The 56,523-nt window shown below is 69.1% G+C and carries 51 protein-coding genes and 1 pseudogene (1 of these 52 only partly in view); 19 read left to right on the forward strand and 33 right to left on the reverse strand.

Features of this window, described 5'->3' with window-relative positions; translation table 11 throughout:
• From A7B20_RS11275 to A7B20_RS11320, 10 genes are all read right to left on the reverse strand, one after another.
• On the reverse strand, positions 1–596 hold a 596-nt coding region (locus tag A7B20_RS11275), incomplete at its 3' end, for a lysylphosphatidylglycerol synthase transmembrane domain-containing protein (protein WP_157937660.1).
• A gap of 97 nt (positions 597–693) precedes the next feature.
• Entirely contained in the window at positions 694–1,110 is a 417-nt protein-coding gene (locus A7B20_RS11280) for a cyclic nucleotide-binding domain-containing protein (protein WP_172960999.1), read from the reverse strand.
• A gap of 40 nt (positions 1,111–1,150) precedes the next feature.
• Positions 1,151–3,877, reverse strand: coding sequence for an ABC transporter ATP-binding protein (locus tag A7B20_RS11285; RefSeq protein ID WP_102108687.1), 2,727 nt, complete (start codon positions 3,875–3,877; stop codon positions 1,151–1,153).
• Between the two features lie 84 nt (positions 3,878–3,961).
• Positions 3,962–5,101 (reverse strand): glycosyltransferase family protein, encoded by a 1,140-nt coding sequence (locus A7B20_RS11290; protein ID WP_102108688.1) that lies wholly within the window; start codon positions 5,099–5,101, stop codon positions 3,962–3,964.
• The gene (locus A7B20_RS11295) at positions 5,098–6,357 is read right to left on the reverse strand and encodes a glycosyltransferase family 4 protein (RefSeq protein ID WP_102108689.1); all 1,260 of its coding nucleotides are present in this window, start codon (positions 6,355–6,357) and stop codon (positions 5,098–5,100) included. Before A7B20_RS11295 ends, A7B20_RS11290 begins: the two co-directional genes overlap by 4 nt.
• A complete protein-coding gene (locus A7B20_RS11300) occupies positions 6,357–7,565 on the reverse strand; it encodes a glycosyltransferase family protein (protein ID WP_102108690.1) in 1,209 nt (402 codons plus the stop codon). The genes A7B20_RS11295 and A7B20_RS11300 overlap by 1 nt, the downstream gene beginning before the upstream one ends.
• A gap of 54 nt (positions 7,566–7,619) precedes the next feature.
• Positions 7,620–8,795: an ABC transporter permease gene (locus A7B20_RS11305; protein WP_102108691.1), complete on the reverse strand. Its 1,176-nt coding sequence runs from the start codon at positions 8,793–8,795 to the stop codon at positions 7,620–7,622.
• Positions 8,792–9,796: an ABC transporter permease gene (locus A7B20_RS11310; protein ID WP_102108692.1), complete on the reverse strand. Its 1,005-nt coding sequence runs from the start codon at positions 9,794–9,796 to the stop codon at positions 8,792–8,794. The genes A7B20_RS11305 and A7B20_RS11310 overlap by 4 nt, the downstream gene beginning before the upstream one ends.
• A complete protein-coding gene (locus A7B20_RS11315) occupies positions 9,793–11,694 on the reverse strand; it encodes an ABC transporter substrate-binding protein (RefSeq protein ID WP_102108693.1) in 1,902 nt (633 codons plus the stop codon). The genes A7B20_RS11310 and A7B20_RS11315 overlap by 4 nt, the downstream gene beginning before the upstream one ends.
• Complete coding sequence (locus tag A7B20_RS11320) at positions 11,691–13,583, reverse strand: ABC transporter ATP-binding protein (RefSeq protein ID WP_102108694.1); 1,893 nt, start codon at positions 13,581–13,583, stop codon at positions 11,691–11,693. The genes A7B20_RS11315 and A7B20_RS11320 overlap by 4 nt, the downstream gene beginning before the upstream one ends.
• A gap of 209 nt (positions 13,584–13,792) precedes the next feature.
• On the opposite strand from A7B20_RS11320, the gene A7B20_RS11325 reads away from it, so the two are divergent.
• On the forward strand, positions 13,793–14,743 hold the full coding sequence (locus tag A7B20_RS11325) for a glycosyltransferase (protein ID WP_102108695.1): 951 nt from the start codon (positions 13,793–13,795) through the stop codon (positions 14,741–14,743).
• Positions 14,744–14,747: 4 nt separating this feature from the next.
• Here A7B20_RS11325 and A7B20_RS11330 read toward each other — a convergent pair whose 3' ends face one another.
• A complete protein-coding gene (locus tag A7B20_RS11330; protein ID WP_172961000.1) occupies positions 14,748–15,374 on the reverse strand; it encodes a histidine phosphatase family protein in 627 nt (208 codons plus the stop codon).
• 51 nt (positions 15,375–15,425) lie between these two features.
• On the opposite strand from A7B20_RS11330, the gene A7B20_RS21710 reads away from it, so the two are divergent.
• Both A7B20_RS21710 and A7B20_RS11340 read left to right on the forward strand, forming a co-directional pair.
• Positions 15,426–16,523 (forward strand): glycosyltransferase family 4 protein, encoded by a 1,098-nt coding sequence (locus A7B20_RS21710; protein ID WP_102108697.1) that lies wholly within the window; start codon positions 15,426–15,428, stop codon positions 16,521–16,523.
• Positions 16,520–17,269, forward strand: a complete 750-nt coding sequence (locus A7B20_RS11340) for a polysaccharide deacetylase family protein (RefSeq protein ID WP_102108698.1) — start codon at positions 16,520–16,522, stop codon at positions 17,267–17,269. Before A7B20_RS21710 ends, A7B20_RS11340 begins: the two co-directional genes overlap by 4 nt.
• A gap of 6 nt (positions 17,270–17,275) precedes the next feature.
• Here A7B20_RS11340 and A7B20_RS11345 read toward each other — a convergent pair whose 3' ends face one another.
• From A7B20_RS11345 to tldD, 9 genes and pseudogenes are all read right to left on the reverse strand, one after another.
• Complete coding sequence (locus A7B20_RS11345; RefSeq protein ID WP_102108699.1) at positions 17,276–17,566, reverse strand: GNAT family N-acetyltransferase; 291 nt, start codon at positions 17,564–17,566, stop codon at positions 17,276–17,278.
• On the reverse strand, positions 17,559–18,185 hold the full coding sequence (locus A7B20_RS11350) for a CoA transferase subunit B (protein ID WP_102108700.1): 627 nt from the start codon (positions 18,183–18,185) through the stop codon (positions 17,559–17,561). The genes A7B20_RS11345 and A7B20_RS11350 overlap by 8 nt, the downstream gene beginning before the upstream one ends.
• A 65-nt stretch (positions 18,186–18,250) precedes the next feature.
• Positions 18,251–19,294: a PAS domain-containing protein gene (locus A7B20_RS11355; RefSeq protein WP_102108701.1), complete on the reverse strand. Its 1,044-nt coding sequence runs from the start codon at positions 19,292–19,294 to the stop codon at positions 18,251–18,253.
• A gap of 20 nt (positions 19,295–19,314) precedes the next feature.
• Positions 19,315–20,010, reverse strand: coding sequence for a CoA transferase subunit A (locus tag A7B20_RS11360; protein WP_102108702.1), 696 nt, complete (start codon positions 20,008–20,010; stop codon positions 19,315–19,317).
• 99 nt (positions 20,011–20,109) lie between these two features.
• On the reverse strand, positions 20,110–22,794 hold the full coding sequence (gene topA, locus A7B20_RS11365; protein WP_102108703.1) for a type I DNA topoisomerase: 2,685 nt from the start codon (positions 22,792–22,794) through the stop codon (positions 20,110–20,112).
• 669 nt (positions 22,795–23,463) lie between these two features.
• A complete protein-coding gene (locus tag A7B20_RS21800) occupies positions 23,464–23,787 on the reverse strand; it encodes a DprA-like winged helix domain-containing protein (RefSeq protein WP_157937665.1) in 324 nt (107 codons plus the stop codon).
• Positions 23,788–24,030: 243 nt separating this feature from the next.
• Positions 24,031–24,861 (reverse strand): annotated as a pseudogene (gene dprA, locus A7B20_RS21805) (DNA-processing protein DprA); the annotation flags it as partial.
• A 173-nt stretch (positions 24,862–25,034) separates the two neighbouring features.
• On the reverse strand, positions 25,035–25,439 hold the full coding sequence (locus tag A7B20_RS11380; protein ID WP_102108704.1) for a hypothetical protein: 405 nt from the start codon (positions 25,437–25,439) through the stop codon (positions 25,035–25,037).
• A gap of 4 nt (positions 25,440–25,443) precedes the next feature.
• On the reverse strand, positions 25,444–26,865 hold the full coding sequence (tldD, locus tag A7B20_RS11385; RefSeq protein WP_102108705.1) for a metalloprotease TldD: 1,422 nt from the start codon (positions 26,863–26,865) through the stop codon (positions 25,444–25,446).
• 170 nt (positions 26,866–27,035) lie between these two features.
• Between tldD and coxB the strand changes: the two genes are divergently transcribed.
• The 11 genes from coxB (at position 27,036) to A7B20_RS11440 (ending at position 38,032) form a co-directional block, all read left to right on the forward strand.
• Positions 27,036–27,959 carry a cytochrome c oxidase subunit II gene (gene coxB, locus A7B20_RS11390; protein WP_102108706.1) on the forward strand — a complete coding sequence of 308 codons (924 nt, stop codon included), beginning with the start codon at positions 27,036–27,038 and terminating at the stop codon, positions 27,957–27,959.
• A 142-nt stretch (positions 27,960–28,101) separates the two neighbouring features.
• Positions 28,102–29,031, forward strand: coding sequence for a heme o synthase (gene cyoE, locus A7B20_RS11395; RefSeq protein ID WP_102108707.1), 930 nt, complete (start codon positions 28,102–28,104; stop codon positions 29,029–29,031).
• A 1-nt stretch (position 29,032) separates the two neighbouring features.
• A complete protein-coding gene (locus A7B20_RS11400) occupies positions 29,033–29,230 on the forward strand; it encodes a hypothetical protein (RefSeq protein ID WP_102108708.1) in 198 nt (65 codons plus the stop codon).
• Between the two features lie 5 nt (positions 29,231–29,235).
• Entirely contained in the window at positions 29,236–29,796 is a 561-nt protein-coding gene (locus A7B20_RS11405; protein ID WP_102108709.1) for a cytochrome c oxidase assembly protein, read from the forward strand.
• A 40-nt stretch (positions 29,797–29,836) separates the two neighbouring features.
• Positions 29,837–30,637: a cytochrome c oxidase subunit 3 gene (locus A7B20_RS11410; protein WP_102108710.1), complete on the forward strand. Its 801-nt coding sequence runs from the start codon at positions 29,837–29,839 to the stop codon at positions 30,635–30,637.
• A 134-nt stretch (positions 30,638–30,771) separates the two neighbouring features.
• Complete coding sequence (locus A7B20_RS11415; protein WP_102108711.1) at positions 30,772–31,455, forward strand: SURF1 family protein; 684 nt, start codon at positions 30,772–30,774, stop codon at positions 31,453–31,455.
• Positions 31,452–32,837, forward strand: a complete 1,386-nt coding sequence (gene thrC, locus A7B20_RS11420; RefSeq protein WP_102108712.1) for a threonine synthase — start codon at positions 31,452–31,454, stop codon at positions 32,835–32,837. The genes A7B20_RS11415 and thrC overlap by 4 nt, the downstream gene beginning before the upstream one ends.
• The gene (locus A7B20_RS11425; protein ID WP_102108713.1) at positions 32,834–34,096 is read left to right on the forward strand and encodes a M16 family metallopeptidase; all 1,263 of its coding nucleotides are present in this window, start codon (positions 32,834–32,836) and stop codon (positions 34,094–34,096) included. Before thrC ends, A7B20_RS11425 begins: the two co-directional genes overlap by 4 nt.
• On the forward strand, positions 34,096–34,680 hold the full coding sequence (locus tag A7B20_RS11430) for a GNAT family N-acetyltransferase (RefSeq protein WP_102108714.1): 585 nt from the start codon (positions 34,096–34,098) through the stop codon (positions 34,678–34,680). The genes A7B20_RS11425 and A7B20_RS11430 overlap by 1 nt, the downstream gene beginning before the upstream one ends.
• Before the next feature lie 88 nt (positions 34,681–34,768).
• A complete protein-coding gene (locus tag A7B20_RS11435; protein ID WP_245866827.1) occupies positions 34,769–35,308 on the forward strand; it encodes a histidine phosphatase family protein in 540 nt (179 codons plus the stop codon).
• Positions 35,309–35,563: 255 nt separating this feature from the next.
• Positions 35,564–38,032 (forward strand): mechanosensitive ion channel domain-containing protein, encoded by a 2,469-nt coding sequence (locus A7B20_RS11440; RefSeq protein ID WP_102108716.1) that lies wholly within the window; start codon positions 35,564–35,566, stop codon positions 38,030–38,032.
• Positions 38,033–38,062: 30 nt separating this feature from the next.
• Here A7B20_RS11440 and A7B20_RS11445 read toward each other — a convergent pair whose 3' ends face one another.
• Complete coding sequence (locus tag A7B20_RS11445; RefSeq protein ID WP_102108717.1) at positions 38,063–39,034, reverse strand: cation diffusion facilitator family transporter; 972 nt, start codon at positions 39,032–39,034, stop codon at positions 38,063–38,065.
• A 215-nt stretch (positions 39,035–39,249) separates the two neighbouring features.
• Between A7B20_RS11445 and A7B20_RS11450 the strand changes: the two genes are divergently transcribed.
• Together A7B20_RS11450 and A7B20_RS11455 are read left to right on the forward strand one after the other, a co-directional pair.
• Positions 39,250–40,068 carry an MBL fold metallo-hydrolase gene (locus tag A7B20_RS11450; protein WP_102108718.1) on the forward strand — a complete coding sequence of 273 codons (819 nt, stop codon included), beginning with the start codon at positions 39,250–39,252 and terminating at the stop codon, positions 40,066–40,068.
• A 37-nt stretch (positions 40,069–40,105) separates the two neighbouring features.
• Positions 40,106–41,521 (forward strand): FAD-binding oxidoreductase, encoded by a 1,416-nt coding sequence (locus A7B20_RS11455; RefSeq protein WP_102108719.1) that lies wholly within the window; start codon positions 40,106–40,108, stop codon positions 41,519–41,521.
• A 3-nt stretch (positions 41,522–41,524) separates the two neighbouring features.
• Here the strand turns inward: A7B20_RS11455 and A7B20_RS11460 are convergent, their stop codons facing one another.
• From A7B20_RS11460 to A7B20_RS11495, 8 genes are all read right to left on the reverse strand, one after another.
• A complete protein-coding gene (locus A7B20_RS11460; RefSeq protein ID WP_172961001.1) occupies positions 41,525–43,207 on the reverse strand; it encodes an alpha-amylase family glycosyl hydrolase in 1,683 nt (560 codons plus the stop codon).
• Positions 43,208–43,281: 74 nt separating this feature from the next.
• A complete protein-coding gene (locus tag A7B20_RS11465; RefSeq protein ID WP_102108721.1) occupies positions 43,282–43,815 on the reverse strand; it encodes an adenine phosphoribosyltransferase in 534 nt (177 codons plus the stop codon).
• Between the two features lie 149 nt (positions 43,816–43,964).
• Positions 43,965–45,533, reverse strand: a complete 1,569-nt coding sequence (locus A7B20_RS11470) for a GMC family oxidoreductase (RefSeq protein WP_102108722.1) — start codon at positions 45,531–45,533, stop codon at positions 43,965–43,967.
• Positions 45,534–45,547: 14 nt separating this feature from the next.
• Entirely contained in the window at positions 45,548–46,045 is a 498-nt protein-coding gene (locus A7B20_RS11475) for a Twin-arginine translocation pathway signal (protein ID WP_172961002.1), read from the reverse strand.
• 87 nt (positions 46,046–46,132) lie between these two features.
• On the reverse strand, positions 46,133–46,528 hold the full coding sequence (locus A7B20_RS11480; RefSeq protein ID WP_102108724.1) for a VOC family protein: 396 nt from the start codon (positions 46,526–46,528) through the stop codon (positions 46,133–46,135).
• Positions 46,529–46,597: 69 nt separating this feature from the next.
• On the reverse strand, positions 46,598–46,888 hold the full coding sequence (locus tag A7B20_RS11485; RefSeq protein ID WP_102108725.1) for a ribbon-helix-helix domain-containing protein: 291 nt from the start codon (positions 46,886–46,888) through the stop codon (positions 46,598–46,600).
• Between the two features lie 103 nt (positions 46,889–46,991).
• On the reverse strand, positions 46,992–47,867 hold the full coding sequence (locus tag A7B20_RS11490) for an S-methyl-5'-thioadenosine phosphorylase (protein ID WP_102108726.1): 876 nt from the start codon (positions 47,865–47,867) through the stop codon (positions 46,992–46,994).
• Between the two features lie 66 nt (positions 47,868–47,933).
• Positions 47,934–48,425, reverse strand: coding sequence for a hypothetical protein (locus tag A7B20_RS11495; RefSeq protein WP_102108727.1), 492 nt, complete (start codon positions 48,423–48,425; stop codon positions 47,934–47,936).
• A 233-nt stretch (positions 48,426–48,658) separates the two neighbouring features.
• Here A7B20_RS11495 and A7B20_RS11500 point away from each other — a divergent pair, with 233 nt between their 5' ends.
• Complete coding sequence (locus A7B20_RS11500; RefSeq protein ID WP_425437160.1) at positions 48,659–50,239, forward strand: SulP family inorganic anion transporter; 1,581 nt, start codon at positions 48,659–48,661, stop codon at positions 50,237–50,239.
• A gap of 18 nt (positions 50,240–50,257) precedes the next feature.
• Here A7B20_RS11500 and A7B20_RS11505 read toward each other — a convergent pair whose 3' ends face one another.
• Together A7B20_RS11505 and katG are read right to left on the reverse strand one after the other, a co-directional pair.
• Positions 50,258–51,001: an SDR family oxidoreductase gene (locus tag A7B20_RS11505; RefSeq protein WP_102108729.1), complete on the reverse strand. Its 744-nt coding sequence runs from the start codon at positions 50,999–51,001 to the stop codon at positions 50,258–50,260.
• 124 nt (positions 51,002–51,125) lie between these two features.
• Entirely contained in the window at positions 51,126–53,357 is a 2,232-nt protein-coding gene (katG, locus tag A7B20_RS11510) for a catalase/peroxidase HPI (protein WP_102108730.1), read from the reverse strand.
• Between the two features lie 139 nt (positions 53,358–53,496).
• On the opposite strand from katG, the gene A7B20_RS11515 reads away from it, so the two are divergent.
• The gene (locus A7B20_RS11515) at positions 53,497–54,405 is read left to right on the forward strand and encodes a hydrogen peroxide-inducible genes activator (protein ID WP_102108731.1); all 909 of its coding nucleotides are present in this window, start codon (positions 53,497–53,499) and stop codon (positions 54,403–54,405) included.
• 4 nt (positions 54,406–54,409) lie between these two features.
• On the opposite strand, the gene A7B20_RS11520 is transcribed toward A7B20_RS11515, so the two are convergent.
• Complete coding sequence (locus A7B20_RS11520) at positions 54,410–55,378, reverse strand: cation diffusion facilitator family transporter (RefSeq protein ID WP_102108732.1); 969 nt, start codon at positions 55,376–55,378, stop codon at positions 54,410–54,412.
• A gap of 104 nt (positions 55,379–55,482) precedes the next feature.
• On the reverse strand, positions 55,483–56,061 hold the full coding sequence (locus A7B20_RS11525) for a lytic transglycosylase domain-containing protein (protein ID WP_102108733.1): 579 nt from the start codon (positions 56,059–56,061) through the stop codon (positions 55,483–55,485).
• Between the two features lie 403 nt (positions 56,062–56,464).
• Between A7B20_RS11525 and gatB the strand changes: the two genes are divergently transcribed.
• Positions 56,465–56,523 carry the beginning of an Asp-tRNA(Asn)/Glu-tRNA(Gln) amidotransferase subunit GatB gene (gene gatB, locus A7B20_RS11530; RefSeq protein ID WP_102108734.1) on the forward strand. Its footprint extends 1,453 nt past the window's final position, so 59 of the gene's 1,512 nt are visible here — the first part of the coding sequence; it begins with the start codon at positions 56,465–56,467; the stop codon falls past the right edge of the window.

Raw genomic sequence — 56,523 nt, forward strand, 5'->3', positions numbered from 1 at the left:
AAGAGCCGCGGCCAGCGCCCGGTCAGCCGGTGCCCGGCGTCGGCAAGGGCCGCCAGCAGCGCGGGCCGCGTGGCGACGGCCGCGCCGATCAGCGCCAGCACCGTGACCGGCACCCCACCGGCGATTCCCGTGGCCGAGAGCGACAGCGCGAGGGCCAGCAGCAGGCCCATGGCGGCCAGATCCCCGGCGCGGTCCATCAGCACCAGGGGCGCGGTGCGCTCGAAGCTCCAGCCGGTGTCGCGGTAGAGCCAGCGCATCCGCACCAGCTCGCCTACCCGGCCGGGGGTGACGGACATGGCGAAGCCGCCGAGGAAGTGCAGGAGGTTCCGCCGAAGTCCCGTGCCAAGCCCCAGCCGCCGCGCGAAGAGGTGCCAGCGCAGGCCGCGCAGCAGGTAGTTGGCGAGGCTCAGGGCCAGCAGCACGATGATCTGCCAGGGGCGGATGCGCGCGATCTGCCGGGCGACCTCGGACCAGCCCGTGGCGCTGCCGAGCCCGACGAGGCCGACCAGCATCAGCGCCAGCAGGCCGCCCAGCAGCAGGCGGTCGCGCCGGATGTTGCGCCGTCGGGGCGCGGGAGAGGGGGCTGACTCGATCATTGCCCGACCGCTAGAGGAGCATTGGGGCAATACTATGAAACTGTTTCCGGATTCGGAACGCCCCCCGGCACCCCCGGCGCTTCGGGGCCGCCCGGACCTAGCAGAGGGTGGCGTTCATCCGTTCGCCGAGCAGCCGGATCGTCTGCGCGGTGGAATGCGGGCAGTCCGCCACCAGCCGCATGTAGCAGTCGCGGTTGACGCGCAGCGCCACGACCTCGGTCTTGGCGGTGACGCTGGCGATGCGGGGGCGTTCGCACAGCAGCGCGGATTCGCCGATCACGTCCCGCTCTCCGATCAGGCCGCTGACGGTGCTGCCGACCCCGGCTGGCGCGCTGACCTCGGCTTCGCCGCAGAGGATGACATAGGCGACGCTGGACATCTCGCCTTCGCGGGCGATGGGATCGCCGGGCGCGAAATGCACCCGCTCCGACGTGAAGGCGAGCATCCGGAGCTTCTGGACGGGCATCCGCGCGAACAGCGGAACGGCCTTCAGGATCTGGACTTCGTCTTTCATGCACATCATGACGGACCCTCCTTGCGAAGACCCCGAGCGGTCAGGCCGAGGCCTCTACGCCTTCAGTCCTAGCACTTTCGCGTGAGAATGTCTCGGAATAATGATCCGAGACGACCGAGCCGTTCTCGAACCGCACGATCCGGTCGAAGCCGTCGACGTCCGCCTCGTCCGCCGTGACCCAGACGATGCCCGGCCGGTCGGGGCGTCCGGCCAGGAAATCCACCACGTCCACGCGGATTTTCCGGCGCGCCGCGGCGTCGAGCCCGGTCAGCGGCTGATTCAGGATATAGTAGTCCGAGGGCCGGATCATCGCGCGGGCCAGGTTCAGCTTCTGCCGCTGCACGGCCTGCAACCGGCGGCCGGCGGGCCCGATCCCGTAGCACAGGCCGATGGTCTGCACGTCGCGGCACAGCGCGGGGTCGCGGCCCAGAACCTCGCTCGCCACCGTGCGGACCTTGCGCTCGGCATCGCTCTGGAAGGTGTCGACCTTGCCGAACAGCAGGTTCTCCAGCAGCGTGGCCGAGCGGATGTAGCGGCCCGTCTCGTAGACCTCGATCAGCGGTTTCAGCGCATCCGGCATCCCCGCGTGGATCTTTCCGCGCACCTCGACGATCCGCCGCATCAGCGCCTCGTCCAGCACCCCGAAACGGAACCAGCGTTCGTTGTAGTAGAAGGCGAGGCGCATCAGCGCGATCCGGTCGGCATCGGCGGCGGTGGCGAAGGACTTGCCCTCCAGCCGGTGCAGCAGGGCGGTGTAATCCGGGATCTCCTCGGGGCGCATCAGCGTCATGCGCTGGAAGAAGACGTGGTCGGGCGGCATGTCGCGGAACAGGTCCACCGTGATCTCGGCGATGGCGCGGCCCATGGCGAACAGGTCCTCGCCGATGCCGTCGCTGAAGATCAGCTCGCGGAAGAAGCGGCTGCGCACGATCCGGCGCAGCGAATCCTCCTCGCCGGTCAGCTGGCCGAACAGGAGGTTCTCGCCCACCGTGGCGCCGCTGTTGTAGCAGCCCGGCCGGAACTGCGACACCATGGCGCCGAGCCCCGCCTCGCGCAGCGCCGCGGCCAGGGGCGCGCGCAGGGCGACGATCCGCTCGGCCAGGGTCTGCCGCTGCGCCTCGTCCAGCGTGGTGTGCAGCGCCATGTCCAGCACGTCGTCGGACAGGCCGACGCAGTCGAACACCGCCATCACCGAGGACAGCAGATCGGCCTCCCCGGTGTGGCGGGCGATCGCGGCCTCGTCGATCCAGCTGTCGTTCAGGTCGAAGACAGGGTTGCCCGAAAGCCCGGCCTCCATCACCTCCCAGTCGCGCAGCCTGCGCGCCCGCCCGGTATAGACGCGCGGCACCCGGGGTTCGTTCTTCAGTCCATACAGCAGGTTGTCCTCGAGCGTGCCGTCGAACAGGTGCCCCTCGCCCGAAGCATAGGAGATCTTCCGCCCCACCAGCGACTCCGGCAGGTGCAGCAGGTCGTGCTCTCCGGCGAGAATGTTGCCGGAGGTCGGCCAGACAAGCCGGCCGAGCGCCTCGGCCAATGCCCCGCCGCCGCTGCCCGAGGGGCCGAGGAAGGCCACCCGCTCGCCCGTCTCGATCTTCAGCGACACCTGGTCCAGCACCAGGCTGCCGCTGTCGTCCACCAGCGACACGTTGCGCACGCTCAGCGGATGGCCGAACGCGGCGTCGGGATCGGGCGTGGGAGACTGCAGGTCGGCGTCGATCAGCACGTCGGATTCGAACTGCTCGACCACCTGTTCATATTTCACCTGCACGTCCTGGCGGGTCAGGTCCCAGTCGATCAGCTCCTTTAGGGGGCCCGGCAGCTCCTTGTAGGCGTTGATGACCGCGACCAGCTGGCCGACGTCCAGCGTGCCCTTGATCGTCAGGTAGCCGCCGAAGCTGTAGAACAGGAACGGCGTCAACTGGGCCAGGAAGTTGTTCAGGAACTTAACGAGGAACTTCCACTGGTAGATGTCGTAGCGGATGCGGAAGATCCGGCTGAGCCTGTGGGCGATGTCCGCCCGCTCGAAGTTCGTGGTGTCGTGGGCGCGGATCGTGTCGATGCCGGTCACGATGTCGCTGACCCGGCCCGCCAGCTGGCGCGCGGTCAGCTGCCGTTCGCGGCCGAGCACGATCAGCCGCTGGCGCATCTTCGGGATCACCAGCACCTGTACCATGGCCACGCCGAAGGTCAGCATCCCGAGCCAGAAATGCTGGATGAAGATGAACAGAAGCGCCGTCAGCGCCTGCCCGCCCAGAAGCGCGGGCTGCACAAAGGCGTCGGCGGTGAAGCCGCCCAGCGGCTCGACCTCGTCCTTCACCATGCTGGAGATCTCGCCCGGTTTCAGCGCCTTAAGCCGCGCGGGCGGAAAGCGCAGGATCCGGTCCACCAGCGCGAAGCGGATGCGGCGCAGCAGCCGTTCGCCGAGGCGGCCCTTGTAGGTGTTGATGTAGAACTTGAACAGGCCGTTGACGATCACCAGCGCGAGGAAGGCCATGCTGAGTGCCAGCAGCATCGGCAGCCGTTCCAGCGGAATGCCCTGGAACAGCTCGACCTGGCCGAGCCACGGCAGGTCGAGGGTGATGTTGCCGAAGGTCTGGGTGGCGTCCGGCGTCTCGAAGCCCTCGCCCTGGATCGGGCCGTTGACGATCAGCTTGGGCAGGTTGAACGCCATGTAGTAGGGAATCATCGACGCCCCGACCACCAGCAGGATCCAGAGCTGCTGGCGCTTCGTGTTCGTCCAGATGTAGCGGGAAAGGATCGGCTCCATCGACGGCGGCCTTCAACTTGAAACTCTTCAGCACCCGCAACGCAGAGGCCGGAACGTCGTGGGGCGCAACGCGGCTATGTCATGTCATGTGGCGAGAGTTGTAAGGAGATGTGCCGATCGTGCCGCTCCGTCAAGGCGCAAACGGCCCGAAACATCTGCCGGGACGCTGTCCATCGCCTGCTGCATGGCTCGGGCCAGCGTTTCGCCGCCGATCTCGGCCTCGGGCAGCATCCGGACGCGTCCCATCGCCTGAAGCCGGGCGGCGCGCTCGGTCTGTTCCGTCTCGCCGCCGGTGGCGAAGGGCACCAGCACCGCGCGGCATCCGGCCTGGAGGATGTCGCAGACCGTGTTGTAGCCGGCCTGCGAGACCGAGAGGCGGCAGGCGGCGAGCAGGGCGGGGAAATCGGCGCGGAAGCGCACCACCTCGACCCCGTCGCGGGCCTGCGCCGAGAGGCGGGTGAAGTCCCGCTCGGGCAGGTTCGGCCCCGAGATCACGCACCACCGCTTCAGCGCGGGAAGCCGGGGCGCGGCGTCGAGCGCGGCCCCGATCAGCGCCGCCCCCACCGCGCCGCCGCCTGCCGAGACGACGACATCGTAGCGGTCGGGCGAGGGTTCGGGCGGAGGTGCCGCGACGAGACCGGTATAGGCCACCCGGTCGGCGATGGCGGCGGCGTGGGGGAAGGTGTCTTCCAGCCGCACGAAGCCGGGATCGCCGTGGACCAGCACCCGGTCGAAGTGCCGCTGCACGAGCTCCGCCGTCTCGGCGTCGCGCTCGGGCTTCCTCGCCTGGAGGATGTCGCGGACCGAGCTGACGAGGGCGGGGCGCGGTTTCGTCGCCTCGATGGCCTCGATCAGCGGCAGAAGCTCGAACCGGACCTGGCGGCGGCCGAAGGGAAAGGCCTCCAGCACCACCACGTCGGGGCGGAACCCGCGGAAGGCCTCCAGCAGGCGCGCCGCCCGGTCGCCGCGGAAGCTGTCGTCGAGCGGCTGGCCGGCCGCGTCGACCAGGGTCGAGAATCCGTCCTCGGCGATGGCGATGGGCGGCAGCGCGACGTGGCCGATCCCCTCGCCCGGGAAGCCTTTCACGGGCAGGCCGCCGGTGACCACGCAGACCTCGGCCCCCTCCGCCGCCAGCGCCCCGGCGATGCGGCTGGCCCGGGCAAGGTGGCCGATCCCCAGCAGGTGCTGGACGTAGAACAGGATCCGGGGGGCGGGGCGGGTCATGGGCGATCTCCGACGCCTTCGGCAAAGAGGTCCGCCAGTTGGCGGATGCTGTCGTGGAAGTCGAACTCCGCCCGCACCTGCGCCTCGGCCGCCTGACCCAGGGTGCGGCGGCGGGCGGGATCGCTGATCGCCTGCGCCAGCGCGGCGGACAGGGCGGCGACGTCTTCCGGCGGTACGACCCATGCGTTCTGGCCGTCGCGGAACAGGTCGCCGATGCCCGAGACGTCGGTGGTGACGCAGGCCAGCCCCTGGCTTGCCGCCTCGACCAGCACGTTGGGCAGCCCGTCGCGGTCGCCGTCGCCCGCCACCCGGCAGGCCAGCGCGAAGAGATCGGCCGCGCGATAGGCCTCCAGCACCCCCGTCTGGTCCATCGCCCCGCGCCACTCGACCCGCTCCGCGATGCCAAGTTCGTCCGCCAGCGCCTGCATCGCCTTCGCCTCGGTCCCCGCACCGATATGGACGAAGCGCCAGTTCAGCCCCTCCGGCAGCGCGGCCAGCGCCCGGAGCAGGAGGTCATACCCCTTCTTCGGCACCGCCCGCCCGACGCTCAGCACCTCCACCGGCGCGCCGGTGCCGTCCTTCGGCGGGCGCGGCGCGTCCGGGGTCGGGAAGCGGTGCAGGTCGAGACCATGGTGGCTCAGCACCACCTTGCCTGGCGCCTCCGCGAGCCCCGCGAGGTGATCCCGCCCCACGGCGGTGCAGGTGACGCACCAGGCGGCGCCGTCCAGTTTCCGCGCGAGATCCCGGTCGGGCGAGGTCCAGATGTCCTTCGCATGGGCCGAGACGGAATAGGGCACGCCGGTCATCAGGCTGGCGTATTGCGCGACCGACCCCGGCGTGTGGATGAAATGGGCGTAGATCCAGTCGCCATCCTTCGGCCACTCGGCCGCCAGCACCGACGCCTGTCCGAAGCGGCGGACGCGGTTGCGGGAAAGGTCGCGCGAAAGGTCGCCGAGGAAGGCCGACAGCGCGGCGCGGAAGCCGGGCCGCCGGAGGCTGCGCCAGAGCCCGCGCAGCACACGCAGGGGTTCGTGGTGCAGGTACTCGGGCAGGTAGGTGACGGGCGCGCGGATCTCGTCGTGGACCGGGTGGCGGCGGGTGTCGGTCGGGTGGCGCATGGAGATCAGCGACAGCGCGAAGCCCGCCCGCTCGAGCCCGTAGAGCTCCTGCGCGATGAAGGTCTCGGACAGGCGGGGATAGCCCTTGAGGATCACGACGATCCGTTTCGGCCCCCGCGGCCCCGCGTCCCCCGCCATTACTCTCCGGCCACCGCCGCGGGGCGGCTTCCGCGGGCCGAAAGCCATTCGCCGATCATCCGCGAGATGTTGTCGAGCCCGTCCATCTGCACCGCGCCCCCCGCCTGCGACGGCGGCGCGCGGAAGGGCAGGGCGCGCAGCATCCCGGCAAGGCGGGGCGCATCCCGGGCCTCGTCCGGGGTCAGCATGTCGACCAGCCCCATCGCCTCAGCCCGGCGGGTGCGGATCAGCTGCTCTTCCCGCGGGGTGACACGGGGCAGGATCAGGGCCGGCTTGTCGAAGGACAGGATCTCGCAATAGGTGTTGTAGCCGCCCATCGCCACCACCGCCTGCGCGCCCGCCATCAGCTCTTCAAGCCGGGAGTCGAAGTGGATCAGCTCGATCCGCTCCAGCCCTTCGGCCGCCTTCTCCAGCGTCGCCCGCTGTTCTGCGGGCATGTAGGGCCCCAGCACGACCAGCGCCTTGTGCGGCAGCTCCGGATCGGCGCGATAGGCCCCGAGCACCGCCGAAACCAGGTCGAACCCGTCGCCGCCGCCCCCGGTGGTGACGAGGATGTAATTGCCCTTGGGCCGGTTGTGGGAAGGGGCCGCGCTGTCGGCGCTGCGCTTGAGGAAGCCGGTATACTGCATCCGGTCGCGCACCGCCTGCGGCGCGTCGAGGCCGGTCAGCGGATCGTAGAAGTCGGGCGGGCCGTAGACCCAGACGTTGTCGTAGAAGCGGCCGATCTTGGTCAGCACGTCGTTGCGCGCCCACTCGGCCTCCAGCAGGTGCGGGGCGTCCATCACCTCGCGCAGGCCGAGGACCAGCCGCGTGCCCCGCGCCTTCAGGAAGGCGAGCGTGTCCTCGATCTCGCCCCGCAGGCCCATCGGCTCCTTGTCGGTGATGAAGATGTCGGGCTTGAAGGTCTCGGCGGTGTGGCGGATGATCGACCGGCGCATCGCCAGCGTGTCCCGGACGTCGATATGCTCGGACAGCGAGGTGTATTCGCCGTTGCGAAGCTTGATGACGCTCGGAATCTTCACGAAATCCACGCGGGCGCGATAGTCGAAGGTGCCCGCGATGCTGGCGCCCGAGACGATCAGGACGGTGACGCCGCTGAACCGCTCGACAAGGGCATGGGCGATGGTGCGGCAGCGCCTGAGATGGCCCAGCCCGAAGGTGTCGTGCGAGTACATCAGGACGCGGGCGTCGTCGAACCATGTCTTCATCGTCCGGCCTTTCGTCTCTCGTGCCGCCGGACGTGCCGGGGATCGGTTTTCGGGCTACTTATAGGGGTCGGCGGCGTCGCGCAAACCGTCACCCAGAAAGTTGAACGCAAGTATCACCAGAATCACGGGCACTATCGGAAACAGCAGCCACGGAAAGATCGCGATGACGTTCACGTTCCGCGCCTCGGTCAGCAGGATCCCCCAGCTGGTGATCGGCGGGCGCAGGCCGAGGCCGAGGAAGCTGAGCGCGGTCTCGCCGAGGATCATGCCGGGCACCGTCAGCGTGGCTGAGGCGATCAGGTGCGACATGAAGCCGGGCACGAGATGGCGCGAGATGATCCGCCCACTCTTCGCCCCCATGACCTGCGCCGCGGTGACGTAATCCTCTTCGCGGAGCGAGAACAGCTTGGATCTTACGGCCCGCGCGAGGCCGGTCCAGTCCAGGAGCCCGAGGATCATGGTGATCCCGAGATAGACGAAGATTGGGTTCCATGTGACGGGGATGATCGCCGCCATCGCCATCCAGAGCGGGATCGACGGGATCGACTGCAAGACCTCGGTGATCCGCGTCAGCGCCATGTCGATCCAGCCGCCGTGGTATCCGGCCAGCCCGCCGATCACGATCCCGAGGATGAAGCTGACCGCCACGCCGAACAGCCCGATCGTCAGCGAGATCCGCGCGCCATAGAGGATGCGCGACAGCTGGTCCCGCCCCAGCCGGTCGGTGCCGAGCAGGAACATCTCGCCGCCCTCGGCCGGGCAGACGAGGTGCAGGTCGGCGTCAATGAGCCCCCAGAACCGGTAGCGGTCGCCATGGCAGAAGAAGCGCAGCGGCTGCACCTCGCCCGGTGCGTCGGTGTAGACCCGGCGCAGCGTCTCCATGTTCAGCTCCATCGACCGGCCATAGACGAAGGGGCCGACGAACTCGCCCTCGTGGAACAGGTGGATGCGCTGCGGCGGCTCGTAGATCGCGTCGACGTTGCGGGTGTGGAGGTTGTAGGGGGCCAGGAACTCGGTGATCAGGATGCTGGCGTACATCAGCAGCAGGAACACCCCCGACACCACCGCCAGCCGGTGCCGGCGGAACTTGTACCAGATCATGTGCCATTGCGAGGTGGTCAGGACCCCGCTCGCCTCCTCGGCCTGGCGCGCGGCGGCATCGGGGTCGAACGGCGCGTCCGAGACGTAGTGCGGCAGCGGCGCGCCGGGCGGGGGCAGGGGCATGCTCATTTCCGCGCCTCCCCGCCAAGACGGATCCGCGGGTCGAGGAAGGCGAGGGCGATGTCGCTGACCAGCATCCCGATCACCGTGAGGAAGGCGAGGAACATCAGGAACGACCCGGCAAGATACATGTCCTGGCTTTGCAGCGCGTTGATCAGCATTGGCCCCGTGGTTTCAAGCGACAGCACGATCGCCGTCACCTCGGCCCCGGAGATGATCGAGGGCAGGATCGAGCCGATGTCGGAGATGAAGAAGTTCAGCGCCATCCTCAGCGGGTACTTCCGCAGCAGCGGCCCCGGCGCCATCCCCTTGGCCCGCGCCGTGGTGACGTACTGCTTGTGCAGCTCGTCCAGCAGGTTGGCGCGAAGCCGCCGGATCATCGCAGCGGTCCCGGCGGTGCCGATGATGATGACCGGGATCCAGATGTGCGACAGAATCGAGCGGAACTTCTCCCAGCTCATCGGCTCGCCCAGGAACTTCTGGTCCATCAGGTGGCCGATGGAGACGCCGAACCACTGGTTGGCGAAATACATCAGGATCACCGCCAGCATGAAGTTCGGCACCGAGATGCCGATCATCCCCACCAGCGTCAGCCCGTAGTCGCCCCAGGAATACTGGTGCGTGGCCGAGTAGATGCCGATGGGAAAGGCGATCAGCCAGGTGAAGACGATGGTGACGAAGGAGACGAGGATCGTCAGCCACAGCCGGTCGCCGACGACCTCGGACACCGGCAGGCGGTATTCGAAGGAATAGCCGAAGTCGCCGTGCAGCATCCCCCCGAGCCAGTAGAAATACCGCACCACCGCCGGTTCGTCGAAATGGTACTTGGTCCGCAGCTGCTCGATCTCGGCCAGGTCGGCGGATTCACCCATGGCCTGCAACTCGGTGATGTAGCTTTCGAAATAGTCGCCCGGCGGCAGTTCAATGATGGTGAAGACCAGCGCCGAGATCAGCAGCAGCGTCGGCACCATCACCGCCAGCCGCCAGAGGATGTAGCGCGCGAGGCTCATCCGCGCCTCCCGTCCCAGAAGGTGTCAGGCATGTAGGCCCCGAGATAGCTGGTGGGATCGTAGCCCAGCAGGCCCTCGTCCGGCACGTTCTTCAGCCAGTCCGCCCGCACCAGCGGCGCCAGCGCGCCGTTCACGGTGCCGATGGTGAACACCTGGTCGGCGCGGATCGCCAGCATCCGGTGCCAGATCTCCGCCCGCTCGTCCGTCGAGGCGCTGCGCCGCCACTGCCGGAGCAGCTGCATCAGGTCGACCACCGGCGCGAGGTCCGGTGGCACGCCGCTGCTTTCGGCCGACATGAAGAACATCCCCCAGTTCGGCCACTGGAGCTGCGCGTCGTCCGTGGGCGCCAGCTCCAGCGGCGGCATGTCCGCCGTCGGCACGGCATTGTCCAGCCCGATGCCCACCGACATCAGAAGCCCGCCGCCCATGGCGCGGCTTCTCAGCAGTTCGCGCTGCGAGGTGCGGGTGTAGATCGCCACGCCGACGTCGAAGAAGGTGTCGTGGATCAGCTCCAGGATATCGGTCTCGAGCGTGCTTTCCCCGGCCGACTCCACCACGATCTGCACCGGCCGGCCGTCCGGCAGCTTGCGCATCCCGAAGCGGTCGCGCTTGTCGAGCCCGGCGAGATCCAGCAGCGCGTTCGCCTTCTCGGGGTCGAAGGCGGCATAGGCGCTCGCATATTCCTCGCGGTAGAGCGGGCTTTCCGGCAGCACCGTGTCGGCACTCTCCCGCGCCAGCCCGAAGAACAGCGCCTTGTTGATCTCCTCGCGGTCCACGGCCAGCGACAGGCCGCGGCGGAAGTTCGCGTCCTGCAATACCGCCCGCCACACCGGATCGGCGCAGTTGAGGTTCGGCAGCAGCGCCATCTTCGAGCCCTGGGGCTGCTTCCAGAGGTCTACCTTCACCGGCTGCACCCGCTCGGCCCGCTTCAGGAGCGTGTAGTCGTTGAAGCTGAGGCCCATGTACTGCAAGTCCGCCTCGCCCGTCGCCGCCTTGGCGGGGATGATCTCGGAGGACGAGATGTTCAGCAGCACCCGGTCGATGTAGGGCAGCTGCGTGCCCGCCTCGTCGACCCGGTGGAAATAGGGGTTCCGCTCGAACACGAACTGTTCGGCCGGGGGGGAGGTGCGGGGCCGCCAGGGCTCGGTCGTGGGCAGGTCGGGGTTTTCCGGGCGGTTCTGGCGCGACTGCTTCTGGAACAGCGAGGTCCAGTCGTCGACGCGGAACTGCTCGATGTATTCCTCCAGCTTCTCCGCCGTCTGGTAGGCCGGGTGGAACTGCTTCATGTAGACGGAAGGCAGGAACAGCTTCAGCGGCGAGGGCTTGGCGAGGTTCGGCAGGAAATCCGGCACCGGCGTCGCCCAGGCATAGCGCACCGTCACCTCGTCCAGAACCTCGAACGTCGGCCCGTCGCCCGCCACCAGCATCTCGGCCGGGATGCCGCCCGGCGACAGCTCCTCGTCGTGGTAGACGTCTTCCCAGACGAAGCGGAAATCCTCGCTGGTCAACGGATTGCCGTCGGACCAGCGGTGGCCTTCGCGCAGGCGGAAGGTGAAGATGCGGCCCTCCTCCACCTCGCAGCTTTCCAGGATGTCGGGCTGCAGCACCAGGTCGGGGCCGTAGCCGACCAGCCGGGCATAGCCATTGATCGGCATGATCCGGATGTCGCGCTGCCCGCCGATCAGGGTGCGCACGGTCCCGCCCTGCACCCCCGGGGTCCGGCCGAGCGACCCCATGTCGATCACCCGCGGCACCTTCGGCAGCCGTTCGTTCACCGGCGGCAGGCGGCCCGCGGCCACGTCGGCGGCGAAGACCTCGGGCTCCTGCGGGGCGGCGCGCAAGGTGCCGGGCAGGAAGGCCGCGCCCATCAGCGCGAGGGTCCGGCGGCGGGAGATCATGCGCGCAGCTCCGCCGCGTCGGCGCCGGTCCTCGCCAGCACGAAATGCCCGTTCCCGAGATCCGCGGGCGCCAGCGTGCCGCCGTCGCCCTCGCGGAAGGCGGGCGCCCACATCTTGCGCGCCTCGCGGCTCGACAGCGCGGCGGTGGCGAAGTCGAGCGGGCGGCCGAGGTCGGGATAGGGCACTGCGGCCAGCAGGGCGCGGGTATAGGGATGGACGGGGGCCGACATCAGCACCTCGACCGGGGCCAACTCCACGATCCGTCCCGCCCACATCACCGCCACCCGGTCGGCCATGTAGTTCACCACGGCGAGGTTGTGGGAGATGAAGAGATAGGTCAGCCCGATGTCGCGCTGAAGGTCTTTCAGGAGGTTCAGCACCTGCGCCTGCACCGACACGTCCAGCGCCGACACCGGCTCGTCGCAGATGATGAGCTCGGGCGACAGCGCCAGCGCCCGCGCGATCCCGATCCGCTGCCGCTGCCCGCCCGAGAAGGAATGCGGATAGCGGCGCAGGGCGTTCTCCTCCAGCCCCACGGCCTTCAGCAGCACCCGCGCCGCCTCGACCCGCTCGGCCCTGGTGCCGAGGTCGTGGATCTCCATCGGCTCCAGCAGGATGTTGCCCACGCTCATCCGGGGCGACAGCGAGGACACCGGATCCTGGAAGATCATCTGGATCCGCCGTTGCAGGGTGCGCAGCTCCGCCCCCTCGGCGCGCAGCACGTCGATCCGCTGCGCCCCGTTGTCGAACGTCACCTCGCCCGCGTCGGCCGACACGGCCCGCATCAGCATCTTCGACACCGTCGTCTTGCCGCAGCCGGACTCGCCCACCAGCCCGAGGCACTCGCCCCGGCGGATGTCGAAGCCCACGTCGTCCACCGCGGGGGCAGGGGGCGGGGCGGAGGACAGCCAGCCGTCGCCCTTGCGGCTGCCGAAGGTCTTGGAGAGCCCGCGCACCTTCAGCAGCACCTCCGGCGCCTTGCCTGTCGGCGCAGCCACCTTCCCCGGCATCTTCGCCAGCAGTCCGCCACCCAGCGTCTCGATCTCGCGCAGGGGTTTCAGGCGTTCGGACCGGCCCATGTCGAAATGCGGGATCGCCCCGAGCAGCCCCTTCAGATAGGCGTGGGTCGGGTTGCAGAAGATCGCCTCGACCGGCCCCGCCTCCATGATCCTGCCGTGATAGATCACCACCACCTCGTCGGCGCTGTTCGCCACCACGCCAAGGTCGTGGGTGATCAGCAGCACCGCCATGCCGAGCTGTCGCTGGAGGTCGCCGAGCAGTTTCATGATCTGCGCCTGGATCGTCACGTCCAGCGCCGTCGTCGGCTCGTCCGCGATCAGCAGCGACGGGCGGCAGATCAGCGCCATGGCGATCATCGCCCGCTGCCGCATCCCGCCCGACAGTTCGAACGGATACTTGTCGAACACCTTTCCGGGCTGGTCGAAGCCGACGAGGCGCAGCATCTCCTCGGTCTCGCGGCGTCGGGCGGCGGCGGGGCCGGGTTCGTGGATCTTCAGCACCTCCGACACCTGGTCGCCGATGGTGTGCAGCGGCGAGAACGAGGTCATCGGCTCCTGGAAGATCTGGCCGATCCGGGCGCCGCGGATCGCCCGCGCCTCGATCCCGTCGCGGGGCAGCTTCAGGATGTCGACCGGCCCGGCGCCGTCGTCGAACAGGATCCGGCCGCTGACCTTCGCCGCGGCAGGGGCGAGGCCCATGATCGCCTGGCCGATCACCGACTTGCCCGACCCCGACTCGCCCACCAGCGCCGTGACCTTGCCGGGCAGGATCCGGAGGCTCGCGTCGTCCACCGCGGTCAGCATGCCGCGCATGAGGGGGAAGGTGACGCTCAGCCCCTCGATCCGCAGCAGATCCTTGCCAGCAGCCATCCGTTCTCCCGCGCGGCGCGCGCTCACCCCGTCTGTCGCGACCTTACCCATTCGGGCGGGCCTGTCCATCGCCAAGCCGCCGCAGCCGACGCGCCGCCCGCGAACTGCCGCAAGGTCGCGCAATGCGGCGTGTCGGGGGCTGCGCCCCGGGCCGCGCGGGGATATGAGGGACGGCAGGACACCGGCGCATCCGGCAGCGAGGCAGCGCGATGACACCGAAGGACGAGGCACGCGCGCGGCTCGACGCCGCGGGAGAGCTGCGCGCCGCGGGCGACCTTGCGGGGGCGCGCGCGGTGCTCGACGGGCTGCGCGGCGACGGCGCGCCGGACGCGATGGGTCCCCTGACCGCGCTCGGCCTGCCGCGCCGCCTGCACGCGGCCTACCTCAAGCTCGCCAAGGCCGAAGGCGATGCGGCCGCGCGCATCGCGCTCCAGTATTTCCTCGTCCCGCCGCCCGAGGCGCTGTCGGCGCTGGCCCGGATGCCCGACGAGGCGCGCCGCGCCTGTTCCGCGGCGGCGCGCGCGGCGGTGCCCGACGTGCTGCACCAGGTCTGGATCGGCCCCGCCCCGGTGCCCCCCGCCTGTGCCGCCTGGGCCGGGGTGGCACGGCGGAACGGCTTCGAGTACCGGCTCTGGCGGGAGGACGATCTGGAGATCGCCGGGTTCACGGACGCCCCGGCCTTCCGCGAACGGCTGGAGCGGGGCGATTATCCCGGTGCCGTGGATGCCGCCCGCTACCTGATCCTCGCGCGGGAAGGCGGCGTCTATCTCGACTGCGACTGGTACCCGGCGCGCGACGATCTGGGACTGGCGGAGGCGCTGCCGATGCTGGGCCTGGCCGCGCTGGCCGAGGACACGCCGCGCCTCACCGGGGCGGGCAGCCCGTTCCTCACCAACTCGCTGATCGCCTGTCCCCCGGCGCACCCGGTGATGGCGCACCTGAACGCCATCCTGCCCGATGTCGTCGCGACCCTGCCCGGCGGGCCTGCCTGGTGGGTGACGGGGCCGCTGATCTTCACCCTTGTCGCCGCGCAGGCGCCGGTGACGCTGGCGCCGCGCGGGCTGGTGCAGGGCAATCTGGCGAAAGGCGCGGGCGCGGCGGAGCTGGACGCGATGCGCGAGACGGCCGGAGGATTCCTGATCGGCTGGAAGCCGTGGTGAAGGGTCAGCCGGGGCAGGCGATCCGCTCGATGACGCCCTCGCCGGACAGGGCGAAGAAGGCCTCCTGCGGAATCTCCAGCCGCGCCGCCTTCAGGGGATCGAGCCCGAGGTAGATCCCGCGCAGCAGACGGCCCACCACGGCATGGCTGACGAGGATCCTCACCGGCTCGGGCCGCGCCCCTGCCGCGGCGAGCGCCCGGCCGACGCGCCGCGTGGCCGAGGCGAGGTCTTCGCCGTCCGGCGCATGGAAGAACCACATGTTGCGGGGCACGGCATCGCGCGCGCCGGGCCATCCGGCATCGATCTCGGCGGCGGTCCGCCCTTCCCAGGCGCCGAGGGACAGCTCCGTCAGATCCGGCTCGACCACGACAGGCGCGCCGCCGAGCGCTTCGCCGACGATGGCGGCGGTCTGCCGGGCGCGGGACAGGGGGCTGGACAGGATCACGCACTCGGACGCGCGGACCCGCGGCTTCAGCGCCGCCGCATAGGCAAGGGCCTGCGCGCGCCCCCGCTCCGTGAGCGAGGACTCCGCCCGGCCCTGGTAACGGCCTTCGGCGTTGTATTCGGTCTGGCCATGGCGCAGGAGATAGATCATCGGCCGGGTGGTGGCCGAGGGGCCGGGCGCTGTCAAGCCGGGCCACATCGCCGTGGCGGGGGCTTCCGGCGCGGTCTATGGAGAGGCATGCGCCGCATCGCCTTCCACGCTCCGCTGAAGAGTCCCGACCATCCCGTGCCCTCGGGCGACCGGCTGATGGCGCGCCAGCTGATGGATTGCCTCGCGCGCGGCGGCCACGATGTGACGCCGGTCTCGGACCTGCGCAGCTTCCTGCGCGATCCCGGGGACGCGGCGACGCGCGACGCCATCCTCGCGCGGGCCGAAGCCGCGCGGCGGGATCTGGCAGCGGCCTGGCGAAAGGACGGGGCGCCGGACCTGTGGATGTGCTATCATCCCTACTACAAGTCGCCGGACCTGCTTGGCCCGCCGCTCTGTGCCGCGTTCGGGGTGCCCTATGTGACCGTCGAAGCCTCGTACTCGCCGCGCCGCTCGGTCGGGCTCTGGCGGGACTGGCAGGCGCGTGCGGTCGCGGGCATCCGGCAGGCGGCGCTGAACATCTGCCTGACCCGGCGCGACCGCGACGGGCTGGCCGGGATCGTCGCGCCGGAGCGTCTGGGCTGGCTCGGGCCGTTCATCGACGCCGCGCCCTTCCTGGCGTCCGAAACCCGCCCCGCGCCGGGGCGGCTCGGGGTGGTGGCGATGATGCGGCCGGGCGACAAGCTGGAGAGCTATGCCCGGCTGGCCGCGGCGCTGGCGCTGCTGGAGGACGCGGACTGGCGGCTGGAGGGGATCGGCGACGGCCCGGCGCGGGGACAGGGGGCGGACCTGTTCGCGCGCTTCGGCGAACGGATCGACTGGGCCGGGGCGGTGGCGCGCGAGGATCTGCCCGCACGGCTTGCCCGGTTCTGGGCCCATGCCTGGCCCGGGGTGGGAGAGGCCTATGGCCTTGCCTATCTCGAGGCGCAGGCCTGCGGTGTGCCGGTCGTCGCCGAGGCGCGGGCGGGGGTGCCGGAGGTGGTGACGGACGGCGTGACGGGGCTCCTGACCGCCGAGGGCGACACGGGCGCCTATGCCGCGGCGCTGCGGCGGGTGCTGGAGGATGGCGCGCTGCGCGACCTGCTGGGCCGCGCCGCGCGCGGGACGGTGGCGCGGGAGCATGACATGGCGGGGGCCGCGGCACGGCTGAACGGGCTTTTGGCCCCGCTTCTGGAGGGACGGCGATGACGCAGGATCACGGGCTTTCCGACCTGGCCGCGGCACTGGACGCGGCGGCGGCCGAGGGGCGTCCGCTGACGTTCTGGCTGCGCGACGACGACGCGGTGGACCCGACACCGGCGCTCGACCGGCTGATCGGGCTGACGGAAGCGCATGGCATCCCCTGCCTTTTGGCGGTGATCCCGGAACGGACGGGCCCGGCGCTGGCCGCGCGGCTGGACGCGGCGCCGACGATGAGCGTCGCCCTGCACGGCTGGGCCCACGAAAGCCACGCCCCGGCGGGCGAGAAGAAGCGGGAGCTGGGGGACGATCGCCCCCTGGCCGACACCCTGGGCGAGTTGGAAGAGGGGCGGGACAGGCTGTCGGAACTGCACGGCACGCGGGCGCTGCCGATCGTCGTGCCGCCCTGGAACCGCATCGGGCCGCAGGTCGAGGCGCGGCTGGCGGCGCTGGGCTTTTCCGCGCTGTCGGTGTTCGGGCCGGAGCGGCCGGGGCCGATCCGCCGGATCAACACCCACGCCGACCTGATCGACTGGCGCGGCACCCGCGGTGGGCGGAGCGATGCCGCGATGACGGCGGACATCCTTGCCGCCGCGGAGGCGGGCGTCGGCTGCGTGGGGCTGCTGACGCATCACCTGGTGCATGACGATGCCGCCTGGGACTTTCTGGAACGCTTCCTCGCCCTGACCGCGGCGCATCCGGGGTGCGCCTGGCGCAGCGCGGGCGCGCTTCTGTCGGGGGGACAGGCGGGCTGACGGCGCTCAGACCTGGAACACGTCAGCCCATTCGGGATGGCGGCGGCGCTGGGCGTTGACGAAGGGGCAGAGGGGCACGATCTTCACCCCCTCCGCCCGTGCGTCGGCGACCAGGCGTTCCACCAGCGCCTGGCCCACGCCCCGGCCACGGAAGGCATCCGGAACGCCGGTGTGGTCGGCGATGATCAGCGTCGGCGTGGTGATGGAATAGGTCAGCTCGGCCTCGTCCCCGCCCTCGCGGAAGACGTAGCGGCCCTTGGAGCCCTGCACCTCGCGCAGGATCTTGCGCTCAGACAAGGGTGGCGTCCGTCGCGGCGCGCAGCTCGTCCTCGGACACGCCCTCGGCCGTCTCCACGATCCTCAGCCCGCCCTCGACCACGTCGAGCACGCCAAGGTTGGTGATGATCCGGTCGACGACGCCGGTTCCGGTCAGCGGCAGGGTGCATTCCTTCAGGAGCTTCGATTCGCCCGCCTTGTTGGCGTGGTCCATGACCACGATCACCCGGCCGACGCCGGCGACAAGGTCCATGGCGCCGCCCATGCCCTTCACGAGCTTGCCCGGGATCATCCAGTTCGCAAGGTCGCCCTTTTCGGACACTTCCATCGCGCCGAGGATCGCCATGGCGATCTTGCCGCCGCGGATCATGCCGAAGGAGGTGGCGCTGTCGAAATAGGCGGTCTTCGGAATCTCGGTGATGGTCTGCTTGCCCGCGTTGATGAGGTCGGGATCCTCCTCGCCCTCGATCGGGAAGGGGCCCATGCCGAGCATGCCGTTCTCGGACTGCAGCGTGACCTCGACACCTTCGGGGATGTAGTTGGACACCAGCGTCGGGATGCCGATGCCGAGGTTGACGTACATCCCGTCTTCCAGTTCCTGCGCCGCGCGGGCGGCCATCTGATTGCGGTCCCAGGCCATGGTCGATCCTCGTTTGCGTTCGGTCTCAGGTATCTATGTCAACGCTTCCGGTTGCAAGCCGGGTCTCAGTCCGTGGGCGCCGGGACGAAGCTTTCGGCGGGCACGTCCAATGTCACGACGGTGCCCGAAGCGGCGCGGGTCACGTCGAAGGTGCCGCCCAGCCCGTCGATCAGTCCCATGACGATCCGCCCGCCCAGCGAATTGGTCTCGGGCCAGTTGATGCCCTCGGGGATGCCCACCCCGTCGTCCGAGATGGTCACGCGCGCGCCGCCGCCGGTCAGCGCGGCCAGCCTGACGTCGACCACTCCCTCCTCGCGGCCGTCGAAGGCGTGCTGCATGGCATTGGTCAGCACCTCGGACAGGATCAGCCCCATCCGCGTGGCGTGGTCCACCGGCATGTCCATGGCGTCGGCGACGATGTTCACGCGGATGCCGGCGCGCCCGTCGATATGGGCGATCGCGTTGGCGACCCGCGACAGGTAGGAGCCGAGCGGGATCGTCTGCGGCCCGTTCTGGTCCGTGGGCTCGGTCAGTTCCTCGTAGAGCAGCTGCAGGCTCTCGATCCGGCGCGACAGGCTCTTGTATTCCTCGGCGGCGGTGCTTTGGCGGGCCTGCATGCGGATCATGCCGACGATCATCGACAGGTGGTTCTTCACCCGGTGCTGGATCTCGCGCAGGGCCTTGTCGGCGGTGGCCTGCATCCCCTGGGCCGAGGTCTTGTCGAGCCGGACCTGGATGCCGAGGAAATAGGAAAGCTCGTCCTCGCTGTCGAACACGGGGGTGATCAGCAGGCGGTTCATGAAGGTCGTGCCGTCGGCGCGGTAGTTCAGGATGTCGACCGAGACGTCCTGCTGTTTCTCGAGGGCGCGACGGATCTTGCGGGTGTCGTCGGGATCGGTCCGCTGGCCCTGGAGGAAGCGGCAGTTCCGCCCCACAGAGGCATCGCGCGAATAGCCGGTCAGGCGGACGAAGGCATCGTTCACGTAGACGATGGGATTGTCCTCGAACCGCGGGTTGGTGAGGACCATCGCGACGCTCGATTTCGAGAACGTGGCAAATGCCTCGTCGCTGCTGATGTCCCCGGCGCCCTTCGTCTTCTGTGTGTCCATGGCCCTGTCCAAATCGCCTGTCAGGCGGCCCGAGTGGTGCGCTGTTCGATGCGCTTCTCGTGCTCGCCCTGAATGATACGATGGACATAGATCCCCGGCAGGTGAATTCCATCGGGGTCGAGTTCGCCGCGCGGCACGATCTCTTCCACCTCGGCGACGCAGACCTTGCCGCACATCGCCGCGGGCGGGTTGAAGTTGCGGGCGGTCTTGCGGAAGACGAGGTTGCCGGTGTCGTCGGCCTTCCACGCCTTCACGATCGAAAGGTCGGCCACGATCCCGCGTTCGAGGATGTAGGTCTGGCCGTCGAACTCCTTGTGCTCCTTGCCCTCGGCGATCACCGTGCCGACGCCGGTCTTCGTGTAGAAGCCGGGGATGCCCGCCCCGCCCGCACGCATCCGTTCGGCCAGCGTGCCCTGCGGGTTGAACTCCAGCTCCAGCTCGCCGCCGAGATACTGGCGCATGAACTCCTTGTTCTCGCCGACGTAGGACGAGATCATCTTCTTCACCTGCCGCGTCTGCAGCAGGATGCCGATGCCGAAATCGTCGACGCCCGCGTTGTTCGAGGCGAAGGTCAGGTCCCTGGTCCCGGCCTCCTTGATCGCCTGCAGCAGCAGCTCGGGGATGCCGCAGAGGCCGAAACCTCCGGCGGCGATGAACATTCCGTCGAACAGCAGCCCGTCCAGCGCCTCGGCCGCCGATCCATACACCTTCTTCATCGCATCCGTTCCCGTTGTTCCGTGTCTCGGGGCCCAGCTTTCGCCGCGCCGTCCGTCCAAGTCAATCGCACCCCGGTCCGCAGGGCACGCGCGGCGGCGTCAGTCTTCGCCGTCGTCCTTCGCGGCCTTCTTCGCCTTCGCCGTCTTCGCGGTCGAGGCCTTGGCGGCGGCGGTCTTCGTCTTCGTCGCGGTTTTCGTGGTCTTTGCCGCCTTCGGCTTTGCAGCGGGCTTCTTCGCCGCCGTCTTCCTGGTCGCCGTCTTGCGCGTGCCCTTCTTCGCCGCCTTCTCGGCGATCAGCTCGACCGCCTGTTCCATCGTCACCTGTTCGGGCTCGGTGTCCTTCGGCAGCGTCGCGTTGACCTTGCCCCACTTCACGTAGGGGCCGTAACGCCCCTCCATGATGCTGACCGCGCCGCCCTCGGACGGATGTTCGCCCATCTCGCGCAGGGGTTTCGCCGCCGCGCCGCGCCCGCCGCGGCTGGCCGCCTTCTGGGCCAGCAGTTCGACCGCGCGGTTCATGCCGATGGTGAAGACGTCGTCGAGTTCGGGCAGCGGCGCGGTCGAGCCGCCCCGCCCGGTATCCTCGTTGTGCTTCAGGTAGGGCCCGTAACGGCCTATGGTCGACCAGACGTTCACCCCGTCCTCGGGATGCTGGCCGACGAGGCGGGGCAGGGCCAGCAGCTTCAGCGCCTGGGCCAGGTCCACGTCCTCGGGCGGCCATTCGCGGGGGATCGACTGGCGCGGGGGCTTCTTGTTCTCCTCCGTCGCGTCGCCGCGCTGGACATAGGGGCCGAACCGGCCCTTGAAGGCCCAGATCTTGTCGCCCTGGTCCTCGCCCAGCAGCTTGCCCTCGGGCGGGATGCCCCCCGCGTTCGGGTCGTCCGCCTCGGACGGGGGGCCGAAGGGGCGGGTATAGCGGCACTCGGGATAGTTCGAGCAGCCGATGAAGGCGCCGCCCGAGCGGGCCGTGCGCATCGACAGCGTGCCCTTCTCGCAGTTCGGGCACAGCCGCGGATCCTTGCCGTCCTCGCGCGGCGGGAACAGGTGCGGTGCCAGCACCTCGTTGATCTTCTCCAGCACCTCGCCGATGCGGAGGTCCGAGGTTTCCGCGATGGCCGCCGAGAAGTCGCGCCAGAACTGGCCCAGCACTTCCTTGTAATCGCGGCTGCCGGCCGAGACGTCGTCGAGCTCTTCCTCGAGCGCGGCGGTGAAGTCGTATTCCACGTAGCGGCGGAAGTAGTTGGTGAGGAAGGCCGTTACCAGCCGCCCCTTGTCCTCGGGGAACAGGCGGTTGCCCTCCTTGCGGACGTATTCGCGGTCCTGGATCGTGGTCACGATGCTGGCATAGGTCGAGGGCCGCCCAATCCCCAGCTCTTCCATCCGCTTCACCAGCGTCGCCTCGGTATAGCGGGGCGGGGGCTGGGTGAAGTGCTGCTCGGGCGTGACGCCGAGCTTCTTCATCGCTTCGTCCTTCGCGATCTGCGGCAGGCGCTTGTCGTCCTCGTCCTCGGTATCGTCGCGCCCTTCCTCGTAGACGCGGATGAAGCCGTCGAACAGCACCACTTGGCCGGTGGCGCGCAGCTCGACCTGGCCGTCGCGGCTGCCGATGTCGACCGTGGTGCGTTCCAGCCGGGCGGATTCCATCTGGCTCGCCAGCGTCCGCTTCCAGATCAGGTCGTAGAGCTTCCTCTGGTCGGCATCCGGGATCCTCAGCGCGGCGGCGTCCTTCGTCATGTCGGTCGGCCGGATGCACTCGTGCGCTTCCTGCGCGTTCTTCGCCTTGTTCTTGTAGATGCGCGGGCTCGCGGGAACGTACCTGTCGCCGTAGCGCTCCTTGATCGCGTCACGGGCGGCGCTGACCGCCTCGGGCGCCATGTCGATGCCGTCGGTCCGCATGTAGGTGATGTAGCCCGCCTCGTAGAGCCTCTGCGCCGCGCTCATGGTCTGGCGGGCGCCCATCCCGAACTTGCGGCTGGCCTCCTGCTGCAGCGTCGAGGTCATGAACGGGGCCGAGGGGTTGCGGCTGGCCGGTTTCGCCTCGACCGAGGTCACGGCCAGGTCGCGGCTTTCGATCGCCTGCACCGCCATTTCGGCCGCGGTGGTGTTCTCGAGGCTGAAGCGGTCCAGCTTCTTGCCGCCGAGCACCGTCAGGCGGGCCTCGAAGCTCTGGCCGCGGGGCGTTTCGAGCAGCGCCTTGACCGACCAGTATTCCCGGGCGCGGAACGCTTCGATCTCCATCTCGCGCTCGACGATCAGGCGCAGGCAGACCGATTGCACGCGGCCGGCGGATTTCGCGCCGGGCAACTTGCGCCAGAGCACGGGCGAAAGGTTGAAGCCGACGAGATAATCCAGCGCGCGGCGGGCGAGATAGGCCTGCACCAGCGGGCCGTCGACCTGGCGGGGGGCCTTCATCGCCTCGGTCACGGCCGACTTCGTGATGGCATTGAAGACGACGCGGCTGACCGGCGTGTCCTTCCTGATGGACTTCCTTTTGCGCAGTGTCTCTTCGAGGTGCCACGAGATCGCCTCGCCCTCGCGGTCGGGGTCGGTGGCGAGGATCAGCGCGTTGTCGTCGGCGAGCGCGTCGGCGATGGCCTTGACGTGCTTCCTGCTGTCCGGCGAGACCTCCCAGGTCATGTCGAAATCGTGCTCGGGATCGACCGAGCCGTCCTTCGGCGGAAGGTCGCGGACATGGCCGAAGGACGCCAGAACCGTGAAGCCGGGGCCGAGATACTTGTTTATTGTCTTGGCCTTGGCCGGGGATTCGACGACGACGACAGGCATGGGCTTCCTTCCGACTCGGGGTCTGCAAGCGACGGCGCTAGATGTGGGGTCTGCCCTTGGGTTGTCAATCGGCCTTGCCCCGGGCCCGGTCCCGCGGGCGGCACGGTTGGCGGGAGGCATGGTCCGAAACGGGTGCCGGTGTCGCGTCCGGTCGTCCGTTCGCGCGCCTGGTCCGGGCGCACTGAACGAGTCCTGCCAGGCCATGACAGCCACGAATTGTGGGTCGGACTGCATCCGGTGGCGTCGGGTGGTGCGCAATGGCGACGCGCGGAGGCCCGCGCCGGGGACCGTGCCCCGTTGGTGGGTCCGCCTGGCGGGCCGACATCGCCTCCGTCGCTGACCCGTGCCTTGCACGGATGGTTTCGCCGGACTGCGGACACGGCGCGTCCGTTCCGGGGCCGGACCGCCATGGCCGTGCCGGGCACCCGGGCTTGCGGCACCGGGCGTCTATCACGCATCGACCCCACACCGGGGAGGTTCAGCGGACAGATCGGCCCACCTGCGGGACAGCCGACCGAACGGAGGAACGGTCGTCTCGCATTGCGCATCGGCGTCGGCAGGGGCCGCTTGCGGTATGTGCGCCGGTTCCGCCTCGGCGAGGCAGACGTCGTGCAGGGGGCACGAGGGTCTGCCGGTGTGCACAGGGGGCTTCTGCCGCCCGGTCCGGCGTCAGGCGCGGCTGAGGAAGCCACCCGGCTGGCGGATGATGCGGCCCTCCAGTTCGAGGTTGACCAGCTGCGGGGCGATCTCGCCGGCGGGGACGGCAAGATCGCGGATCAGCTGATCTTCGGCGACCGGGCTGACGCCAAGTCGGTCGAGAATCTGCTGATGCAGGGCGTTGGTCTCGCGAAGGCTGCGTTTCGCCTCCTTGATTGGCCCGGCAAGCGGCAGGGCCGCGACTTTCCCGTTCCGTGCGCCGGCAACGATAGTGTCTGTAGGCCCCACCGGAACAACAGGCGCGGTACCGCGCCTTTCGCTGAGGACGTGGATCACGGCGTCGTCATCTTCGTCCGTCCGTGCCGGGCGGGCGCTGACGCCTGCCGGTCCCCTCCCTTCTGACGCAGGCGCCGGGTCGTCGGCGGCGCGGAGCGCCGTCGAAGGCGGCTTCCGGCGGGAGTGGGAGGGTTTCGCCGCGTCCGTTTCGCCGGATCCTGGCCCGGCGGTTTCGATCCGGTGCGCCCCGGGGGCCGCCGGATCATGTCTTTGCAGGGCAGCGTCCGCGACGAAGACTTCCCGCGCTTCGGCCAGGGCCGCGAGGATGTCGTCGGCGCCGCGCACGAGGAGGGCGCCGTCGCGGATCAGCATGTTGCAGCCCGAGGCGCGGGCGTCGAACGGATGACCCGGCACCGCCATCACCTCCCTACCTTGGTCCAGAGCGTCGCGGGCGGTGATGAGGCTGCCGGATTTCGCCGCGGCCTCGACCACGACGACGGCGCGCGACAGGCCCGAGACGATGCGGTTGCGGCGGGGGAAATGGCGGGCCAGCGGTTGCAGGCCCATGGGCTGTTCGGACAGGCGCAGGCCGGTTTCGGCGATCTCCTGGGCGAGGACGGCGTTCTCCGCCGGATAGACCACGTCGACCCCGCCGGCCATCACGGCGATGGTGCCGGTCTTCAGCGCGCCGAGGTGCGCGGCGGCATCGACCCCGCGGGCGAGACCCGAAACGACGACGTGGCCCGCCGCGCCAAGGTCGGCGGCCAGGCGTCGGGCCATGCGGGTGCCGAGGGAGGAGGCGTTGCGGGCGCCGACCAGCGCCACGGCCGGACGGCCGAGCAGGGCGAGGTCGCCGAGCGCCCAGAGCAGCGGCGGCGGGTCGGACAGGCCGAGGAGGGCGGCGGGATAGTCCGGCGCTCCGTAGGCGACGAGCCTGGCCCCCGCCAGGCGACCTGCGCGCAGTTCGGCGGCGGCGACGGCGGCGGGGCAGGGCTGGTAATCGTCGACGCCCGCGGCGCGGGCGATGGAAGGGAGGGCGTCCAGTGCGTCGGCGGCGCTGCCGCATTCGCGCAGGAGGCGGAAGAAGGTGCTGACGCCGACGCGGCGAGAGCGCAAGAGACGAAGCCAGACCAACCGATCTTCCTCGGAGTGGGGTGGGGTGAGGGGGGTGAGGGAAGGGATGAAATCCACCGGCCAACCTGTCTTCGTCTGCTTGCAAGGACAAGATGAGGCCGCAATGGTTAAGGGTGTATGAAGACCGAACCTTATTTTGTTCTTCGGGTCCAACCTGCTGATATAAGGGCGTATTAGTCTTCCGGCCGCGTGCGGGCCGGGTTCTTGCGCAGCAGGAGTTCGAGAATCACTCCGAATGTCAGCCCGTAGGCGCCACTGACGAGCGCCACGAAGACGGCGGCCTCCGCGCCGGTTCCGGCAATGAAGGCGGAAACCGCGCCGACGCTGCCGGCGCCGAGCGGCGGCGACCACCAGGGCAGCGCCACGCGGCGTCGGATCAGCCAGTGCAGCGCCGCGGCGGGCAGCATGAAGGTCCAGGCGAACAGCCCCGACAGCATCACCAGCCGTCCCATCAGGGCCGGGACGCTGCCCGCGTCGCCGGTGATGCCGCCCGCCAGGATCTCGGCCACGATGCCGAGGCCGGGGACGACGATCAGCGCGGCGAGCGCCGCCAGCGCGTGGGCGAGGGCCGCGTTCACGGCCTCAGGCCGCGCTGCCGCCCACGGTGAGGCCGCCGATCAGCAGGGTCGGCTGGCCGACGCCGACGGGCACCCATTGCCCCGCCTTGCCGCAGTTGCCGATGCCGGGGTCGAGGCTGAAGTCGTTGCCGACGGCGCGGATCTTCTGGAGCGCCGTGGCGCCGTCGCCGATCAGGGTCGCGCCCTTCACCGGGGCGCCGACCTTGCCGTTCTTCACGCGGTAGGCCTCGGTGCAGGAGAAGACGAACTTGCCGTTGGTGATGTCGACCTGGCCGCCGCCGAAGCCCACCGCATATATGCCGTCCTTGACGTCGGCCACGATGTCGCCCGGCGTCGCGTCGCCGTTCAGCATGTAGGTGTTGGTCATCCGCGGCATCGGCGCGTGGGCGAAGCTCTGCCGCCGCCCGTTGCCGGTGGCGGGCACGCCCATCAGGCGGGCGTTCTGGCGGTCGTGCATGTAACCGACCAGCACGCCGTCCTCGATCAGCACGTTCTTGCCCGAGGGGGTGCCCTCGTCATCGACCGAGATCGAGCCGCGGCGGTCGGGAATCGTCCCATCGTCCAGAACGGTGACGCCCTTCGCGGCGATCCGCTGGCCCATGAGGCCGGCGAAGGCCGAGGTCTTCTTGCGGTTGAAATCGCCCTCCAGCCCGTGGCCGATGGCCTCGTGCAGCAGGATGCCCGGCCAGCCCGCGCCGAGGGCCACGTCCATCACCCCGGCGGGGGCGGGTTCGGCCGAGAGGTTGACCAGCGCGATCCTCAGCGCCTCGCGGGTCACGTCCTCCCAGTGCGCGCGGTCGATCAGGCCGGTCAGGCCGAATCGCCCGCCGCCGCCCATGCCGCCCGATTCGCGGCGGCCGTTCTCCTCGACGATGACGCTGACGTTCAGGCGGGTCATCGGCCGGACGTCGCGCACCAGGTGGCCTTCGGGGCGCAGGATCTCGACCTCCTGGATCGAGGCGGCGAGGGTCGCCGTGACCTGCACCACCCGGCGGTCGAGGCCGCGGGCGAAGGCGTCGATCTCGCGCAACGTGTCGAGTTTTAAGGAGAAAACCGCGTCGGTCATCGGGTCGTTGTCGGTGTAGAGCTTCACGTTGGTATGGCGCGGCGCCTCGGCCAGGGTGCCGCCGCCGTCGCCCACGGCGAGGCGCGCCGTTTCGCAGGCACGCTTCAGAGCGGCTTCGGAAATCTCGGTGGAATGGGCATAGCCCGAGGTCTCGCCCCGGACCGCGCGCAGGCCGAAACCTTCGGCGGCATCGTAGCTTGCCTGCCGCACGCGGCCGTCGTCGAAGGACAGCACCTCGGACCGGCGGCGTTCGAGGAACAGCTCGCCGTCGTCCGCGCCGTCCACGGCGCCCCGGAGCAGCGCCAGCGCCTGGCCCTCGTCCAGCAGGGTTTCGAACGGGCGGAAGGGGGTATCGGGCATGGAGGCTCCTTCGGGCAGGGGGCAGGCGAGCGGCGCATTGCCGCAACGGTTTGGCTTGTCCAATCGGGTCTAATATGGTTTCAGGACGCAAGAACACAACGGGAGGCGCCCCGAGGGCGGCATCCCGGGACTGGGCGGCCAATCCGCCCGCAGCCGAACGGGAACGAGAGATGCGCATTCAGACCAGATTTGCGGGCCTTCTGGCCGGATTCACCGCCGCCATGGCAGGCGGTGCCGCCATGGCGCAGGAGAACATCGACGCCATCGAGGGGCTCGAGATCATCGGCAAGCCGCACCAGGGCGGAATCGGCTTCCAGCCCGCGGCGACCGAGCTGGCGGCGGACATCCACTGGCTGGACGGCATGGTGCTGGTCATCATCACCGCGATCACGCTCTTCGTCGTCGCTCTGCTGGCGCTGGTGGCGATCCTGCACAACCGCCGCCGCAATCCCGTTCCGGCGAAGTTCACCCACAACACCCCGATCGAGATCACCTGGACGGTGGTGCCGATCGTCATCCTGATCTTCATCGGCGCCTTCTCGCTGCCGGTGCTGTTCAAGCAGCAGGAGATCCCGGACGCCGACCTGACGATCAAGGTCACCGGCTACCAGTGGTACTGGAGCTACGAATATGTCGACGACGGCTTCGGCTTCGACAGCTACATGATCGGTTCGCCCGCCACCGGCGGCGACAACCGGCTGACCCCCGAGGTGGTGCAGCAGCTCGAAGCGGCCGGATATTCGGCGGACGAGTTCCGCCTGGCCACCGACACCGCCGTGGTCGTGCCCGTGAACAAGGTCGTGGTGATGCAGGTCACCGGTGCCGACGTGATCCACTCCTGGACCATCCCCGCCTTCGGCGTGAAGCAGGACGCGGTGCCCGGCCGCCTGGCCGAGCTGTGGTTCAAGGCCGAGAAGGAAGGCATCTACTTCGGCCAGTGCTCCGAGCTCTGCGGGATCAACCACGCCTACATGCCGATCACCGTCAAGGTCGTGAGCCAGGAAGAGTACGACGCATGGCTCGGCCGGGCGAAAGGGCTCTATGCCGCCGACACCTCGGTGAAGCCGACCGTGCAGGTCGCCTCGGCCGAGTGATGCGGCCGCGCGGCGCGGAGGCTCCGCGCCGCACCGACCCTTGCCGCGGCGCCCGGCGCGCCGCGCTATGCCTTTGCAGCGCGGCCCAAAGGGCGGCGCGATCCCCTGCAATGCGGGGCCCCTCAGTTCAGGGATCGACAGGATGACCGACGCCACCACGATGATCGAGACGGAGTACGAGGCCGGCTTCGGCGACTACTTCGCGCTGCTGAAGCCGCGGGTGATGTCGCTGGTGGTGTTCACGGCCTTCGCGGGCCTGATGGTCGCCCCGGTCGAGATGCATCCGCTGGTCGCCTTCTGCGCGATCCTGTTCATCGCCGTGGGCGGCGGCGCCTCGGGCGCGCTGAACATGTGGTGGGACGCCGACATTGACGCCAAGATGCGCCGCACCGCAAAGCGTCCGATCCCGGCGGGCAAGGTCACGGGGGACGAGGCGCTGGCGATCGGGCTGGCGCTGTCGGGCTTCTCGGTCGTGATGCTGGGACTGGCGACGAACTGGCTGGCCGCCGCGATCCTGGCCTTCACCATCTTCTTCTACGCCGTCGTCTATTCGATGTGGCTGAAGCGGTCGACACCGCAGAACATCGTCATCGGCGGCGCCGCGGGCGCCTTCCCGCCGCTGATCGGCTGGGTCGCGGCCACGGGTCAGGTCAGCGTCGAGGCGCTCCTGATGTTCGGACTGATCTTCATGTGGACCCCGCCGCATTTCTGGGCGCTCGCGCTGTTCCTCAAGAAGGATTACGACACCGCGGGCGTGCCGATGCTCACCGTGACCCACGGGCGCAAGGTGACGCGGGCGCACATCCTCGTCTACACCCTGCTGCTGGCGCCGGTCGCGCTGTGGCTCGGCTTCACCCAAGTGGGCGGGCCGGTCTACCTGGCGGTCGCGGTGCTGGCGAACGGCTGGTTCGTCAAGGGCGCGATCGACATCTTCCGCCGCACCGAGGAGGTGGCCGAGGCCGACGGCTATGCCACCGAGAAGGCCTTCTTCAAGTTCTCGCTGCTTTACCTGTTCCTTCATTTCGGCGCGCTCATGGTCGACCAGGGCCTGCGCACCGCGGGAGTACTGTGACATGGCCATCCACGCCGAACACGAACTGCACAAGCGCCGCTTCTCGCGCAACCTCGGGGTCGGGCTTCTGCTCGCCGGGTTCGTCGCGCTGGTCTTCGGGCTGACCGTGGTCAAGGTCGAGCAGCTGGGCGCGGTCCAGGGCTTCGACCACGTCCTGCGGTCCGAGATGCTGCCGAAGGAGGAGGCGCCGAAGCCGTGAGGAACATGAATCCCAACACCCGCGTCGCCGTCAGCGCCCTTGCCGTGGTCGCGTTCATGGGCTCGATGGCTTGGGCGGCGATCCCGTTCTACAGCTGGTTCTGCCGCGTCACCGGCTATGGCGGCGCGACCGTCGAGGGGCAGGGGGCGTCCGAGGTGCTGGACCGCACCATGGCAATCCGCTTCGACGCCTCGACCGAGCCGGGGATGCCCTGGGAGTTCAAGCCGGTGGAGCGGCAGACCGAGATCCGCATTGGCGAGACCGGGCTTGCCTTCTACGAAGCCTACAACCCGACCGACCGCGTCGTCGCGGGCCAGGCGAGCTACAACGTCGCCCCCTACGAGGCCGGTGGTTACTTCACCAAGATCGACTGCTTCTGCTTCACCGAGCAGGTGCTGCAACCGGGCGAGCGGGTGATGATGCCCGTCACCTACTACGTCGACCCGGAAATCGTGAAGGACCGCGACGCGAAGTTTGTCAAACACATCACGTTGTCCTACACGTTCTACGAGATCCCGCTGCCGGAAAAGCAGGCCGCCCTGGATGGCGACCTGACCGACCAATAACAAGCCCGCCCCAAGGGCCCGAGACGAGAGACCAGCGACCATGGCGCACGAGAAGAACCACGACTACCACATCCTCCACCCCTCGATCTGGCCGCTGATGGGCGCCGTCGGCGGCTTCGTCATGCTGTTCGGCGCGGTGCTGTGGATGAAGGCGATCACGCCCTACATGTTCTTCATCGGCCTCGCGCTGGTGCTGTACGTCATGTACGCCTGGTGGTCCGAGGTAATCGCCGAGAGCAACCAGGGCGACCACACGCCGGTCGTGCGGATCGGCCTGCGCTACGGCTTCATCCTGTTCATCATGTCCGAGGTGATGTTCTTCGCCGCCTGGTTCTGGATGTTCTTCAAGCACGCCATGTACCCGGGCGGCCCCGAGCTTCCGGCCGAGTTCCAGACCTGGCCGCCGACCAACATCGAGGCCTTCGATCCCTGGCACCTGCCGCTGATCAACACGCTGATCCTGCTGTGCTCGGGCTGCGCGGCGACCTGGGCGCACCATGCGCTGGTGCACGAGAACAACCGCAAGGACATGGCCTGGGGCCTGATCATCGCGGTGGTCCTCGGCCTGCTGTTCACCGTCTTCCAGGCCTACGAATACAGCCACGCCGCCTTCGGCTTCTCCGGCAACATCTATGCCGCGACCTTCTTCATGGCGACGGGCTTCCACGGCGCGCACGTGATCATCGGCACGATCTTCCTGTTCGTCTGCTTCCTCCGCGTCCGTCAGGGCCATTTCACGCCCGAGAAGCATGTCGGCTTCGAGGCGGCGGCCTGGTACTGGCATTTCGTCGACGTGGTCTGGCTGTTCCTCTTCGCCGCCGTCTACATCTGGGGCAGCTGAGGCTTCGGGGGACGCGACGGACTGCGGCCGATACGCCGCTGGCGCGGCGTTGCCTTCGGCGAGGATATTTGTGAAGCAAAGATGGGGGGCGTTCGGGCGAAAGTCCGGCGCCCCTCGCGGTTTCGGGGAGTTCCATGCGATTCGTTGTTCCGGTCCTGTTCGGCATCGTCGGCTGCGCGATCCTGCTGTCCCTCGGCACCTGGCAGGTGCGCAGGCTGGCCTGGAAGGAGGGGATCCTCGCGTCGATCGAGGCGCGGATCGCGGCCGACCCCGTCGCGGTGCCGGAGACTCCCGACCCGGTGGCGGACAAGTACCTGCCGGTGACGGCGGAGGGCCGGGTGGGCAACGCGATGCTGCGGGTGCTGGTCAGCGCCCAGGGGATGGGGGCCGGGTATCGCATCATCTCGCCCTTCACGACCGACGGGGGGCGGGTGCTGCTGCTGGACCGCGGGATCGTGCCGGTGGACCAGGCGGCGCCGGTGGGTCACGCGGGCGAGGTGCGGGTGGTCGGGAACCTGCACTGGCCGGAAGAGACCGACGGCTTCACGCCCGCGCCGGACCTCGACGCCAACATCTGGTTCGCGCGGGACGTTGCCGCGATGGCAAAGGCGCTTGGCACCGAGCCGGTGCTGATCGTGCTGAGGGAGCGCAGCTTCGACGATGGCGCGGTGGTGCCGCGGCCGGTGGGCACCGAGGGAATCCCCAACGATCATTTCGGTTACGCCATCACCTGGTTTTCGCTGGCCGCCGTCTGGCTGGGGATGACAGGGGTTCTGCTCTGGCGTATGAGGCGGACCGGACGGAAGGAAACCCCATGAACTACATTTCCACCCGCGGCCGCGCGCCCGAGCTTGGCTTCGAGGACACGATGCTGGCGGGGCTGGCGCGGGACGGCGGGCTGTACGTCCCGGACGAGATCCCGCAGATGAGCGCGGACGAGATCGTGGCGCTGGCGGGGCTGCCCTACGAGGAGGCGGCCCTTCGGGTCATGCGGCCCTTCGTGGACCTGTCGGACGAGGTGCTGTCGGACCTCATCGCCAGGGCCTACGGCGGTTTCGGGCACGCGGCGCGTGCGCCCCTGAAACAGCTCGAGCCGGGGCTGTTCCTGCTGGAGCTGTTCCACGGCCCGACGCTGGCCTTCAAGGACTTCGCGATGCAGCTGATCGGTCAGCTCTTCGCCGAGTCCATGGCGCGGCGGGGGAGCCGGATCACCATCGTCGGCGCGACCTCGGGCGACACCGGGTCGGCGGCGATCGAGGCGTTCCGCGGGCTCGACAATGTCGACGTGTTCATCCTCTACCCCCATGGCCGGGTCTCCGAGGTGCAGCGGCGGCAGATGACGACGCCGGCCGAGGCGAACGTCCATGCGCTGGCGCTGGACGGCGATTTCGACGACTGCCAGGCGGCGGTCAAGGCGATGTTCAACGATTTCGAGTTCCGCGACGGCGTGGGGCTGACGGCGGTGAACTCGATCAACTGGGCGCGGGTGCTGGCGCAGGTGGTCTATTTCTTCACCTCCGCCGTGGCGCTTGGCGCGCCGCACCGCAAGGTCAGCTTCACGGTGCCCACCGGCAATTTCGGCGACATCTTCGCGGGCTACGTCGCCAAGCGGATGGGCCTGCCGATCGACCGGCTGGTGGTGGCGACGAACCGGAACGACATCCTGCACCGCACCCTGGCCGAGGGCGAGCACCGCAAGATGGGGGTCGCGCCGACGATCAGCCCGTCGATGGACATCCAAGTGTCTTCCAACTTCGAGCGGGCGCTGTTCGATGCCTACGGGCGGGATGGCGCGGCCGTGTCCCGGCTGATGGACGAGCTGTCGAAGGACGGCGGTTTCCCCGTCTCGCAGGGCGCGCTCCAGGCGCTGCGCGAGAGCTTCGATTCGGGCCGCGCCTCGGAGGAGGAGACGGTGGCGACGATCCGCGCCGTCCATGCCGCGACGGGCGAGGTGCTGTGCCCGCACTCCGCCGTGGGCGTGAAGGTGGCGCAGGAGCATCTGGACCCCGCCGTGCCGATGATCGCGTTGGCGACGGCCCATCCGGCGAAGTTCCCTGACGCCGTGGAAGGCGCCGTGGGGATGCGGCCCCCCCTTCCCAATCGCATGGCCGATCTCTATGACAGGCCGGAACGCCTGACCGAGGTGCCGAACGACCTCGACAGGCTCAAATCCCTGATCCGAGAGCGTATCGCCCCTTGACCGTACAGACCCACACGCTTGCCAACGGCCTGCGCATCGTCACCGAGAACATGCCGGGCCTCAAATCGGCCTCGGTCGGCATCTGGGTGAATGCGGGCGGGCGGCACGAGCGGCCCGAGCAGAACGGGATCGCGCATTTCCTGGAACACATGGCGTTCAAGGGGACCGAGCGGCGGACCGCCCTGCAGATCGCCGAGGCGATCGAGGACGTGGGCGGCTACATCAACGCCTATACCAGCCGCGAGATGACGGCCTATTACGCGCGGGTGCTGGAGGCGGACGTGCCGCTGGCGCTGGACGTGATCTCGGACATCGTGCTGAACCCGATCTTCGATCCGACCGAGATCGAGGTCGAGCGGGGGGTGATCCTGCAGGAGATCGGGCAGGTGCTGGACACGCCCGACGACATCGTCTTCGACTGGCTGCAGGAAGTCGCCTATCCGAACCAGCCCATGGGCCGGTCGATCCTGGGCCCGGCCGAGCGGGTTAGCGCCTTTTCCAAGGAGGACCTCTCCGGTTTCGTGAAGGAGCGCTACAGTCCGGGCGAGATGATCCTTGCCGCCGCGGGCGCGGTGGATCACGACGCGATCTGCAAGGCGGCCGAGGCGATCTTCGCGGGCATCGAGCGGCGGCCGTCCGAGCCGGTCAGCCCGGCCCTGTTCATGGGCGGCGAGCGGCGCGAGGCGCGGCCGCTGGAGCAGGTGCATTTCACGCTGGCCATGGAGGCGCCCGGATACCGCGATCCGGCGATGTACACCGCGCAGATCTATGCCTCGGCCCTCGGCGGCGGCATGTCCTCGCGGCTGTTCCAGGAGGCGCGGGAGAAGCGGGGCCTCTGCTATTCGATCTTCGCGCAGGCCGGGGCCTATGCGGACACCGGGATGCTGACGATCTATGCCGGCACCTCGGCCGCGCAGATCGCCGGGCTGGCCGAGCTGACGGTGGACGAGATGGCGCGCGCCGCGTCCGACATGACGCCGGAAGAGGTGGCGCGGGCGCGGGCGCAGATGAAGGCGGGACTTTTGATGGGGCTCGAAAGCCCGTCGAGCCGGGCCGAGCGCCTGGCGCGGCTGCTCGCCATCTGGGACCGCGTGCCGGATCTGGACGAGACCATCGCCAAGATCGACGACGTGACCACCGGCGACGTGAAGGAGTTCGCGGGCAAGGTCGCGGGCGGGCACCAGACGGCGATGGCGCTCTACGGTCCGGCCGAGAGCGCGCCGTCGCTGGAGGCCCTGACCGCGCGGCTTGCCGCCTGATGTTCCTGTCGCGGCGCCGGGTCCGGATCGAGACCGAGCGTCTGACCCTGCGCGCGCCCCAGCATGCCGATTTCCGGTCCTGGGCGGCGCTGCGCAGCTCCAGCGCCGAATTCCTGACGCCGTGGGAACCGACCTGGTCCCCCGACCACCTGAGCCGCAAGAGCTTCACCAACCGCGTCTACTGGGCCCAGCGGTCGATTTCGGGCGGCACCGCGCTGCCGCTGTTCCTGATCCGGCGGGAGGACCAGGTGCTGCTGGGGGCCGTGACGCTCGACAACATCCGCCGCGGCCCGGCGCAGGCGGGGACGGTGGGCTACTGGATCGGCGAGCCCCATGCGCGGGCGGGCTACATGCGCGAGGCGGTGACAGCGCTGATCCACCACGCCTTCACCGCGCTGGACCTGTCGCGGATCGAAAGCGCCTGCCTGCCCGAGAACGCCGCGTCGCGCGGGCTGCTGGAGAAATGCGGCTACAAGTACGAAGGCGTCGCGCAGAGCTATCTCCAGATCGACGGGCGGTGGCGCAACCATGTGCTCTACGCCAACCTTCGTGGCGACCGGCGGGGCAAGACCACCGTCGGCTGAGGCGGCGGACGGGCGGAGCGTGACACCGTCTGCCCGCGGCCTAACTGCTTCCCGAGACTTGCGCGCAAGACCCGGGAAGGACATGCCGATGCTGAAGCTCTGCCTGCTGCTGCTGGTTCTGCCCGCCGCCGCGCTCGCCGACGACTGGCAGGCGCTGGAACGGCCGGGCGTCATGGCGATCATGCGTCATGCGCTGGCTCCGGGCACGGGCGATCCGGCCGGCTTCACGCCTGGCGATTGCAGCACGCAGCGCAACCTCGACGACCGCGGCCGCTCGCAGGCGCGGGCCCTCGGCGCCGCCTTCCGCGACCGTGGAATCGCTTTCGACCGGGTGCTGGCGTCCGAGTGGTGCCGCGCGACGGAGACCGCGGCGCTGCTGGACCTCGGGCCGGTGGAGCCTGCGCCGGCGCTGAACTCCTTCTTCGCCGAGCGGCGGGACAATGCGCCCGCGCAGACGGCGGCGCTGCGCGACATCGTCACCGGGGCCGAGGGGCGGCTGATGATGGTCACGCACCAGGTGAACATCCGGGCGCTGACCGGGCGGTCCACCCGCTCGGGCGAAGTGCTGCTGATCCGCGAGGGCGAGGGCGGGATCGAGGTTGTCGGCTCGCTCCTTATCGGGCCCTGAGGCGGCATGGACGGCAGGGTTTCGCGTGGCACCGGCCCAAGGTCGGCGGGGCCGGTCCTGCGCCGGGGGGCTTGGTTGACACGCCCCATGACGCTTCGTATCCCGCTGCCCGACGCCGGGACCGCGCCGGATCGGGGCCGGATCGGGGCCGGATCGGGGCCGGGGCGATGCGGCGCAGGTGTGCATGACAGGTTCGGCGGGAACGCGCGTGCGGCGCCTCCCCCGGGATATGGTGAAGAGGACGAGGGGTTTGCGATGACGACAGGGTTTGCCAGCAGGACGCTACATCTCGCGGGGGCGCTTGCCGCCACGCTGTTCCTGGTCCTCGCCGTGGCGTTCGCCTCGTCGGCCCATGCGCAGTCGCCCCTGACGGGGGGATCCTCGGCCGCGACGGGCGAGGCGGAGGCGGAGAAATCGGCGAACGATGCGCCGCTGGCGACGCTGCTCGCGATCCTGAAGGACGACGCGGCCCGTGCCGACCTGATCGCCGAGCTGGAAAAGACCGTGGGCGAGAATCCCAAGGCCGGCGAGGAAGCAACCGCAGAGGCAGGCGATACCGCCGCCGACAACGCGCCGCTCGCGCAGCGTCTGGGCGATGCGGTCGGAGGCGACGGCGTGTCCTTCGGCCGGGCCGTCGCGCAGGTCACGCAGGAGGTTGCGCAGAACGCCGTCGCCTCGCTGACCGCGGTCTGGGAAACGCTGCGCTCGGGCGGGGCCGGGGGCGCCTTCGCGGGGCTGCGCGGTGACGAGCTGAGCGTGCTGGTCGACGCCATCCCGGGGCTTCTGGCGGTAATCGCCGTCACCGTGGCGATCTTCCTGCTGCTGCGCAGCCTGGCGAAGGGGTTCTATGCAAGGATGGGCCGCAAGGCCGAGAACAGCGGCATCGTCCGCTCGATCGGGCTGTTCCTGGGGTCCAACCTGACCGACGCGGCGATCGTCATCGTCGCATGGGCGGCCGGTTACGCGATCACCCTGCTGGTCCTCGGCAGCTATGGCCAGATCGGGATCCGCCAGACGCTGTACCTGAACGCCTTCCTGCTGGTCGAGATGTGCAAGGTGGTGATCCGCTCCTTCCTGTCGCCCATCGCCTCGGGCCTCCGGATCATCCCGGTGGGGGATGCGGCGGCGCGGGCGATGACGCGCTATCTCAGCATCGTGGTCAGCATCCTCGGCTACGGCCAGCTGCTGATCGTGCCGATCGTGAACCAGAGCATCAACTTCGCCGCCGCCAACGCCGTCTCGGCGCTGCTGTCGGCGCTGGTGGTGCTCTACCTCGCCTACATCGTGCTGCGTCGACGCCGCCAGGTGACGGCCTGGCTCCAGCGGGACGAGGGGCGGGACGTGGCGGCGGCCGAGGCATCGACCGCCGACCCCGAGGCGGTGCAGGAGGCCCGGCGCTCGTGGTCCTATCGGCTGATCCACGGGCTCGCCCGGCTCTGGCACTGGGTGGCGCTGATCTATCTGCTGGTGATGTTCGTCATCGTGCTGACGCAGGACGCCCAGACGACGCTGAACGCGCTGGTGGGATCGGCCAAGATCGTGGCCGCCCTGATCGTCGCCTCGATCGTCTCGCGCTGGCTGACCATGGCGATCCGTCGCGGCATCTCGCTGCCCGCGGACCTGAACGCGAAGCTGCCGCTGCTCGAACGTCGGATCAACGCCTTCGTGCCGCGCGCCTTCGGGGTGCTGCGGCTGGTGCTGCTGGTCTGCCTTCTGTTCTTCACGCTGGACGTGCTGGGGGTCGTGGACCTGCGCGGATGGATGAACAGCGAATTCGGGCTGGCCTTCACCGGCCGCGCGGTGTCGGTGGCGCTGATCCTCGTCGTCGCCTTCGCGATCTGGCTGGCGCTCAGCTCCTTCGTCGACTACCGGCTGAACCCGGAGTACGGCAGCGTTCCGACCTCGCGCGAGACGACGCTGCTGACGCTGCTCAGGAACGCCGCGACCATCGCGCTGGTGATCCTGACGCTGATGTTCGTGCTGTCCGAGATCGGGCTGAACATCGGGCCGCTTCTGGCCTCGGCCGGGGTGCTGGGCCTTGCCATCGGGTTCGGCGCGCAGAAGATGGTGCAGGACATCATCACCGGCGTGTTCATCCAGTTCGAGAACGTCATCAACGTGGGCGACGTCATTACCGTGGGCGGCACCACCGGCACGGTCGAGAAGCTGTCGGTGCGCTCGGTCTCGCTGCGCGACCTGCAGGGCGTCTTCCACATGATCCCGTTCTCGGGCGTGGATTCGGTCAGCAACTACAACCGCGGCTTCGCCTATGCGGTGATCGACATGGGCATCGCCTATCGCGAGAACGTGGACGACGCCAAGCAGGCGATGTTCGACGCCTTCGACATGATGATCGAGAACGAGCCTGACACGGCGGCGACGATCATCGGCGGGCTGGAGTGGTTCGGCCTGAACAGCTTCGGTGACAGCGCCGTGGTGCTGCGGGCGCGGATCAAGACCCAGCCGGGCAAGCAGTGGGGCGCCGGGCGCGTCTACAACGGCTACCTGAAGAAGGTCTTCGACGAGCGCGACATCGAGATCCCGTTCCCGCAGCAGACCCTGTGGTTCGGCGAGGCGAAGGACGGCAGCACCCAGCCGATCCGCATCGCCAACCCGAAACCGGAAAGGAAAGCGGTCGAGGGGTCGCGCCGGCACGGCGATGTCGAGGCGGGGCAGGATTTCCCCGACAGCGACGACGAGGACGGAGACGAGGGGCAGGTCTGAGCCTGCCCCAGTCCGGCGGCGGCGGGGCGGTCAGTCGCCGCCCTGGGCCGCCATCCGCTCGTGCCCCTCGCGGGACTGGACTTCGAGGAAGACACGGCGCACGACGGGGAAGCGCTCCTTGATGCGGGCCTCGGCCTCGGTCACCATCCGCTCGATCTTGCCTGCGTTCACGTTGTCGCGGAAGTCCACGCTGACCGTCACCAGAACGTCGCGCGGCCCGAAGTGGAGCGTGCGGATCTCGTTCAGGGCGATGATCTCGTCCGGGCTGCCGATGATCTCGCGCACGCCCTCGACCACATCCGGGTCGGTGCCTTCGCCGACCAGCAGCCCCTTCACCTCGATGGCGAGGAAGAAGGCGGTGCAGCCCAGCAGAATGCCGATCAGGATCGAAGCGCCCGCGTCCCAGACCGGGTTGCCGGTGAGCCAGGAGAGCGCGAGGCCGACCGCGGCGATGACGAGGCCGATGCAGGCGGCGGTGTCCTCGGCGAGGACGACGAACACCGACGGATCCTTCATGTCCTGAAGGTCGCGCAGCAGGCCGCGGTGCTTGCGGCTTTCGCGGAACTCGCGGATCGCGACGGACAGCGAATAGCCCTCGAAACACAGCGCGATGCCGAGGACGGCGAAGGGGATCCACGGGATCTCGTTGTGCTCCGACTCGCCGTGGAGCAGCGCGCGCACGCCCTCGTAGATCGACAGGCCCGAACCAAGCGCGAAGAGCATCACCGCGACGACGAAGGCCCAGAAGTAGATCTCGGCGCCATAGCCGAAGGGATGCCGGTCGTCCGCGGGCTGCTTCGCCCGCGCCATGCCGAGCAGGAGGAACCCCTGGTTGCCGGTGTCGATGACCGAGTGGATGCCCTCGGCCAGCATCGCGGAAGAGCCCGAGAAGGCCGCCGCGACGAACTTCGTCACCGCGATCCCGCAGTTGGCCGCCAGTGCGGCGATGACCGTGGCCTTGCCGTCGCCGCCGCCGTCCTTCGAGGTGTCGGATCCGCTCATGGGCTGCTGCCTCCTGTCCTGCTGTACGGTGCAGAACGCGGCGGGAGGGCGCAGGGTTCGGAATCCGTTCACGGTTTCTTCAGAATCCGTGATCGCAAGACGCGCTTCGCCCAACCCCTGACCCGCGCAAACGTGATCCGGCCGATCCCCTCGCGACGGATGACCTGCCGTCACGTCATGCTAGGCTTGGCGCGTCACAGGAAAGGATCCGCCCCATGCGCCGCCTTCTCGCCCTGCTGCTGATGCTGCCCGCCGCCGCCACGGCGCAGGACCGCCGACCCTCGCACTGCATCGCCATCGCGGACTCGACGCCGGGGCTGGAGTATGTCCAGAAGGCATCCTGGTCCGAGCCGGTGCCGGACTACGAGGTGCGGATCTCCTACCTCAACCACGCGATGTTCCTGATCCAGACGCCCGGCGGGCTTTCGGCCGTGACCGACTATACCGGGTACCTCGGGCCCGCCGATTTCGTGCCGGACGTGGCCACCATGAACCACGCCCATTCCTCGCACTGGACGGCGATGCCGGACGAGCGGATCCCGAACCTGCTGAAGGGCTGGGGCGACGGGCGGGTGCCGAACGAGCATCACGTCGATCTGGGCGAGATGCTGGTCAGGAACGTGCCGACCGACATCCGCTCTCCCTGGGACGCGGGGGTCGAGAAATACGGCAACTCGATCTTCGTGTTCGAGGTCGAGGGGCTGTGCATCGGCCATCTCGGCCACCTTCATCACGAACCCGACGACATGCAGTATGCCGCGCTCGGCCGGCTCGACGTGGTGATGGCGGCGGTGGACGGGGGGATGACGGTGGACCTGCCGACGATGATCCGGATCCTGAAGCGGCTGAAGTCGTCGGTGGTGATCCCGATGCACTGGTTCGGGCCGTCGAACCTCGAACGCTTCATCGCCGGGATGGCCGACGAGTTCGACATCGTGCGCACCGGCGAGACCAGCCTGACCGTGGGCCTGCGCAGCCTGCCCGAGCGGCCCACCGTCATGGTGCTGGACCCGAGGCCGCTCTTCGACGAGTGATCTTGCGCCTGTCCCGGTCCTCGGTATTCATGCCTTCATGCTGAATGCGATGACCGAGGCGCTGATCGCGCCGCTGACCGAACGGCTGGGGGCGAAGGCCCTGCGTCCGCTCTCCGATGCCTACCTGACCGAGCCGCGCGGCAAGTGGCGGGGCCATGCCGCCTGCGTCGTCGCCCCCGACAGCACCGAGGCGGTCGCCGAGGTGGTGCGCTTCGCCGCCGAGCACCGGGTGGGCATCGTGCCCTGGAGCGGCGGCACGGGGCTTGTGGGCGGGCAGACGGCACCCGATGGCCCGGCGCCGATCCTGCTGTCGCTCGAACGGATGACGCGGATACGCGGCGTCCACCCCGAGGAGAACGTGCTGGTGGCCGAGGCGGGCGCGATCCTTGCCGACGTGCAGGCGGCGGCGGCCGAGGCGGGGCGGCTGTTCCCGCTGTCCCTCGCCTCCGAAGGCTCCTGCCGGATCGGCGGCAACCTTGCGACCAACGCGGGCGGGGTGAACGTGCTGCGCTACGGCAATGCGCGCGAGCTGTGCCTCGGGGTAGAGGCGGTGCTGCCCGACGGCTCGATCCACCACGGCGCGCGGCGGCTGAGGAAGGACAACACCGGCTACGACCTGCGCCACCTGCTGATCGGGGCGGAGGGCACGCTTGGCATCATCACCGCGGCCAGCCTGCGGCTGTTCCCCGTCCCGGCCGAGCAGGGCGCGGCGCTGATGGTGGTCGAAAGCCCGGCGGCGGCGCTGTCGCTGCTGGCCATCGCGCAGGGGCTGACGGGCGGCGGCGTTTCAGCTTTCGAGCTGATCTCGGGCGTGGGCCTTCGTTTCCGCGCGGCGACCGGCCTTGCCCCGGCGCAGCCCTTCGAGACGGTGCCGGAGTGGCTGGTGCTTGTCGACCTCGGCCTCTCGGGCGGCGGCGATCCGGCCGAGGCGCTGGCGGCGATCTTCGAGGCGGGACTGGAGCAGGGGCTGGTCAGCGACGGGGTGATCGCCAGTTCGCTCGCGCAGCGCGACGAGTTCTGGGCGATCCGCGAGACGATCCCCGAGGCGAACAAGCGGATTGGCGCGGTGGTGTCGAACGACATCTCGCTGCCGCTGTCGGCGGTGCCGACCTTCATTGACCGCGCGAAGCAGGAAATCGCGCGGGTCGCGGATGTGCGGATCAACTGCTTCGGCCACCTTGGCGACGGCAACCTGCATTTCAACCTGTTCCCGCCCGAAGGCCGCGACAAGGTCGAGTACCGCGACCGGGAGACGGAGCTGCGGCGGGTGGTGGACGACCTCGTGGCATCGCTCGACGGCTCGTTCAGCGCCGAGCACGGGGTGGGGCGGCTGAAGGTGGGAGAACTGGAGCGCTACGGCGATCCCGCGAAGCTGGCGGCGATGCGGGCGATCAAGGCCGCGCTCGACCCACTCGGGATCATGAACCCGGGCGCTGTGCTGCGGGAGGGCTGAGGCTCAGGCCCGCCGCCAGAAGCCGAAGCCGAAGGGCGGAAGCCGTCCGTCCCCGTCGCCGAGACCCTGCGGCGCATCGGGGTCGGGGGTCCAGCCTTGGCCCGGATCGAAGCCGCACGGCCCGTTCGAGATGTTGCAGGCGACAAGGATCTCGTCCTCGCCCGCGATGCGGCGGAAGGCGAGAACCGGCGATTCGGCCTCTTCCCACTCGAGCCGCCCGAGGCGCAGCGCCTCGGAACCGCGGCGCCACTGGAACAGCCGCCGCGCCATTTGGAGGGTCGAGTCCGGCTCGGCCTCCTGCCGGTCCACGGCAAGACGCGCATGCCCCTTGCCGACCGGCATCCATGGCTGGCCCACCGAGAAGCCGAGCGCGTTCTCGTCCGCCGCCCAGGGCATCGGGGTGCGCGCCCCGTCGCGGCCGCGGTATTCCGGCCAGAAGGCCTGGCTGAACGGATCCACGATCTCGTCCTCGTGCAGGTCGCCGTCGGGCAGGCCCAGCTCCTCGCCCTGGTAGAGGCAGACCGTGCCGCGCAGGCCGGTCAGCAGCGCCAGCACCAGCCGCGCGAGGTACTGCGGCTCTCCGGCGAGGTGGTCGAGGCTGCCCCATCGGCTGATGCAGCGCTCGACGTCGTGGTTGGAGAACATCAGCGTCGGCCAGCCGTCCTGCATCCGCCGGTAGTAGCGTTCCAGCAGGTCGCGCAGCCGCTCGCCGTCGGGTACCTCGTTCAGCAGCGCGAAGGTATAGCACGAGTGCAGCCGGTCGTGGCCCTTGCTGTATTTCGCGCTGACCGCGACGCTGTCCACATCGCTGACCTCGCCCAGCAGGAAGCGTCCTTCGTAGCTGTCGGTCAGCTTGCGCAGGCGGTTCAGCAGCGGCAGGATCTGCGGCCGGTCGCGGTCGTAGATGTGGCTCTGGTAGCGGAACGGGCTGCCCGGTGCGCCGCCCTCGTTATAGCGCGGGCCCTCGGCGCCCGGCGGGTTGTCCCGCTGCTCGGGGTCGTTGACGAGCGCGGCGATCGCGTCCAGTCGCAGCCCGTCGATCCCGCGGTCAAGCCAGTGGCGGCAGATGTCGAGCATCGCGTCGACGACTTCGGGGTTGTTCCAGTTCAGCGTCGGCTGAGAGGCGAGGAAGTCGTGCAGGTAATACTGCTTGCGCACGTTGTCCCAGTTCCAGGCGGGGCCGCCGAAGGCGGAGATCCAGTTGTTCGGTGGCCCGCCCGCCTCGGCCGGGTCGGCCCAGACGTACCAGTCGCCGGTGCCGCCCTCGGGGTGGCGGCGGCTTTCCTGGAACCAGGGATGCTGGTCGGAGGTGTGGCAGAGCACCATGTCGAACATGATCCGCATGCCGCGGTCGTGGACCTCGGTGATCAGGCGGTCGAGATCCTCCTCGGTGCCGAACAGCGGGTCGATCCGGCGGTAATCGGTGATGTCGTAGCCGAAATCCTTCATCGGCGAGACGAAGACAGGGGTCAGCCAGATCGCATCTGCGCCGAGGGACTGGATATGGTCGAGCCGCGCGAGGATGCCGGGGATGTCGCCGATGCCGTCGTCGCCGCTGTCCTGGAAGCTGCGGACGTAGATCTCGTAGATCAGGGCGCCGCGCCACCAGGCGGTGCTGTCGTCGGCGGTGTCCGCTACGTGGTCGGCGGTGGCGGTGATCTTCGGCTTCTGCTTCTCGAATGTCATGTCCATCGGCTCCGGTCTTCCTCCTTCGGAGGGAAAACACGGGGGCCGGGACTGTGTTCCCGGGGCCTGGTCGCTCAGGCGCCCTCGAACGCGCAGAGGGCGTGGACATCCATGCCCATCTCCTCCAGCACCTTCCGCCCGCCAAGCTCGGGCAGGTCGACGATGAAGGCGCAGCCGACGATCTCGGCGCCCAGCCGCTCGATCAGTGCGATCCCGGCCGCGGCGGTGCCGCCGGTGGCCAGCAGGTCGTCGACAAGCAGCACCTTCTCGCCCGGTTGCAGGGCGTCGTCGTGGATCTCGACGATGGCCTCGCCGTATTCCAGCTTGTACTCTTGGCTGATCGTGGTGCCGGGCAGCTTGCCCTTCTTCCGGACCGGCACGAAGCCGGTGCCAAGCTGGTGCGCGATGGCGCCGCCCAGGATGAAGCCCCGCGCCTCCAGTCCCACGACCTTGTCGATGTCCTGCCCGGCATAGGGGTGCAGCATCTGGTCGACGCACATGCGGAAGCCGCGCGGATCGGCGAACAGGGTCGTCACGTCGCGGAACAGGATGCCTTCGTGGGGGAAGTCGACGATGGTGCGGATATAGTCGCGGACGGTCTTGGCCATGGGGCGGGCTCCGGCAAGTGCAGGGCGTCATGGCCCGGTGCCCTGCGTACAAAACCGCATCCCCGGGGACAATACGCAATGCGGGCGGCCCGTGGGGACCGCCCGCTTGCGTGACAGGTCCGGGGCCCGGTCGGGCCCCGGCGCAGGGATCAGATGTTGCCCGCCGACATCTCGCTGGCGATGTGGTCGGCCTGGCGGATCGCCAGGGCGACGATCGTCAGCGTCGGGTTCTCGGCCGCGCCGGTGGTGAACTGCGAGCCGTCCGAGACGAACAGGTTCGCGATGTCGTGGGTCTGGCCCCACTTGTTCACCACGCCGTCCTCGGGCTTCTCCGACATCCGGTTGGTGCCGAGGTTGTGGGTCGAGGGGTAGGGCGGCGTCGGCATCGTCCGCGTCGCGCCGAGGCTGTCGTAGATCTGCGAGCCGACCTTGTAGGCATAGTCGCGCATCGCCCGGTCATTGGCGTGATCCGAATAGTTCACGTTGGCGACCTTCAGCCCGTGCTGGTCCTCGACGTCCGAGAGGGTGACGCGGTTGTCCGCCTGCGGCATGTCCTCGCCGACGATCCACATGCCCGCCATGTTCTCGTACTGGTCGAGCGCCGAGGTGAACTCGCGGCCCCAGGCGCCGGGGTCGAGGAAGGCGGCCATGAACGGCAGCCCGAGGCTCAGCGTCTCGAGCTCGAACCCGCCGGAGAAGCCGCGGGAGGGGTCGTGGCGCGCTTCGTCGCGGACGATGCCGGCCATGGTCGTGCCGCGCCACATCTTCACCGGCTTGTCGAAGATGCCGTAGACCGATCCGGTGAGGTGCCGCATGTAGTTGCGCCCGACCTGGCCCGACGAGTTGGCCAGCCCGTCGGGGAACATCGACGAGGCCGAGTTCAGCAGCAGACGCGGGCTTTCCATCGAGTTGCCGGCCACGGCGACGATCCGCGCCTTCTGCATCTGCAGGTTGCCCGCCTCGTCGAAGTACTCGACGCCCGTGACCTTGCCCGCCTCGTTGTGCAGGATCCGCGCGACATGGCACTTCGAGCGCACCTCGAGGTTGCCCGTCGCCTCGCCCTCGGGGATGTCGGTGTAGGCGGCCGACCACTTGGCGCCCCACTTGCAGCCCTGGAAGCAGAAGCCGGTCTGCTGGCAGGACATCCGGTCGGTGTTGTCACGGCTGTTGATCGCCATGTTGCCGGTGTGGACTTCCTTGTAGCCTAGCTTCTTCGCGCCGGCCTCGAACACCTTGAAGTTGTTGTTTCCGGGCAGGCCGGGGTTGCCGTTGGTTCGGGTGACGTTCAGCTTCTTCTCGGCCTTGTCGTACCACGGCGCCATCTCGGCGTCGTCGATCGGCCAGTCGATCAGGCTTGCGCCGTCGATCGCGCCGTAGGTCGTCAGCGCCTTCCACTCGTGAGGCTGGAAGCGGAGCGAGGCGCCGGCCCAGTGGATCGTGGTGCCGCCCACGGCCTTGACGATCCAGGCGGGCAGGCCGGAGAAGTCCTTGGCCACCCGCCAGTCGCCCGACGTGGTGCGCGGGTCGGTCCAGGCCAGCTGGCCGAAACTGTCCCACTCGTCGTTGATGTAGTCCTCGGGCAGGTACCGCCCGCCCGCTTCCAGCGCGACCACCGAGACGCCCTTCTGGGCCAGTTCGTTGGCCAGGACACCGCCGCCCGCGCCGGTGCCGATGATGACGACGACGCTGTCGTCGTTCCTGTCGAAAGGTGCAGCCATCTTGTCGTCCTCCCTCAGCCTACCCAGGTGATGTCGTCGAAGCCGCGGTTGATGTAACCGCCCTGCGAGTAGGACTCGCCCTCGTAGCCGAAGATCGGCCAGATCGCCTTCTGGTTATAAAGTCCAGTCACCAGCCCGCCGCGGACGGTCTGGAAGAAGGCGTCGTCCTCCATCGAGCGTAGCACGTCCACGCGGTCGCGCTCCCAGCCGATGTTCAGGTAATCGTCGCCCTTCATCTCCATCGCCCTGGCGTTCAGCGCGGCGATGCCCTGCTCGGCCATCTCGGCCTTGTCCTGGGTGTCGTACCCCTTGACCGCGGCGGCATAGTATTCGTCGGCCACCCGGTCGTGGGGATAGATGTCGCGGGCCATCTGCACGAGCGTGGCGAAGCCCTCGGGGCTCATCGCCTGCATCTCGGTCGCCCAGGCGGCGTTCGATCCGGCGACATAGCCCGATCCGATGACGAAGGCGCCCATGGCGGTGGCCCCCGTCAGAAGCTGCCGCCGGGTCATGCCCCGCAGCGGTTTGGTGTGGGTGTTCACAACAGTCTCCTCCCTGTTTGTTGCTGGACCCGGCCCCGGCGCCCGGGGCCGGGCGCCCTACTTGAAGCGGCCCGACCGCTCCAGCACCTCGATCTGGTAGCCGTCGGGATCGGCGATGAAGAAGAACCGCCCGACGAGCTTTCCGTCCGGGGCGAACTCGACGATCTTGCGCGGGGAAAGCCCGGCCTCGGTCAGCCGGGCATGCTCGGCATCGAGGTCGGCGACCGAGACGGCGAGATGGCCATAGCCGTCGCCGAGGTCATAGGGCTCGGTCCGGCCCTTGTTCACGGTGAACTCGACCTCGAAATCGCTCTCGCCGTTCGACATGTAGACGAGGGTGAAGTCGCTGAAATCCAGCCTGTCCGCGATCTCCAGCCCGAAGGCGGTGCGGTAGAACGAGACCGCACGATCCTCGTCCAGCACCCGGATCATGCTGTGAATGGTTTTTGCCATGGGTCCTTCCTGTCTTCCGATGACAGGCAGGATAGGCCGGATTCGCGCGGCGGTGGTGGTAGCGGGTTACTACGCGGCGACGGATCCGCTGCGACCTTGGTCGTGGTTCTCGAGGAAGATCAGGCAGGAGGCGCGCAGGATCGAGGAGAAGTTCATCGGCCCCTCGCGCCGCGACTCGACCTCGCGGTGCAGTTCGGCGATCAGGTCGCTCAGCGCGCGCCCCTCGCTCGCCGCCATGCGTTCCAGCACCTCCCAGAAGGCGTTCTCCAGCCGGATGCTGGTCGAATAGCCCTCAAGCCGCAGGCTGCGCGTGGTCAGCGCATAGCGGTCCGGATCCTGACGGGAATAGATGCTGCACATGGGGCCCTCCGCGCACGGTTCTCTGGGTGCCTGACGAACAGGCTAACCGCACAGATCCTGCGAGTCCACATAACACCTGCGTGTCCCGTGGCCCCTTCGGGCCTCAGGCCAGCATCCGTCCCGCCACCGCGCCGAGCTTCGCCACCAGGTCCGGGTCGCGCTTGTCCGGCGCGGTCATCAGCGCGTAGTCGAGCGCGCGGTCGCAGCCATGGGGGCAGGGCGCGCGATCCTTGCCCAGAAGCCCCGGCAGGCGGGCGACGAGCGCCCGCGCCTTGGCGGCGTTCCCCTGGAGCGTCTCGATGATCTGGGTGATCGCGACCTCGCCGTGGTCGGGGTGCCAGCTGTCGTAGTCGGTGATCATGGCGACGGAGGCATAGCAGAGCTCGGCCTCGCGGGCGAGCTTGGCCTCGGGCATGTTGGTCATGCCGATCACGTCGCAGCCCCAGACCTCGCGATAGAGCCTGCTCTCCGCCAGGGTCGAGAACTGCGGCCCCTCCATCGCGAGGTAGGTGCCGCCGTCGTGCACGGTGATGCCCTCGGCCCGCGCCGCCTCGAGCGCGGCCCTGCCGAGGCGCGGGCAGGTCGGGTGCGCGACCGAGACATGGGCGACGCAGCCCTCTCCGAAGAACGACTTCTCCCGCGCGAAGGTGCGGTCGACGAACTGGTCGACGACCACGAAATCGCCCGGCGCCATCTCCTCGCGGAACGAGCCGCAGGCGGAGACCGAGAAGACGTCGGTCACGCCCAGCCGCTTCAGCGCGTCGATGTTGGCGCGGTAGGGAACGGTCGAGGGCGAATGGACGTGGCCGCGGCCGTGGCGCGGCAGGAAGGCCATCGCCACCCCGTCGAGCGTGCCGGTCAGGATCCTGTCCGAGGGCGTGCCGAAGGGGCTGTCGACGGCCACCCACTCCGCCCCCTCCAGCCCCTCGATGTCATAGATCCCCGATCCGCCGATGATCCCGATCCTCGTCGCCGACATGCTGTAACCCCGCGTTGTTGCGCCGGGATACTTGCCGCTCGCCGGGGAAGTTTCAACCGCGCGCCGTCAGATCACGAAGGTCTTCGCCGCCGCGCCAAGCTTGTAGCACTCCTGAAGCGTCGTGCCGACGGCGATGAGCGTGTTCGCATGGGCCGCCGTTTCGCCGAGCGTGCCGGCGATGAAGGCCGGCCCGCCGAACTGCGAGCAGGTGATGTCGCAGATCACGGTCTGGTTGTCCCGCTTCGCCACGACGAAATAGTGATCGCCCGGGTTGGCGATGCGCACCACCCGCGACTCGTAGAAATGGGCGCGGTGACGCATGAACTTGGCCGCGACGACCGAGGCGTAGATGCACCAGCCCTTCAGCCCCTGGGCCGGCTTCTTGATGCCCATCGGGCTGCCCTTCCGGTCGGTCAGGTCGATCAGGGCCGCGGCCACGGTGTTGCTCATCCCGTAGGGGCCGCCCGCGGCGTCGGGCAATTCCGCGGCCCCGACGGCATTGTAGAGGTCGCAACAGAACTGGATGAAAAGGTTGTCTGGATTAAGGACTTCGGCCATGGCTCAATTCTCCGGGTCGCGGCACCAATTGCCGCACATCCGAGGCTGACGCAGGGTCAGTGCCGTGGCAAGCGGGCCGGAGGCAGGGTTTTCCGCCATTGCCGGGCCTGCGGCGATTGGCGGTGGCGTCCTGGGGGCGAGCCTGCTAGGGGATGCCGCACAGCAGAAAATCCTGATTTCCGGACGAGGTCATTCCCGTGGCAAAGACGCTTTTGGCAACCTTCGGCGATGCGCTGAACCTGAAACCCCAGTCGGTCGAACTCTCGCCCGCGCGGCTGAAGACCGAGATCCTGTCGGGCCTCACGGTGGCGCTCGCGTTGGTCCCCGAGGCGGTGGCCTTCGCCTTCGTCGCCGGGGTGAACCCGCTGGTCGGTCTTTACGCCGCTTTCATCGTTGGGCTGATCACCGCGCTGATCGGCGGCCGGCCCGGCATGATCTCGGGTGCGACGGGGGCGCTGGCGGTGGTGATGGTCAGCCTCGTCGCGCAGCACGGGGTCGAGTACCTGTTCGCCACGGTTGTGCTGATGGGGCTGATCCAGATCTTCGCGGGCGTCATGCGGTGGGGCAAGTTCATCCGGCTGGTGCCGCATCCGGTGATGCTGGGCTTCGTCAACGGGCTGGCCATCGTGATCTTCCTCGCCCAGCTCGGCCAGTTCCAGGTGCCGGGCACCGCCACGGGCGGCGGCCACGGCGTGGCGAGCGGGCAGTGGCTGAGCGGCGTGCCTCTGTACCTGATGCTGGCGCTGACGGCGCTGACCATGGCGATCATCTGGGCCACGCCGAAGCTGACCACGGCCATTCCCGCGCCGCTCGCGGGCATCGCGATCACGGCGGTTCTCGTGATCGCCCTCGGAATCGAAGTGCCGCGGGTGGGCGATCTCGCCTCCATCCAGGGCGGGTTGCCGACGTTCCACATCCCGATGGTGCCTCTCACGCTCGAAACGCTCGAGATCGTCCTGCCCTACGCGCTGATCCTCGCCGCGATCGGGCTGATCGAGTCGCTGTTGACGCTGAACCTCGTGGGCGAGATCACGGGCGAGCGCGGCGGCGCTTCGCAGGAGTGCATCGCGCAGGGGGCGGCGAACACCGTCACCGGCTTCTTCGGCGGCATGGGCGGCTGCGCAATGATCGGCCAGTCGATGATCAACGTGAAATCCGGCGGGCGCACCCGCATAGCCGGGGCCGCCGCCGCGCTGTTCCTGCTGGTGTTCATCGTCGTCGCCGCGCCGCTGATCGAGCAGATCCCGCTCGCCGCGCTCGTCGGCGTGATGTTCATGGTGGTGATCGGCACCTTCGCCTGGAATTCGATCAGGATCCTGAGGAAGGTGCCGCTGACCGATGCCTTCGTGATCGTGCTGGTCACGGTGGTGACGGTGATGACCGACCTTGCGACCGCCGTGGTCGTCGGCGTCATCGTCTCCGCCCTGGCCTATGCCTGGCAGAACGCGACACGGATCGCCGCCAGCACCTATCGCACGCCGGAGGGGGCGAAGGTCTACAAGGTCACGGGGCCGCTGTTCTTCGGCTCGGCCGACGGCTTTGCCGAGCTGTTCGATCCGGCGAACGATCCGCAGACGGTGATCGTCGATTTCGAGGGCAGCCGCGTCGCCGACCAGTCGGCGCTGTCCGCGATCGAAAGCGTCGCCGCGAAGTACGAGGCGGCGGGCAAGCGGCTGCAACTGCGCCACCTGAGCCGCGACTGCCACTACCTGCTGAAGAAGGCGGGCCAGCTTGTCGTCGACAGCGACGACGACCCCGACTACCAGATCGCGACCGACTACGGCGTGCGGACGGGCCAGCTCGGCGGGCACTGAGGCCCGCCGCTTCGGCGCTCAGCCGCGGCCGATGAAGGGCATGTTGGTGGCCATGATGGTCATGAACTGGACGTTGGCCTCCAGCGGAAGCTGCGCCATGTGGACCACGGCGTTGGCGACATGGGTCACGTCCATCACCGGCTCGGGCTTAATCGACAGGTCCGCCTGGGGGACGCCCCCGCCCATGCGGCTGGTCATCTCCGACGCCGCGTTGCCGATGTCGATCTGACCGCAGGCGATGTTGTAGGGCCGCCCGTCCAGCGACAGCGTGCGGGTCAGCCCGCTGATCGCGTGCTTCGAGGCGGTGTAGGGGGCCGAGCCGGGGCGCGGGACATGGGCCGAGATCGAGCCGTTGTTGATGATCCGCCCGCCCTGGGGATCCTGCTTGCGCATCAGGATGAAGGCCGCGCGGGCGACGATGAAGGCGCCGTTGAGGTTGACGTTGATCGTGTGCAGCCAGTCCTTCACCGGCACGTCGCCCACCGGCGCGGCGGGCACGTTCACGCCCGCGTTGTTGAACAGCACGTCGAGGCGGCCGTGGTCCTTCTCGATCCGCGCGAACAGCGCATCGGTGGCCTCGGGATCGGTGACATCGCAGGAGATCGCGCTGGCGCGGCCCTCGCCGATCATCGCCACCGTCTCTTCCAGCGCGTCCATGCGCCGCCCGGTGACGACGGTGTGGAACCCGGCCTCGGCCAGGGCCTTCGCGCAGGCCCGGCCCACGCCGGAGCCGCCGCCGGTCACGAGTGCGATCTGTGTCATTGGAGTGTCCCTTCCGTTTCGCCGCGCCTGTCGTCGGCGTTCGGCGGCACTGTTGCCGCGGGGTGCCGGGGCGTCAAGGGAAGGGGAGGGGCCGGAGGCGGGCGTGCCGCCCCCGGCCGGGGTCTCAGGCGTGCAGGTCGAAACGGTCGAGGTCCATGACCTTGACCCAGGCCTTCACGAAGTCGCGCACGAACTTCTCGCCCGCGTCGTCCTGGGCATAGACCTCGGACAGGGCGCGCAGCTGCGAGTTGGAGCCGAACACCAGGTCGACGCGGGTGCCGGTCCACTTCGCCTCGCCGCTGGCGCGGTCGCGACCCTCGTAGGTGCCGTCGCCCTTGGCCTTCCACTCGGTCCGCATGTCCATGAGGTTGCGGAAGAAGTCGTTGGTCAGGACGCCCGGCCGGTCGGTCAGCACGCCGTGCCGCACGCCGCCCGCGTTCGCGTCAAGCGCGCGCAGCCCGCCCACCAGCACCGTCATCTCGGGCGCGGTCAGGGTCAGCTGCTGGGCCTTGTCGATCAGCAGCTCCTCGGGCGAGGCGGTGTAGTCCGTCGCCTGGTAGTTGCGGAAGCCGTCGGCCGTGGGCTCGAGCGGTTCGAAGCTCTCGGCGTCGGTCTGCTCCTCGGTCGCGTCGGTGCGGCCCGGGTGGAACGGCACCTCGATGGCGTGGCCCGCGGCCTTCGCCGCCGCTTCCACAGCCGCGGTGCCGCCCAGCACGATCAGGTCGGCCAGGCTGACCTTCTTCGCGCCGTTCGCGCCGTCGAACTCGGCCTTGATGCCTTCCAGCACGCCCAGCACCTTGCCGAGCTGCGCGGGACGGTTGGCTTCCCAGTCCTTCTGCGGCGCAAGGCGGATGCGCGCGCCGTTGGCGCCGCCCCGCTTGTCCGAGCCGCGGAAGGTCGAGGCCGAGGCCCAGGCGGTCTGGATCAGCTCGGACGGCGTCAGGCCGCTGTTCAGGAGCTTGTCCTTCAGCGCGGCGATGTCGGCAGCGTCGATCTGCTCGTAATCCGCCGCCGGGATCGGATCCTGCCAGATCAGGTCCTCGGCCGGGACTTCCTCGCCCAGATAGCGGATCTTCGGGCCCATGTCGCGGTGGGTCAGCTTGAACCAGGCGCGGGCATAGGCATCGGCGAACTTCTCGGGGTTGGCGAGGTAGTCGGCCGAGATCCGGGCATAGTCCGGGTCCATCTTCAGCGCCATGTCGGCGGTCGACATCATCGGCGCGTGGCGTTTCGACGGATCGTGCGCGTCCGGCACGGCATCGGCCATGGCGTCGCCCTTCGGTTTCCACTGGTGCGCGCCGGCGGGGGATTTCGTCAGCTCCCACTCGTTGTTCAGGAGCGTCTCGAAATAGCTCATGTCCCACTTGGTCGGCGTCGGCGTCCAGGCGCCCTCGAGCCCGGAGGTGATGGTGTGGGCGCCGTGGCCGGTCTCGAACGTGTTCTTCCAGCCGAAGCCCATGTCCTCGATCGCGCCGCCCTCGGGCTCGGCCCCGACCTGCGAGGCGTCTCCCGCGCCGTGGCACTTGCCGAAGGTGTGGCCGCCCGCGACCAGCGCGACGGTTTCCTCGTCGTTCATCGCCATGCGGGCGAAGGTGTCGCGGATGTCATAGGCCGACTTCAGCGGATCGGGATTGCCGTCGGGCCCTTCCGGGTTGACGTAGATCAGGCCCATCTGCACGGCGGCCAGCGGGTTCTCCAGGAACCGGCCCTGGCCGTCCTCGCCCGCGTCGTAGCGCGAGTTCTTGCCGCCCGAGACTTCCAGCCAGGTGTCCTCGGCGCCCCAGTAGATGTCTTCCTCGGGCTCGTAGATGTCGACGCGGCCGCCGCCGAAGCCGAAGGTCTTGAAGCCCATGGTTTCCATCGCGACGTTGCCGGTCAGGATGAAGAGGTCGGCCCAGCTGATCGCGTTGCCGTACTTCTGCTTGATCGGCCACAGGAGGCGGCGGGCCTTGTCGAGGTTGCCGTTGTCCGGCCAAGAGTTCAGCGGCGCGAAGCGCTGGCTGCCCGAGGACGAGCCGCCGCGCCCGTCGGCGGTGCGGTAGGTCCCGGCCGAGTGCCAGGCCATGCGGATGAAGAACGGCCCGTAGTGGCCATAGTCGGCCGGCCACCAGGGCTGGCTGTCGGTCATCAGGTCGGCCAGGTCCTTCTTCAGGGCCTTCAGGTCGAGCTTCCCGAATTCCTCGGCATAGTTGAACTCGGCCCCGTTCGGATCGGTCTGCGGCAGGTTCTGGTGCAGGATCTTCAGGTTCAGCTGGTTCGGCCACCAGTCCTTGTTCGACCGCGAGCGGTGCGTGGTGTGCAGCGTCGCGCCGTGGATGACCGGGCATTTGCCTGCGGCTTGGTCGTTCCCGTCCATGATCTTCTCCCTGGATTGCGCCGCCCGCGTCCCGGTGTCGGGGTCGCGGCGGCCGGAATCTGCGATTGTGCGGCGGCTGTACCACGGGGCCGCCATAGACAAAAGTTGCATTTGGCTATGTCTGCGATAACTTCCCCTTATGGCAAACATTACCCTGAAACAGCTGCGCTATTTCGAGGCGCTCGCCCGTCATGGCCATTTCGGCCGCGCGGCCGAGGCTTCGTCGATCTCGCAGCCGGCGCTCTCGACACAGATCCGCGAGCTGGAGGCGAACCTTGGCGTGCTGCTGTTCGAACGCGGCCCCCGGCAGGTGCGGCTGACGCCCTTCGGCGAGGATTTCGCGATCCGGGTGCGCGACATCCTGCAACGGGTGGACGAGCTGGACGACCTCGCCCGCATCGCGCAGGGCGGGCTGTCGGGGCGGCTCAGGATCGGGGTGATCCCCACCGTCGCGCCCTATCTCGTCACGACGATGATCGCGAGCCTGACCGGCGCCTGGCCCGGGCTCGACGTCCATGTCCGCGAGACGATGACCCCCCGCCTGATCGACGAGATCGCGCGCGGCAGTCTCGACACCGCCATCGTCGCGCTGCCGGTGTCCGAGCCGGCGCTGGTGGAGACGCCGCTGTTCACCGAACCCTTCGTGCTGGTGCGCCCGGAGGCCGAGCGGGGCCGCCCGATGCCCGAGCGCGAGCGGCTGCACGAGATGCGGCTGCTGCTGCTGGAAGAGGGGCACTGCTTCCGCGATCAGGCGCTGTCGTTCTGCGACATGCCCGCGGCGGCCGGGCGGCACGGGCTCGACGCGTCGACCCTGTCGACGCTGGTCCGCATGGTGGGGGCGGGGATCGGCGTGACGCTGCTGCCCGAGATGGCGGTTGCGGCGGAAACCCGCGGTGCGCCGGTGGTGGTGGGCCGCTTTCCCGCGCCCGAACCCGAGCGCACGCTGGGGTTGGTATGGCGGCGGACGACACCGCTGGCCGCGCAGCTTCAGAGGGTGGCCGAGGTGCTGGGGGCGGCGATGGGTGCGCGTGGCCGGGCGGAAACCTAGCCGCTCAGGCGGGCTCCGGCTCTCCGCCGCCGCCGAGGGGGCAGTGGCTGCGGCCGGTACCCCAGTCGATCTCGACCGTGGCGTGCTCGATCCCGTTCTCCTCGGCCAGCCGCCGCTTCAGCGCCTGCACCGTGACGGCGGGATCCGCGCCCTCGGCCAGCCGCACCTCCATCGTCGCCGCGGGCTGGCCCGAGGTGATGGACCAGACGTGGAGGTGGTGCAGGTCCGCGACGCCCGGAACGCCGCGCCGCAGGTCGCGGCGCATCTCTTCCAGGTCGATGCCCTTGGGTGTCCCCTCCATCAGGATGTTCAGCGAGTCCCGCAGCAGGCTCCAGGCGGAACGCAGGATCAGCGCCGAGAGCAGGACCGACAGGATCGGGTCGATCGGCGTCCAGCCGGTGAACCAGATCACGATCGCCGCGACGATGGCCGCGACCGAGCCCAGCAGGTCGCCGAGGACGTGCAGCAGCGCGCCGCGGATATTGACGTGGTCGCGGTCGCCCTGGCGCAGCATGAAGAAAACGCCGACGTTGACGAGAAGGCCCAGCACCGCCACCCAGAACATCGGCCCCGCCAGCACCGGGTCGGGGTCGGCCAGCCGCAGCACCGCCTCGTAGGCGATCCAGAGGACGAGGCCGATCAGAACGATCGCGTTGACGAAACCGGCCAGGATCTCGAACCGCATGTAGCCGAAGGTGCGCTTGGCGTCGCGGCCCCTCCGGCCGAAGCGGAACGCGGCCCAGGCCAGCGCCAGAGCCGCGGCGTCCGTCAGCATGTGACCGGAGTCGGCGATCAGGGCGAGCGATCCCGACAGAAGCCCGCCGACCAGTTCCGCCAGCATGAAACCGAAGGTCAGGAGCATCGCGTAGAAGACGACCTGCGCGTTGCTCCGGCCCACCTCGGGGGCGTGGCTGTGGTGCCCGTCGTCGTGGGAGTGGCCGTGCCCGTGATCGTGGCCGTCGTGATCGCTCATCTCGCCTCGCAGTCTGTCGGATAGGCGGAGCGGCGGCTCCGCCTGGACACTACATAAGGCATGCGGCGCCGGGGTCTAGCCGTGCAGGGCGCCGCCGAGGGGTGTCAGCCCGCCTTGCAATAGGGCTGCTCGCGGGTCCAGGCCTGCATCTCGGCACGCTTCTGGGCCGAGTGGAACGGACCCCAGTCGCGCATCCCGGTGCTGACCGTGCCGCGCTTCGTCACCTGGGCCGAGGCGATCCTAACCGCGCAGCGCAGGTTCGCCGCGCCGTCCTTCAGGGCCGAGCCGGTCCTGGCCGCGCAGCCATAGCCGCGGGCGGTGCGCGGGTCGATCTGGACGAGCCCGTACCACAGCCCGCCGCCGCCGACCGCGGCGGGGTTCCAGGTGCTCTCGTGCTTGGCCAGGGCGCTCAGGAGGCCTGCCCAGAACGCCGCCCGGTTCTGTTCGGAAGCCTCGGCGTATCCGGGGCAATAGGCGGCGATGTCGGCAGGCACGAAGGAGGGGAGCATGGCGCCGTGGTCCTCGAGGGCCGTCAGGGTGGCGGCGGTCCACAGCTTCGCTTCGGGGCGGTGATCCCAGCGCATGGCGGGAAGGGTGGCGGCTTCGTCGGGCTTCGGCGCGACGGTGGCGCAGGCGGCAAGCGACATCATTAGCGCAAGCGCAGCAGCAAACGATCGTTTCATGTCTTCTCTATTGGCAGCGCCGGAAATCCCCACCGGCGGCACGGGTTATACGGCAGGTCCGAATTCCATCAACCCGGCCGCCGGCGGATCGGCGGAAATCCACCCGTTCCGATGGAGCGGCCTTCGGAAAACGCTCGATTTTGTGCCGCTTTTCGTGGAGGCCACAACGGAGTGTCCGGCGAAAGTCCGGCGCCTTCGGCGGAATCGGCGGACACCCGCTGCTGCGCGGAATGCGGGGGGCTCGCGGGCCCGGGTCATTCCCCCGCGAACGAATCTCCGACAGCGCAACCAGGCCGTGCATCGCCGCGGTCCCCGGAACGCACCGTCGCCACCGGGGCAACGCCACTTGCCGCGGTGCGGCCCCTGTCCTAAAACCGCACCGCTCATCCGGAGGACGTCACCCATGCTCGATCTCACTTACGAGGCCCCGAAACCCAAGGTCATCCAGGGTGCGAAGCACGA

Source organism: Oceaniglobus roseus (assembly GCF_002869745.1).
In the GTDB taxonomy this organism is placed as follows: Bacteria; Pseudomonadota; Alphaproteobacteria; order Rhodobacterales; family Rhodobacteraceae; genus Oceaniglobus; species Oceaniglobus roseus.

Bases quoted from the DNA above. Each gene is read 5' to 3' on its own strand.
- A7B20_RS11490 (WP_102108726.1), bottom strand. From the start codon at position 47,867: ATGTCGGCGACGAGGATCGGGATCATCGGCGGATCGGGGATCTATGAC.
- A7B20_RS11460 (WP_172961001.1), bottom strand. From the start codon at position 43,207: ATGACATTCGAGAAGCAGAAGCCGAAGATCACCGCCACCGCCGACCAC.
- A7B20_RS11315 (WP_102108693.1), bottom strand. From the start codon at position 11,694: ATGATCTCCCGCCGCCGGACCCTCGCGCTGATGGGCGCGGCCTTCCTG.
- A7B20_RS11325 (WP_102108695.1), top strand. From the start codon at position 13,793: ATGACACCGAAGGACGAGGCACGCGCGCGGCTCGACGCCGCGGGAGAG.
- A7B20_RS11525 (WP_102108733.1), bottom strand. From the start codon at position 56,061: ATGAAACGATCGTTTGCTGCTGCGCTTGCGCTAATGATGTCGCTTGCC.
- A7B20_RS11475 (WP_172961002.1), bottom strand. From the start codon at position 46,045: ATGACCCGGCGGCAGCTTCTGACGGGGGCCACCGCCATGGGCGCCTTC.
- A7B20_RS11300 (WP_102108690.1), bottom strand. From the start codon at position 7,565: ATGAAGACATGGTTCGACGACGCCCGCGTCCTGATGTACTCGCACGAC.
- A7B20_RS11430 (WP_102108714.1), top strand. From the start codon at position 34,096: ATGTTCCTGTCGCGGCGCCGGGTCCGGATCGAGACCGAGCGTCTGACC.
- thrC (WP_102108712.1), top strand. From the start codon at position 31,452: ATGAACTACATTTCCACCCGCGGCCGCGCGCCCGAGCTTGGCTTCGAG.
- A7B20_RS11280 (WP_172960999.1), bottom strand. From the start codon at position 1,110: ATGAAAGACGAAGTCCAGATCCTGAAGGCCGTTCCGCTGTTCGCGCGG.
- A7B20_RS11295 (WP_102108689.1), bottom strand. From the start codon at position 6,357: ATGGCGGGGGACGCGGGGCCGCGGGGGCCGAAACGGATCGTCGTGATC.
- topA (WP_102108703.1), bottom strand. From the start codon at position 22,794: ATGCCTGTCGTCGTCGTCGAATCCCCGGCCAAGGCCAAGACAATAAAC.
- A7B20_RS11400 (WP_102108708.1), top strand. From the start codon at position 29,033: ATGGCCATCCACGCCGAACACGAACTGCACAAGCGCCGCTTCTCGCGC.
- A7B20_RS11455 (WP_102108719.1), top strand. From the start codon at position 40,106: ATGCTGAATGCGATGACCGAGGCGCTGATCGCGCCGCTGACCGAACGG.
- A7B20_RS11310 (WP_102108692.1), bottom strand. From the start codon at position 9,796: ATGAGCCTCGCGCGCTACATCCTCTGGCGGCTGGCGGTGATGGTGCCG.
- A7B20_RS11355 (WP_102108701.1), bottom strand. From the start codon at position 19,294: ATGGACACACAGAAGACGAAGGGCGCCGGGGACATCAGCAGCGACGAG.
- A7B20_RS11480 (WP_102108724.1), bottom strand. From the start codon at position 46,528: ATGGCAAAAACCATTCACAGCATGATCCGGGTGCTGGACGAGGATCGT.
- katG (WP_102108730.1), bottom strand. From the start codon at position 53,357: ATGGACGGGAACGACCAAGCCGCAGGCAAATGCCCGGTCATCCACGGC.
- coxB (WP_102108706.1), top strand. From the start codon at position 27,036: ATGCGCATTCAGACCAGATTTGCGGGCCTTCTGGCCGGATTCACCGCC.
- A7B20_RS11465 (WP_102108721.1), bottom strand. From the start codon at position 43,815: ATGGCCAAGACCGTCCGCGACTATATCCGCACCATCGTCGACTTCCCC.
- A7B20_RS11470 (WP_102108722.1), bottom strand. From the start codon at position 45,533: ATGGCTGCACCTTTCGACAGGAACGACGACAGCGTCGTCGTCATCATC.
- A7B20_RS11515 (WP_102108731.1), top strand. From the start codon at position 53,497: ATGGCAAACATTACCCTGAAACAGCTGCGCTATTTCGAGGCGCTCGCC.
- A7B20_RS11290 (WP_102108688.1), bottom strand. From the start codon at position 5,101: ATGACCCGCCCCGCCCCCCGGATCCTGTTCTACGTCCAGCACCTGCTG.
- A7B20_RS11405 (WP_102108709.1), top strand. From the start codon at position 29,236: ATGAATCCCAACACCCGCGTCGCCGTCAGCGCCCTTGCCGTGGTCGCG.
- A7B20_RS11360 (WP_102108702.1), bottom strand. From the start codon at position 20,010: ATGAAGAAGGTGTATGGATCGGCGGCCGAGGCGCTGGACGGGCTGCTG.
- A7B20_RS11320 (WP_102108694.1), bottom strand. From the start codon at position 13,583: ATGGCTGCTGGCAAGGATCTGCTGCGGATCGAGGGGCTGAGCGTCACC.
- A7B20_RS11435 (WP_245866827.1), top strand. From the start codon at position 34,769: ATGCTGAAGCTCTGCCTGCTGCTGCTGGTTCTGCCCGCCGCCGCGCTC.
- A7B20_RS11520 (WP_102108732.1), bottom strand. From the start codon at position 55,378: ATGAGCGATCACGACGGCCACGATCACGGGCACGGCCACTCCCACGAC.
- A7B20_RS11410 (WP_102108710.1), top strand. From the start codon at position 29,837: ATGGCGCACGAGAAGAACCACGACTACCACATCCTCCACCCCTCGATC.
- A7B20_RS11485 (WP_102108725.1), bottom strand. From the start codon at position 46,888: ATGTGCAGCATCTATTCCCGTCAGGATCCGGACCGCTATGCGCTGACC.
- A7B20_RS11505 (WP_102108729.1), bottom strand. From the start codon at position 51,001: ATGACACAGATCGCACTCGTGACCGGCGGCGGCTCCGGCGTGGGCCGG.
- A7B20_RS11340 (WP_102108698.1), top strand. From the start codon at position 16,520: ATGACGCAGGATCACGGGCTTTCCGACCTGGCCGCGGCACTGGACGCG.
- cyoE (WP_102108707.1), top strand. From the start codon at position 28,102: ATGACCGACGCCACCACGATGATCGAGACGGAGTACGAGGCCGGCTTC.
- A7B20_RS11305 (WP_102108691.1), bottom strand. From the start codon at position 8,795: ATGAGCATGCCCCTGCCCCCGCCCGGCGCGCCGCTGCCGCACTACGTC.
- A7B20_RS11350 (WP_102108700.1), bottom strand. From the start codon at position 18,185: ATGGCCTGGGACCGCAATCAGATGGCCGCCCGCGCGGCGCAGGAACTG.
- A7B20_RS21710 (WP_102108697.1), top strand. From the start codon at position 15,426: ATGCGCCGCATCGCCTTCCACGCTCCGCTGAAGAGTCCCGACCATCCC.
- A7B20_RS11415 (WP_102108711.1), top strand. From the start codon at position 30,772: ATGCGATTCGTTGTTCCGGTCCTGTTCGGCATCGTCGGCTGCGCGATC.
- A7B20_RS11450 (WP_102108718.1), top strand. From the start codon at position 39,250: ATGCGCCGCCTTCTCGCCCTGCTGCTGATGCTGCCCGCCGCCGCCACG.
- A7B20_RS11285 (WP_102108687.1), bottom strand. From the start codon at position 3,877: ATGGAGCCGATCCTTTCCCGCTACATCTGGACGAACACGAAGCGCCAG.
- tldD (WP_102108705.1), bottom strand. From the start codon at position 26,865: ATGCCCGATACCCCCTTCCGCCCGTTCGAAACCCTGCTGGACGAGGGC.
- A7B20_RS11495 (WP_102108727.1), bottom strand. From the start codon at position 48,425: ATGGCCGAAGTCCTTAATCCAGACAACCTTTTCATCCAGTTCTGTTGC.
- A7B20_RS11440 (WP_102108716.1), top strand. From the start codon at position 35,564: ATGACGACAGGGTTTGCCAGCAGGACGCTACATCTCGCGGGGGCGCTT.
- A7B20_RS11445 (WP_102108717.1), bottom strand. From the start codon at position 39,034: ATGAGCGGATCCGACACCTCGAAGGACGGCGGCGGCGACGGCAAGGCC.